The following is a 57,063-nucleotide window of genomic DNA, read 5'->3' on the forward strand; positions in this document are numbered from 1 at the left end:
GCTGGTCATGCAGGCGCTGATGCTGGGTGTCTTTTGCGCGCTCGATCTGTTCCTGTTCTACGTCTTCTGGGAGGCGATGCTGATACCCATGTATCTGATCATCGGCGTCTGGGGCGGCGAAGGCCGGGTCTATGCTGCGTTCAAGTTCTTCCTCTATACGCTGGCCGGCAGCATCCTCTTCCTGATCGGCGTCATCGTGCTCTATTTCCAGGGGGGCGAGACCTTCGACATACTCGCCCTGACGGCGCAGGATCTGCCCTTCGGCGTCCAGTCCTGGCTATTCTTCGCTTTCCTGGTGGCTTTCGCTGTCAAGGTGCCAATGGTGCCGGTGCACACGTGGCTGCCGGACGCACATGTCCAGGCGCCGACGGCTGGCAGCATCATTCTCGCCGGCGTGCTCCTGAAGATGGGTGCTTACGGCTTCCTGCGCTTCTCGCTGCCGATGCTGCCGGAAGCATCTCTCTATTATTCAACGCTTATGCTCTTACTTTCGGCTCTTGCAATCGTTTATGGCGGCTTGCTGGCGTTGGCCCAGGACGACCTGAAAAAGCTGGTGGCCTATTCCAGCATCAGCCATATGGGATTTGTGACGCTCGGGATTTTCGCGCTGAATCTGCGCGGGCTCGAGGGCAGCATCCTGCAGATGTTCAACCACGGGATAACGACGGGCGCATTGTTCCTGTTCGTGGGCCTGATCTACGAGCGCACGCATACCCGCAGCATCGCGAATTACGGCGGGCTGATGAAGGCGGCGCCCATCTATACCGCCTTTCTTGCGCTCTTCACCCTGTCTTCGATGGCGCTGCCGGGGACGAACGCTTTCGTAGGCGAACTGCTGGTGCTGTCGGGTGGGTTTGCGGCAAACCTCGCCGCGGGCACCGCGGCCGTAGTGGGTGCGTTGCTAAGTGCTGCCTACCTGCTCGGCATGTACGGGAAGGTGGCGCTTGGTCCGCCGAGTGTGAGTGCCAAGCATAAGATACACGACGTGAACGGCCGCGAGATGGCTGCCATCCTGCCGCTCGCGATCTTCGTGCTTTGGGTCGGGCTCTATCCGCGACCGTTCCTCGGGATCATCGATGCGTCTGTGCGAAATCTACTGGTGCAGGTACACGGTGAAGGGATCGGTGAATGACTGCTGTCGCCCTTCTCCAATGGGTCCTGGCGAGCGTCCCCGAGATCATCGTGGTCACCGGTGCCTGCATCCTGCTGATTGTTGGAGAGCTTGTGCGCAAGGGACGGGATGAACTGCTCCTGTGGGCCTCAGTCGCGATCGTGCTCCTCGCCGCGGTGGCCACGCTCATGCTGGCAGGCGAGATACGGCCAGCCTATGCAGGCATGTTCATTTCCGACAGCTTCGCCGTCTTCTTCAAGTTGGTGTTTTATCTGGCGACTGTCCTGACCTTCTTTCTGTCGCGTAAGTACGCCGAGATAGAGGGAATCGGCAGGAGCGAATATTATGTTCTGCTGCTCTTCGCTCTTCTTGGAATGATGATCATGGCCTCGGCGATCGACCTCCTGTCGATCTATGTGGGCCTCGAGCTGATGGTGCTCTGCACCTATGTGCTGACGGGCTTCCTGCGCAAAGAACGGCGATCGAACGAGGCGGCTTTGAAATATGTGATCCTCGGCGCGGTCTCGACAGCGATTTTCCTTTATGGCGTCTCGCTCATCTACGGGCTCACCGGTACGACCCAACTGGACAGGATGGCTGAGGCGGTGAGCGGCGGTCCGCTCGATCCCGCCCTGCTGCTGGCGGTCGTTTTCATCGTTGCGGGGCTCGTCTTCAAGATCGGCGCCGTGCCGTTCCATATGTGGGTGCCCGACGTCTATGAAGGCGCGCCGACGACGATCACTGCGTTCATGTCGGTCGCACCCAAGGCGGCCGGGTTTGCGGTGATCCTCAGGGTGTTTCTTAATCCGCTCGTCGAAGCCTCGAACGCCTGGATCATCGTCGCGGCCATTGCGGTGGCAACGATGGCGCTCGGCAGTTTCGTGGCGCTGGTGCAGGATAATTTCAAGCGCCTGCTCGCCTATTCCAGCATCGCGCATGCTGGGTTCGCTATTTTCGGCGTGGTGGCCGGCGGTCAGGACGGGATCGCCAGCGTGATGCTCTATCTGCTCATCTACGCTTTCATGAATCTCGGCATTTTCGGCGCCGTGATCATGATGCGGAACGGAGATTTTTCCGGCGAAGTCATCGATGACTACGCAGGTTTCGCCAAGTTCCATCCCGGGCTCGCGCTTCTTATGCTCCTCTATCTCTTCTCGCTCGCCGGCATTCCGCCGACAGCCGGGTTCTTCGCCAAGTTCTATGTGCTGGTCGCGCTGGTCGAGCGCGGTTTTGTCGCGCTAGCGGTGATCGCAGCCCTGCTCAGCGTCATCGCCGCCTACTTCTATATCCGCATCGTGATGGTGATCTACATGCGCGAGCCGGAAAGGACGTTTGACCCTGCGCTGACGCCGCTCGTCCGCGCCACGCTCGCCTTCACCGCCGTCGGCACCATCGGCATTGGCCTGTTTCCGGCGTGGTTCTTGAGGCTAGTTCAACAGGCGGCTTTTGGAGGGTAAGGCGTGTTTTCGCTGCTGTACCCTCGACGCCAAATTGCTGCAGGCAGTCCGACTCGTATCAGATATTACTAATCAATTGGATTTGCATTGACCGGCTCGACGGAATAGACTCGTGCCAGGTAAAATGGATTGCCAGGGTCCGCCGGCGAGCGCCGGCTTCCTGGTCGCAAAGGGGGTTGATCGCGGCCGAGCGTGGTTGACCAAGGCCAGACGTTATGACGGCAATGGAGTTCCTGCCTGTTCTGTTCATGGTCGCCGGGATAGTCCTGGTGGCGGCGGCAACGCTTTTCGTCTCCTCGCTGCTGCGTCCGTCCAATCCCTATCCCGAGAAGAACGCCCCTTATGAATGCGGTATGGAAGCGGCGGGTGAGGCCGCAGGTGGCCGCTTCCGGGTTCCGTTTTTTATCCTCGCCATCCTCCTCGTGATCTTCGATGTCGAAGCGATGTTCCTCTTTCCCTGGGCGGTCGTCCTGAAGGAGATCGGCATCGTCGGCTATATCGAGATGTTCGTCTTCATGTTGCTGCTTCTTGTGGGCTTCGCCTATGCCTGGCTGAAGGGGGCGCTGGAATGGCAGGAGTAAACGATGCGATCCGCGACAGCGTACTGTTCACCACGGCCGAAAGCATCATCAGTTGGAGCCGGAGGTCGGCCTTGTGGCCCGAAACCTTCGGCATTGCCTGCTGCGCCATCGAAATGATCTCGGCCGGCTGCGCGCGCTACGACCTGGACCGGTTCGGCGTGGTGTTCCGGCCTTCTCCGCGGCAGTCCGATGTGATGATCATTGCCGGCACTGTCACGCGCAAATTCGCGCCCGTCGTGCGCCGGCTTTACGACCAGATGCCGGAGCCGCGCTGGGTGATTGCGATGGGGACCTGCGCGATTTCGGGTGGAGTTTACAACACCTATGCCGTGGTGCAGGGATCGGAAACCTTCGTCCCCGTCGACGTGCATGTGCCCGGCTGTCCGCCGAGGCCGGAGGCGCTGATGCATGGCTTTCTCCTGCTTCAGGAGAAGATCAAGACATCCCGCGCACTCACCGGGACGCCCCTGGGGCGGGTTGTAGCGTCATGACCGGGGAGCGGCCTGTCGATCTTCTATCGATCATCGGGAGCTTCGTAGGAGCAGTCGAGGGTCTCGGCGCTGCGCACGGCATTCATGCCTTTGCCGTCCCACCGGAGCAGATCGTCGAGTTCTGTCGGTTCCTGAAAGAACATCCGGCGCTTCAGTTCAGTTTTCTCTCTGACATCTGCGGCGTCGATCATTATCCCGACTTGCCGCGCTTCGAGACGGTTTACCACCTCTATTCGCTGAATAACAAATGGCGCGTTCGCATCAAGTGCCGGCTCGGCGACCCACCGCATGTTCCCTCTGTCACGGGAGTCTGGCGAACCGCCAATTGGCATGAGCGCGAGGCCTGGGACATGTACGGCATCCGCTTCGAAGGGCATCCGGATCTGCGCCGGATCTACATGTGGGATGGTTTTGAGGGCTTTCCGCAGCGGAAGGATTTCCCCTTGAGGGGCTACAAGGACAAGCTGAACCCCTTTGGAGCCGAGGGTCCGCCGCCAACGCAGCCGGACCTCGCCACTAGAGATATACCCCAAGGAGGCCATTAGACGCCGGAGAGTTTGAGATGACCGAAGTCACCGAGCTCATGAGGCCGGAAGGCGAAGCGCTCAATACCAAGGAGGTGCTTCTCAATCTCGGTCCGCAACACCCGAGCACCCATGGGGTTCTGCGGCTCGTGCTGCAACTCGACGGCGAATATGTTGAGCGCATCGACCCCCATATCGGCTATCTGCACCGTGGCACCGAAAAGCTGGCGGAGAGCTTCACCTATACGCAAATCTTCCCGCTGACTGACCGGCTCGACTATCTCTGTCCACCTTCGAACAACCTGGCCTTCGCGCTCGCCGTGGAAAAGCTGCTCGGCATAGAGGCCCCGATCCGGGCGCAATACATCCGCGTGATGATGGCCGAACTCGCAAGGATTTCCGGCCATCTCCTGATCACCGGCGCACTGCCGATGGACCTGGGCGCCATGACCGCGCTGCTTTACGCCATGCGAGAGCGCGAAATGATCATGGACCTCCTGGAAATGATCACCGGTGCGCGCATGCACACGTCCTACTGCCGCGTCGGCGGGGTGCGCGAGGACCTGCCCGACGAGTTCCTTCCGAAGATCCGGGAGTTCTGCGAGATATTCCCGAACAGGATCCGCGACTATGAGCGCCTGATAGAGAATAACCGGGTGTTTCTCAGCCGTACTCAGGGGATCGGCGTGATCTCCGCGGCGGACGCGGTCGACCTCGGCTTGAGCGGACCGAACCTGCGTGCCTCCGGCGTCGACTGGGACATCCGGCGCGACGAACCCTATGAAATCTACGACCGGCTCGATTTTGACGTCATCACGCGCGAGGAGGGCGATTGCTATGCGCGCTGGCTTTGCCGGGTCGACGAGATGCGAGAGAGCATCCGCCTCATCGAACAATGCATGGAGCAGATGCCGGAGGGGCCGTTTCAGGTCGATATTCCGACGATCGCCTTCCCCGTCGATAAAGAGCGCGTGCATTGCTCGATGGAAGCACTGATCCAGCATTTCGATCTCTCCGCCTACGGCTTCGACGTACCCGCGGGGGAAGTCTATTCGGTAATCGAGGCGCCCAAGGGGGAACTCGGCTTCTACATCATCAGCGACGGATCGCCAAAGCCGTTCCGCATGAAGGTGAGGGCCCCGTCCTTCGTCAATCTCCAGGCGCTCTTCGGGGTCACCAATGCACGTTACCTCGCCGATATGATCGCCGTGCTCGGCAGTCTCGACCCGGTGATGGCGGAGGTGGACAAGTAGCAGGGAGGTTTGGACGCGATGACGATGCGCGAAGAGATCGAGGCGGCGGCAGCACGATATCCCGATCGGCGATCGGCGATCATGCCCGCGCTCATGATCGCGCAGAAGGAGCATGGTCATCTGCCCGGCCCGGTGCTCGAAGACGTCGCCGAGATCCTCGGCGTCGAACGCGTTTGGGTCTATGAACTGGTGACCTTCTACACGCTCTTCCATACCGAACCGATCGGCAGGTTCCACCTGCAACTCTGTGACAATGTCTCCTGCATGCTGTGCGGATCCGAGGCGCTGCTGAAGCATCTGGAAACGACGTTGCGGATCAAGAAGGGCGAGACCACGGCGGACGGTGTGTTCACGCTTTCGACCGTCGAATGCCTCGGGGCATGCGAAATGGCTCCGGTGATGCAGGTCGGTGATGATTACCACGGCAACCTTGATAACGCGCGGCTCGATGCGCTGCTGGAGAGCTTTCGCGCGGCGGAGCGGGTGGCGAGCGTCGAGCGCGCTCATCCGCCGTCGCCAGGAGAGTAAGCCATGTTCGAGCCGGTCCTGCTCAGAAATGTCGATGTGCCGGACGGTCATCTGCTGTCGACCTACCAGGTCGGCGGCGGCTACCAAGCGCTCACGAAGGCACTCGGCGAATATACACCCGACGAGATCGTCGAGCTCGTCAAGGAGTCCAACCTGCGCGGCCGCGGGGGTGCCGGGTTCCCGACGGGCATGAAGTGGAGCTTCGTGCCGAAAGCGGCCGGCAAGCCGAAATATCTCTGCTGCAATGCCGATGAAGGGGAACCCGGCACCTTCAAGGACCGCATCATCATGGAGCGCGACCCGCATCAGCTCATCGAGGGGCTGGCGGTCAGCGCCTATGCAATCGGGGCCGAAACCGCTTACGTCTACATTCGCGGAGAATATGTGACGGCTATTCGCCGCATGGAACAGGCGATCGCCCAGGCGCATGAAAACGGCTATCTGGGCACCGGCATTCTTGGCTCCAACTTCAAATTCATGGTCCACATCCATCGCGGTGCCGGCGCCTATATCTGCGGAGAGGAGACCGCAATGCTCGAGTCTCTCGAGGGCAAGCGGGCGCAGCCGCGACTGAAGCCGCCGTTTCCTGCTGTAGCCGGCCTCTATGCCAGCCCAACGGTCATCAACAATGTCGAGACGCTTGCCTGCGTGCCGCATATCGTGATGCGCGGATCGGCATGGTTCCGCGGCATAGGGCCGGACAGGAGTCCCGGCCCGAAGCTCTACTGTGTGAGCGGTCAGGTGCGCAAACCCGGCCTCTATGAGCTGCCGATGGGCATATCGCTGCGGGAACTCGTAGAGGAATACGCCGGCGGACCCCTGCCGGGGCGAAAGATCAAAGCGGTGATTCCTGGCGGGGTCTCGGCGCCGGTGATCCCGGAGAGCGACCTCGAGGTGGGCATGGATTTCGACTCGCTCGCCGCCGCCGGTTCGATGCTCGGTTCGGCGGGCGTGGTCGTGATCGACGACTCGACCTGCATGGTCAAGATCGCAACGCGGATCATCGAGTTCTTCCACCATGAGTCCTGCGGCAAGTGCACGCCATGCCGGGAAGGTTTGAACTGGACCGTGAAAGTCCTGCGGCGCATCGAGGCAGGCGAGGGCGAAACCGGCGACCTGGAGCAGTTGGAGATGCTCTGCAAGGGCATTTTCGGTAACACGTTTTGTGCACTGGGCGACGGCGCGGCCATGGGGCTGCGCGCCGCGCTCAAGCATTTCCGCGAGGAGTTCGTCGCCCATATCGAAGAGCGGAGGTGCCCTTTCCACTGAGGGGCACCGGGCCGGTCTGGGAGGAAGTATGGTCAAGGTTACGATCGACGAACAAACCCTGGAGGTCGAGGCTGGCTCGACGGTGCTCGCCGCCGCCGAGCGACTGGGCATCGAGATCCCCACCTTCTGCTATTGGAAGCGGCTGCCGCCACTCGCCTCCTGCCGCATGTGTCTGGTAGAGATCGAGGGGCTGCGGCGGCTGCAACCGGCCTGCGCCACGGTGGCAGCGGACGGCATGGCAGTGCGGACAAATACGCCGCTGATCGAAGAAACGCGCGCGTCCATGCTCGACATGCTGCTCGCCAATCACCCCCTCGATTGCCCGATTTGCGACAAGGGTGGCGAATGCGAGCTTCAGGACATGGTCATGGCGTATGGGCCCGGCGAAAGCCGGTTCCGCGACCCCAAACGTGTGTTCCATTCGAAGGACATCCGTCTGAGCCCGGTGATCATCATGAATGTCAACCGGTGCATCCAGTGCCAGCGCTGCGTGCGCATGTGCGAGGAGGTCGTGGGCGCGGTGGCGCTAGGCACGGTCGAAAAGGGCATGGACACCGCCGTCACCGGTTTCGAAGGGAGTCTTGCAAGCTGCGACCAGTGCGGCAACTGCATCGAGGTCTGCCCGGTCGGCGCGCTGATGAGCTTCCCCTATCGCTATAGGGCACGGCCCTGGGATCTCGCCGAGACCGACACGATCTGCCCGCATTGCGGCACCGGATGCCAGCTCACTGTCGGAGCGCGCAAGGGTGAGTTCATGCGGGTCCGCTCGGACTGGGAGCATGGGGTCAACTGCGAAACCCTCTGCGTGCGCGGCCGCTTCGGCCTCGATTTCATCGAGGGCCGGGATCGCATCAAGCGGCCGATGATTCGCCGCGACGGCGCGCTCACGCCGGTGTCATGGGAAGAGGCGGGCGAATTTCTCCGCCAGCGCCTCGCGGCGGTGGAGGGCAGGGCCGCCGGCGGGCTCATCTCGCCGCGTCTGCCGAACGAGGTGCTCTACCAGTTCCAGAAGCTGATGCGGACGGTGTTCCGCACCAATAATGTCGACTGCTCGTCCCGCTGGTCCACGCCTCTCGACATCCTGGCTCCGCTGGTAGCAAGTTTTTACAGCCGTGGCGCTCTAGAACAGGTGATCGGCAATGACTGCGTCCTCGTCGTAGGTGGCAACGTGACCGAGGAGAACCCGGTCACCGAATACCTCCTGCGCGATGCCGCGCGGCGGCGGGATACCGGCTTGCTCATGCTTTCGGCGCGGCCATCGCGGCTCGACGCCGATGCCCGGGCGGTTCTTCGCGTTCAGCCCGGCGGCGAGGCTCAGAGCCTGGCCGCGGTCGTGGCTGCTCTCGCGGCCGTGGCCGATGAGGGTTTGCCGGGCGACATCCCTGCGAAGACCCCCAGTTCCGCGGCGGGCGCAAATGACGCGTTGGACCGTCTGGTCGTAATGCTCAAGGAAGGTCGCAACGTCACTGTCCTGGCAAACGTCGATCTGCTGAGATCGCCGCTGGCGCGGGAGATGCTGCAGCAGCTCGGCAACCTTCTGCAGCTCCTGCGCCTGCTCGGCAAGGAACCCTCGATGCAGTTCCTCTTCGATCGTGCCAATCAGATGGGCGCCTGGGACATGGGTGTACTGCCGGGAGTTTTGCCGGGGCTGGGCCCCGTCGCCGATGAGGCCACGCGCACGAAGTTCGAACGGAGCTGGGGCGCGGAGATCCCTTGCAAACCGGGCGCCGATGTCGACGCGATGCTGGAACTCTGCGAGAACGGGCGGATGGGCGTGCTCTATGTGGTCGGAAGCGACCCGATGATGTCCTATCCCGACCGGGAGTTCGTCGAGCGCGCACTCGGTGCCGCCAGTCTTCTGATTGTGCAGGAGGCGTTTTTCACAGATACGGCGGGATTGGCCGACGTCGTGCTGCCCGCCGCCGGTTACGGCGAAGAATCCGGCACGTTCACCAACAATGAAGGCCGTATCCAGGCGCTTCGCAAATTCCGCGAGCCGCCTTTTGACGCCCGGAGCAATCTGGCGATCTTCGACTTTATCGCGGCGCTCCGGGAGCAGCCGCTGCAGCTATCGGCCAGTGCCGCCGTTTTCGATGAGATAACCCGGTTGGTTTCCGCCTATGAAGGCTTGACATGGGAAGGGCTTGGTGGCGACGGTGCATTTACCAGGTCAGCCCCGAGGCCTTGGGCCGGTGCGCCCTTCGCTCCTCCGCCCCCGACCCGGGTGACGGACGTGCTCCAGCTGATCACCGGCAACTGCCTGTTCCACAATGGCTATGTTTCCGAACGCTCGCAAACCCTGAATTCGGTCGCGGATGACCCGTTTATCGAGATGAGCGCTCGGGATGCCGCTCGTCTTAGCCTCTCGGACGGCGATCAGGTGCTCGTGCGGTCTGCCCGGGGCGAGCTGACGGCGAAGCTCAAGGTTAACAAGCGCTTTCCGGACGGGCTCGTGTTCGTTCCCGAAAACTACCGCGCCCTGCGGCTCAACAGTCTGATGCGGCGGGGCGAGTATCCATGTCCGGTGGAGATTCGCGCATGCGCAAAGGCAGCGTCTGCTCTGGAGGAGGATCGGGTCTGATTGCATCCGGATTTGCGGGCAGAGGGTCACTGCAGCCTTGCTGAAGGGGTCCACTCTCAGGCAATCCGCGGCAGGTGACTTCGTCAGCGATAGTTGGCCCCGCAAATATAATCGTGCATGTCCCGCTCCGCTTGCAATGCCTCTTCGAGCCGGTGTTTGACCACGTCGCCGATGCTAACCACGCCGACGGCATCGTTGCCGTCCATGACCAATACATGGCGTGTGCGCCGCTCCGTCATGATCGACATTACGAACGGGAGGAAATCCTCCGTCGAGCAGGTCGCGACAGTGCGGTTCATGATTTCTCCCACCCGCATGAGGGGTGCTTCGGAGCCGTACTCGGCCACGGCATAGCAGCAGTCCCGCTCCGAGAGTGTGCCCAAGCATTCCCCTGGCGAACGGCCGACGACGACAAAGCCGATATTCCTGTCGCGAAACAGCTGCAATACTTCCACCATCGTGTGGTCCGGCGTGACCGAGAAGATTTCGGGAGACTTGCTCCTCAGGATTTGGCAGATGTGCATCAGAGCCTCCAGTCCTGCTCCGGCGCGACGCCGGGCGCGCCGTCACTTTCGTCGAATATTCCGCCACCAATTGTAACCGCGTGGCTCGCTCGCCTCGACCAGAACGTCGCGTTCGGTTTTCAGGCGCGCAGCGACGACGCCGCCGGTCATCGCCTTGCCCGGCTTGGCGAGCAGATCGTCACGGCCGATCACCAAGTCGCGCGAGGAGAAACTCGAAAACTCATATTGTTGGCCAAGAGCGATCGCGTCCGCCGGGCAGGCGTCCTCGCAGAGCCCACAGAAGAGACAGCGGGCTGTGTCGATCTCGAACTTGGCCGGGCGCCGATTGCCCTTCTCGTCCTCGTAGGGGACCACTTCGATGCAGTCGCAGGGACAGATCCGCGCACAGAGCTCGCAGGCGACGCATTTGATCTCGCCCTCGGCGTCACGTTTGAGGAAATGGTGCCCGCGATAACGCGAATAGGGCAGCCACTTCTCCTTGTCCGGATATTGCATGGTAACGGGTTTGGAAAACATGTAGCCGAAGGTCAAAGCCAAACCATTCGCCAGATCGGCGAAGAAAGCCCAGCCGATCCATCTTCCAGCTTTGTCCAGTGCGTGCGACATGGCCGCCTCGCTGCGGCTCCTGAGAGTCTTCTTGCATGTCCGTACCCAGAGCTTCTGGGCGGCATGCATCAGGAGAAAACAACACCGCTGATGATTATGTTCGCCAAAGACAGGGGAAGCAAGACCTTCCATCCGATTGCCATCAGTTGGTCATAGCGGTAGCGGGGGAAGGTAAAGCGGAACCATATGAACAGATAGATAAAGAAGGCAACCTTCAGCAAAAACCAGAGGAGCGGCGGCAGCGGGATGAGCACGCCGTTCCACCCGCCGAAGAACAGGATTACAGTGAGGACCGACACCAGCACCATCACGACATATTCGCTGACCATGAACAAGGCGAAGCGGATGCCGCTATATTCGGTGTGGAACCCGGCTCCCAGATCGCCTTCGGCTTCCGCAAGATCGAAAGGAATTCGCTGCGCTTCTGCAAGGCCTGCGACGAAGAACACGAAAAATCCGATCGGCTGATAAACGACATTCCAGACGTCGCTTTGCGCCCGCACGATGTCCAGCAGGCTCATGGATTGCGCCAGCATGACGACGCCGATGACCGCGAACCCCATCGGAATCTCGTAGCTGATCATCTGCGCGCAGGTCCGCAGAGAGCCTAGGACCGCATATTTGCTGTTAGCCGCCCAGCCGCCGAAGATGACGCCATAGACCTCCAGCCCAATGACCGCGAAGACGAAAAGCAGCGCTACGTTCAGGTTGGAAATGTAGAGAGTGATCTCGTTGCCAAGAACCGAAACAGTTTCGCCGAAGGGGATTGCGGCAAACACCACGAAGGGCGGGGCAAGCGCCAGGATCGGAGCCAGTTTAAACAGGAAGCGGTCGGCCTCGGCCGGTATATGGTCCTCTTTGGTCAGGAGCTTGATACCGTCCGCTACCGGCTGCAGAAGACCGTGCCAGCCCACGCGCATCGGCCCCATCCGCTGCTGCATGTGCCCCGCTATCTTACGTTCCAACCACGTTAGCGGCAGGGGTAGCAACAACAGAATCGCGATCAGCAACGCGACCTTGAAGACGATCAGACCGAGAGCGACGACAAGTTCCATTACGGCACGTCCTGCCCAGTCCCGCGCGTGCAAGCCGACGCGCAAAGCACGCTGTGGCACTTTCGATCGCTGCATGTTTCAGCCTTAGTCGGCAAACATAAGGAACATGCAGCAGCGCGCAGCTTTGCGCATCTTGCACGTACACGGTACAGCCGTCACGCTCCACTTGCAACTACACTGCAGAACTCGACTAGCGCCCCATCGCCTGTGCGCTTGATCACGTAACCCTCGTGGCATTGAACAGCCGACATCCTGCTGGGGCAATGACTGCCCCGGCAACTTTCGGACATTCCACCCTGTGACGCCGAAAGTCAGCTCGGGGGATGGGCGTGATTTCGGCCGAGAGCGAGCGAAGTTCCGCAAGGGGACGAAGGGAGCCGGTCTTCACGAGCCTTTACACGGCTTGCTGAGAGGGATGTGCACGTTCCAGGCTTGATGGATCGAATCATGTATCGACCGGAACTCGTTTCCCCAGAAGCGGCAATGGTGAGTTCGGGACGTCGGAACGACTAGGATTCGAGCCTGCTCTGGAATGACAGTTTCAGACGCCGCTCAGCTCTGTTAACCCGCACAGCGAACGAAAGCGCCCTGCCATTGGAACTTGTCGGCCACAGCGGGGCCCACGACGCGTGGTTCGCGTGGAGGTACAGCGCGCACGAAAGTGCGTCCGACATCGGCATCATCGAGGATCGGGTCGCGTGTCCTCAACAGGGAGGCAGCCTGGCGGGTGACCAATGAGGCCTGTCCACGCGCAATATGCGCCTGACGATCGCGAGGCATCGTCGGTTACAGTAGACGAGAGAACCCGATAGCGGTGTCCATGCGGAGAAGCAACCTTGAGAGCATTGTCTTAGTGACGGGTAGACATGTAAACTCGTTAGCATCGTTCTCAAATGTCTCCGTGCGCCGGATCGAATGGGCGATGCTTTGTGTCCGCTGAATTGCATCGACCGCCAATCTTTGCGCCGACCTGCGCTGCTTCATTATGGTGATTTGATGTTTGAGGAGTCGTTCCCATGAGCATCACCCAGATTTCGCAACCTGTCACGCCAGGCGAACCCGCTCCGGATTTTGTTTTACCCGCAGTGGACGGCAGCGGGACGATCTCCTTGGCCGACTATCGTGGGAGGACCCCACTTTTTCTTGCACTGTTCATTGGCCTCTGGTGTCCATTCTGCCGCCGCGCAATTGCCCAGATCGCAGCATCAGAGTCTGCACTTAAGTCTGCAGGAGTTGAAACGCTCGGAGTTGTGGCTACAGCCCCCGACAACGCCCAGCTTTATTTCCGATTCAGGCCCACACGCCTCCGTCTGGCGGCTGATCCGGAACTCTCGACGCATCAAGCATACGGCGTCCCAAGACCCATACCGACGCCGGAGTTCCTGAGGGCGCTGGATACGACCCTGATCAACCCAGACGGCTTGTTCGCAGAACCGCTGCCGATCACGCATGCGGCCGAGGCCATTGGAAAGCTAGACAACTACAAGTATAATGAAACGGATCAAGCCGATATGGAGCGGCAGTGGCCCCAGCTTAAGGGCCAATTTTTAATTGATAGGGCCGGCTTCGTCCGCTGGGCCTACATTGAGTGCGCGGCCGATGGGCTAGCCGGGTTGGGGAAGTTTCCTTCAGCCAACGAAGTCCTGGCCGCAGCCCGCGCGCTAGCCGACTAACCACGGCCGGTTCATGGGCGGCCGGCCAGTACCATCCCGGACTGAAAGGGTGAGCAGCATCTGCACCCGCTTCTCGCCAGCTTCGGCGGCGCTGCGGGCAACAGCAGCTTTCTCTACGGCGCGAGCAAGTCTGGCATTGTCCGATGTGGAAACAAAGGCGCGTGCGCTTGATGGGGTGTGTCGGAACGGCCAGCTATTCGACGTCTTCTCCGCGCAAAGCGCTGTCGGTTTGTGCCGTGTGGCGCCTGTGAGAATGGCCATTGGAGACTGCGGCCATCAAGAGCGGCTTCTGCCAAAGGTAGTTGTTAATGGCGATGTTCCCGTAGGTAATCTTCCCGTCACAGGTAATCGCAATGAGCAATAATATTTGGCGCATAGTCGCTGGCTGCAGGCGGGCCTTCGAGACGACCCTCGGATGTATCCAGTTTCTCCTACGGCTAATCGAGAAACGGCAGGACAACCAGCCCTTCGGGATCGAGCCCGTGCTGGTTGCATACATCCTGTGCCAGGGAAAAGTACCGCTCGGCCTCGGCCATATCGCCGACGTCGAGACACAGTGTAGCTAGGCCGTCATAACACGGAAAGAGCATTTGCGGCTCGCCTGTTTCCCGCGCCACTTCTAGTGCCTCATTGTAACAGCGTGCCGCGAGTTCCGGCTCCCCATGGCACTGATGAATCTGTCCAAGGACTATGAGCGGGACAGGCAGATGCTCGCGCTGGTCGAGTGCGCGGTCTAGTTCGATCGCCTTTTCGGCGGCAGGAACGCCCTCGCCGCCGCAGCGGTCGGTGAAGGTGCAACTGACGACAGCCAGATTGGCGAGAAGACGCGCTTGAAAGCCGAGATCGCCAATGCGGCGCGCAACTTCGAGGCCTCGCCGACACACCTGGATTGCCCGTGCCGGATCGATCACAGTGTAGAGCACGCCAAGATTCGTGTAGCCACGGCACGCGGCGCTCAACAGGCCGGCAGCCTCGGCAACGTTGACGCTCTGCTCCACCTCTATCACCGCTTCGCGGCATCGCTCGAGCCGCGCCAGAGCGACCCCCTTTGTGTTGAGCGCCTCTGCGGTCGCGTGTGCCGCCTCCAATCTGGTCCCCTCGTCGGCATCAACCGGCAGCGACTCGGCCTGTTCGAGCGCCTTCTCAGCCCATTTTATGGCGTTGGAGTGCTCACCGATGCGAAATGCCAGACGACCACGCTCCTGGAGCAGAAGCGCCTGTTCGATACGCGCGTCAGTTCCTTCAAGCAACAGCGCCGCTTCGGCATAGTGTGCCTCGGCGTGGGTTCTTTTGCCGGCTTGCCAAAGTAGTCGGCCGAGTTTGCGCAATATCCGTGCCGCCCCAGCGCGGTCGCCTGTGGCTCGGCGAGCCACGAGCACCGTCCGGTAGTGTTCATGAGCTGCCTCTCGCCGCCCCGTCGTACCGCAAAGATCGGCGATGCGCTCGCGCAGAGAGAGCCTCAGTTCCACGGGTTCCGGGTCGTCGGCAAGCGCCGTCAGCGCCTGTTGGTAGTGCCGGATAGCGTCGTCATTTGCGTAGACCGCGCGTGCCCGGTCACCGGCCGAACGTAAATAGCGCGCACCCTTTGCCCTGTTCGGGCTCAGGCTGAAATGATGGCCGAGAAGCAGCAGGTCCTCGAGGCGCTCTGGGTCTTGCCCGCATGATTGTTCCAACGCCATCCCGACCTGCCCGTGCATTTCGGTGCGCCGCTGCAGAAGGAGGTTTTGGTAAATCACGTTCTGGAGCAGGGCCTGCGTGAAACGATACGAGCGAGACGCGATTGAACCGCCAGCGGCCACTTCCTCGATGATCTCCGCATCACAGAGAATATCTAGCCCCGTCTCGATTTTCTTTGGGTGGGCTGAAATCGCGGCAAGCAGCGTTGCGTCGAAGCGTGGACCGAGGACCGCCGCCTCTTGGGCCAGCCTTCGCGCTTCGGGCGGCAGCCTGTCCGCCCGGGCGAGCAATATTGCCTGAATACTCGCCGGAATCTCGACCGCCGTTTCACTTGATGCAGCCCGCCAATGAAGCCCGTCGCGCTCCAGGATCCCGCCCTCAATGAAGCCGCGCACAATCTCCTCGATAAATAGCGGGTTTCCGCCGGCGCGGTCGAGAATCCGGCTTCCGAGTAAGTTCAACGTCTGGTCCCATCTGTTGCCGAAAAGGGAGGCGAGCAGCTTTCGCCCACCATTGTCGTCAAGCGGAGCGAGACGAAGCGTCGTATGGCTGATGCGCCTGGAATCGAGTTGTTCCATGTCAAATGTCGGGCGATGGGTGAACACCATGATCAGCCGCTGCCGTTCCAGCCGGTCCATCAGGAATCGTAGCGCCTCCAACGACACAGCGTCGGCCCAATGCAAATCCTCCACCACTATCAGCAGCGGCCCGAGAGCCAGCCGCCTTTCGAAGATGGTGCGGATCGCAAAGAAGATCTGCCTGCGGAGTTGTTCGGGTTGGACATGCCGCAACGCGCCGTCCGGACCGCCGAGGCCGACGACATGGAGCAGAAGCGGCGTCAGGCTGACCGCCTCATCTCGGTTCAGGCCAAGTTCGCCCAGCAGATCGGAAAGCCTTGCTTTAGTCTCAGCTACCGGGCCGCCTTGCCGCATACCGGCGGCGCTTCTAACGACGGCAGCAAGCGTACCATAGGACTGCTCACCGAGCGGCGAGCAGGCTGCCTGCCTGATCGCGACAGCGGCAAAGCGTTGTTCGTCGCCAATGCGTGCGATGAATTCGTTAACCAGCCGCGACTTGCCGATCCCAGCTTCTCCGACCAGCCGCACCAGTTGGGCCGAACCTCTGCAAGCCAGATCGAGGCTCGCGAACATACGCTCGAGCTCGGCCTTCCGGCCGATCAGCGGAGTGCTGAGGCCCAGCGCCTCCAATCCACGCGCAGGACGCGGGGCTTCGCGCAACCCCTTTAGGCGGTAGACAGGTATGCTTCCTGTCTTCCCGCGCAGCATGGTCTCGCCGAGCGTCTCAAAGAAGAAGGCATGCCGGGTGAGGCGTTGGGTCAATGGCCCGACCAGCACCTCGCTGGGCGAAGCCATGGACTGTAGCCGTTGCGCTGTATTTACTGTGTCGCCGGTCACCGAATAAGATTTAGCGCTTCCCGCGCCAAAGCCGCCGGTGACCACCGGTCCGGTGTTGACGCCGATGTGGAGGATTGGCGGCGCGCCGGCCCGCGCCTGCCAGCGCTCGCCCATGCGTGAAGCCCGCTCGACCATGTCGAGGGCGGCGCGAAGCGCTCGCTCGGGGTCTTCCTCATGCGCGATCGGCGCGCCGAACAGCGCGAGCAGGGCATCGCCAATGAACTTGTCAACGAAGCCGCCAAAACTCTGGACTGCCTCGGTAAGCTCCTCGAACAGCTCATTTTGCAGTGCCTGCATGAGTTCCGGGTCGATTTGCTCGGACAGTGCAGTGAAGCCGCTGAGATCCGCGAATAGAATGGTGATGGTCCGGCGGTCGGCATCGACGGCGGGCAGGGCCGGTTGCTTAATCTTCTCGGTCAGCGCCGAAGCGGCGCGGCTGGTAGGCTTCCCCTCTGCGCCCGCATCGTTCGTCGGAGCGCCGCATTTTGGGCAGAAGGCAAAGTCAGACGGGCACGGGTAGCCGCAGCCAAGGCAGGACGTTGGTTGCCTCATGCCGCAAGTAGGGCAGAAGGCAAAGCCGCCTTGGATCTCGAGCCCGCAACCCGCGCAGTTCATCGATTGACCCCATGCGATCATCGATAGGCCTCGGACCAGTTCCAGAAGTGTTCCAATACGGAGAATGAGAATGGACCCGTAAGGGTAAACGGGCAAGCAGCGAGAACAAAACGACGCTGACGGGACGCCAGCAGCCAACCCTAGCGTGGCGGAGTGCCGAGCGCGTTCCAACGGCCGTTATCTACCTGTTTTGGCCCTCGCGTTCGACGGCCTGACCGATCAGCCTCCGAGACACGTGTGACTTGCAATGGTCGCAATGATTGGGCTCCGAAGCCGGACGGCACCTATATTCGCATCGTACGCTTCACGACAGCCTGCTCAACGAAGAGCCAAACTCGCTCCGCGAGGTGATCTCCTAACATGAAGTTCTGACCTCTCATGTTTTCGAGAAGCAGGCAGTCGGCAGCCTGAAGCTGAGGGTGCACGGCTTCAACTGAGGACGCCGCGTGCGGTTTCGTCCTGGATTTCGAAATCGTGGTCTAGCGGCGGAGAATGGCATCCGCCGCTTTTTCCGCAATCATGATTACCGGTGAGTTCGTGTTTCCGGAGACGATGCTGGGCATGATCGAGGCGTCGACGACACGCAAGCCATCAAGACCATGAACCTTAAGCGAAGGGTTCACCACCGCCATCGGATCGCTGCCCATCTTGCAGGTGCCCACCGGGTGAAAGATCGTCGTCGCGATGTCGCCGGCCCGGCGGATAAGTTCATCCTCGCTTTGGAACTCCGCGCCCGGCAGCATTTCTGCCGGCTTAAATCGTGCGATCGCCTTTGTCGCCATCAGGCTGCGGGCATGGCGGATCGCCTGCGCCGCAAGGAGCCGGTCACCGGCCGTCGACAGGTAGTTCGGCCGGATATCGGGTGCGGCGGAGGCATCCCCTGTCGTGACATGCACACTTCCCCGGCTCTCCGGCCGCAGATTGCAAACCGACACGGTGACGGCGGGGTGTTTGTGCAGCGGCTCTCCCAAACGATCGGTGCTCAGCGGCTGCACGTGATATTCGAGATCTGCGGTTGCGACGGACGGGCTGCTCCTGGCGAATATGCCGAGCTGACTCGGCGCCATGGATAGTGGGCCTGAACGCCTCAGCATGTATTCGAGGCCCATTCCCATACGGGAAAAAACGCTGTGATAGAGCTGGTTCAGCGTTTTTGCCCCTTCGATGCGAAAAACTGTGCGGATCTGAAGATGATCCTGCAGATTTTCGCCGACACCCGGGAGATCGTGGACCAGCTCTATACCGGCCGCCGAGACGACGTCCGGTCGCCCCACCCCGGACAGCTCGAGGATTTTCGGCGAGTTGATCGCGCCTGCAGAGAGAATGACCTCGCGGGTCGCTCGCGCCTCCCGGATCCGTCCGTGCAAGCGGAAGCGGATGCCCTTCGTCCTGCGGCCCTCGAAGATCAGGCGCTCCGTCTCTGCGCCGGTCAATACCTTGAGATTCGGCCGCTTCATAGCGGGGCGCAGGAAGGCCTTCGTCGTGTTCCAGCGCACGCCGCCACGCTGGTTCACCTCGAAATAGCCGGACCCCTCGTTGTCCCCGATATTGAAATCTTCCGTCTTTGGAATGCCGAGCTCCTCCGCCGCATCGCGAAAGGCGTCGAGGATCGGCCAGGACAGGCGTTGCCGCTCGACGCGCCATTCCCCGCCTGCGCCATGCATCGCCGACGTGCCGCGGTGGTTATCCTCCGATTTCAGGAAATAGGGAAGCACATCGTCCCAGGCCCAACCGGCGTTGCCGGCTTGGCGCCAGCCGTCGTAGTCGGCCGCTTGACCGCGCATATAGATCATGCCGTTGATGGAAGAGCAGCCGCCCAGCAGCTTGCCACGCGGATAGGGCAGGCTGCGTCCGTTGAGACCGGGCTCCGCAGCCGTCCTCATCATCCAGTCGGTTCTCGGGTTGCCCATGCAGTAGAGATAGCCGATCGGTACATGAACCCAGTGGTAGCGGTCACTGCCGCCTGCTTCGAGCAGCAGGACCCGGTTTCTCGGGTCGGCCGAAAGCCGGTTTGCGAGAACGCAGCCAGCGGAGCCGGCGCCGACGACGATGAAATCGTATGTTTCGTTCGGATGCGGATTCACGCCGCCGCTCCCGCCGTCGTGGCCTCAATTGCCGAGAGGCGCCGCCAGAGCGGCGCCATTGCATCGGCGATGTCTCGGTAAAGTGCGTAGCGCCGGGCATAATGCGGTTCGCGTGCCGTATTCGGGCGATAGTGCCGATCGGTTTTCACCATGGCCGCCGCACCCTCTGCAAAATCCGAGAAAATACCGACGCCAGTGCCCGCCGCGATTGCCGCACCCAAGGCGCCCGTCTCACGCGAGCGCGCGACAGAGACCGGCACGCCCAGCACGTCGGCGAATATTTGCGGCCATACCAGGCTGCGCGAGCCGCCGCCGGAGAGTATCGCCTCGTCGAAGTCGGCGCCCGCTTTCCGTATAGCCTCGATATGCTGGCGGTGACCAAAAGCCACGCCTTCGAGGACCGCTCGGACGAGGTGGCCCTTCGTGTGCCAGCCGGCGATGCCGTAGAAGCCGGCCCGGGCGCTGCCGTCCTGTTGGGCGCCGTAGAGAAAGGGATGGTAGAGGGGGTCGTCGGAGGCAGGCTCGCTCGAGGACGCCAGCTCGCAGCAGAGATCGAACGGAGAGCGCCCTTCGCAGCGAATGTCGGAGAAGAACTCGCGTACCAGCCACTCGAGGTTTGCCGCGGATGTCGCGCTGGACTCTATCGCCATGTAACGGTCGCGGTCGAACGTAGAAGACATGAATACCGGTCCATCGAGCTCTGGGCCTTCGATGATCACCTGGTTGATGCTCCACGTCCCCGCGATGATGGAAGCGGCGCCCGTGCGCGTAACCCCGGAACCGATCGCCGAGGCAACCACGTCGAAAAGGCCGCCGACCACCGGTGTCCCGGCGGCCAGGCCCGTCTCGGCCGCGGCAGCCTCGGTGAGACGACCTGCGATATCGGCGCTTTCCACAAGCGGCGGCAGAAGGTCCATGCTGTCGGACAGCCCGTATGCCGCCATGAGCGCCGCGTCGTAGTGGCGGCCGGCGAGATTGAGCAAGCCGCAGCCGGTCATGTCTGAAACGTCGCTGACGCGCGCGCCCGTCAGTCGGTTGACGATGAAGTCCTTACAGAGAAAGACCGTGCCGAGGCTTGCGAAGACCTCCGGCCGGTGCCGCTTCAACCAGGCGAGAAGGGTCGGGGTCTGCGAGGGCCAGGGCCGCTGCCGACCGATAGGGTAGGTCCGTTCCCCGACACCTTGCGACTTCCATTCGTCGACCAGTGCCGCCGCTCGGGTGTCGAGCGATTGGATAGCGAGAAGCGGCCGTCCATCCCGATCGAGCGCGTAGAGCCCGTTGCCATGGCCGGCGCAGCCGATTGCCCCGATTTCGCCGGCGTCGATCTCCGCCTCATCTATGCATGTGCGGATAACGCGGCGTGCATTCTGCCAAAGCTCGTCAAGGCCGCGCTCGACATGGCCCGGCGAGGGCATCCGGCTGTGTCCCTCGGCCGCGGCGGAGGCGATTTCACTGCCCTCCCGGTCGAAGATCACCGCTTTGATGACGGTGTTGCCGGCATCGAGTCCCAAAAGATAGCGTCCCATGCAAAACCCCTCCCAAGTTCCGAAAGCCGATCAGCCCTGCCGATACAGCGAGAAAGCCTCTTCGCCGCTGGCATTCTCGTGCACGATCGCCATCAAGCCGCGCACCACGGCTTTCGGATCGGGGTGCTGATAGATGTTGCGCCCGTAGACCATGCCCATCGCTCCCTGCTTCATCAAGGCTGACGACTTGTCGAAGACGGACCGCAGATCCTCCTTGCCGCCGCCGCGCACGAGAACCGGGCAGCGCGCAGTCTCCACCACCCGATGGAAATCCTCCGCATGAGTGGTGGGATCCGCCTTGATGATGTCGGCCCCCATCTCCCGGGCTAGACGTGTGAGGGTGACGATCTTTTCGGCGTCGCCGTCGACCATGTAGCCGCCATGCTCGGTCACCGGCTGCATGACGAGCGGCTCTATCATGAGCGGCATACCATATGTGTCGCAATCTGCCCGGACGCGGGCGATATTCTGCACGCATTGGCGGAAGAGATCCGGTTCGTCCGGCAGCATGAACAGGTTGACGACCACGCAGGCCGCATCCATCGCAAGCGCCCCGATCAGGGGCTCGGCCTCGTTCTGCAACACCGCCCACATGTCGCGGTGACGCAGGCGATTATAGGGATTGCCCATGTCGAGGCGCATTACCAGCGCCGGCCTGTCCTTGCCGGGAAGCTCCTGCAGGAGATCGGCCTGGCCGAAATTCATCTGAATGGCGTCGGGTCCCGCCTCGACCAGCGCGCTTACCACGGCCTCCATGTTTTCCAGCCCGCTCAGAAAGGACGGCTCGTTGCAGACCCCGTGGTCGATGGCGACATCCAGGCAGCGTCCGCCGTTGAACATGCGGTTCATCCGCACCTTGCGATTGCTTTTCATACTCTTCTCCTTCTTCAAATGTTGCGCAGTGCACGTGCGTCGTGGCGGCTGCAAAGGATCGCGGTGTCAGCCAGCTGCCATGGCCTTGTCTCCAGGCTGGTGCGTTCGAGCCCCGAGCGTCTGCTCGTCGATGCCATGGCGTTCTAGCAAGAGTGCAAGGCACCGGGCCCGCTCGCTCAGCCGGCGCGCCGTCGACCACCCCTTCTCCTCCGCCAGGAGTTCGAGTGCAGCGTCCAGAATGCCGAGGGAGAGCGCGCCGGAAACGGCGAGCGTGGTGCGGCGCAAGAGCAGGTCGTCCAAATGCTCCACCGCCTCGTTGCGGATCAGGAACAGAACTTCGCGTGTTGAATAATCGGCACCCGGGATCACGGCGTCGCTTGCCTGACCGATGAATGACGCCACCGGTTCGGCATCCGTACCGTAGCGGGAGAACAGTTCGGCCGCCTGTGTCCGGGGCAGGCCGAAGCGGAGGGCGAGTGCGGAGATCCAGCTGTCCCGATCGGCCGGAAAATGGCGGCCACCGCCGATTGCGCGGTCGGCCGTCGAAACGTGGCGCGGACGGCCGAGCCGTTCCAATGCCATATTCGCGGCAAGCTCGCCGAAGGACCGAAACGTCGTCCACTTGCCGCCGATCATACAAAGTACCGGTGTGCCGGCATTCTCGATCGTGGTGCAGAAATGGTCGCGCGGGATGCGGCCGGTGAAATTGTCGCTGCTCGCGGGCAGCGGTCGCACGCCGGAGAACTGAAACACGATCTCCGTCGGCGCGATCTCGATGCCGGGCAGCACGAAGGCCAGCGATTGCAGAATGTAGTCGCGTTCCTCTTCCTCGCACCTGACCGTCTCGGGATCGTCGACTCGAATGTCGGTCGAGCCGACCAGCACCTTGCCGAAATAGGGGAAGAGGATGCAGATGCGGCCGTCCTCGTTCTCGTAATAGATCATGTGATCTCCGAGCGCTTCGCGCAGTTGCGGATTGTCTATAACGAGATGCGAGCCTTTGGTGCCGCCCACCAGCGGGCCGCAGCCGTTGTCGGGCGGCAGCAGCGCACCGTTGGTGATGTCGATCCAGCCGCCGGTCGCGTTCACGATCAGCCCGGGCTTGATCTCGACGCCGGCCCCGTCGATCGTGTCTACCACCAGAAAGCCACCGCTCTCGCTTCTGCGAAGCTCCGCATAGTTCAGCGCGGCCGCTTCGGACGAGGCGGACAGGCCATCCTGCAGCAGCTCCATTCCGATCCGCTCGGGGTGGCGCACCCATGCGTCGTAATAGGTGGCGGAACTGCGGATCGTCGGATTGAGAGCGGGCCATTTCGCGAGCGTCGAACGACGGCCGCGAAACCTGTGGCGCGGCATCAGCGCCCGCTTGCGTGTCAGCAGGTCATAGATCGAAAGTCCCGCTTTGATGGCGATCGCCCCGCGGCGGCTCGGTCGACGGCTCAGGCCGAGGAAGCGAACGATGCCGTTGGCAAGGCCGGAAAAAACGTCGAAGATCGGGACGGTCGTCGCAAGTGGCGCGACGAGGTGCGGCGCGTTTCTGAGCAGCCGGTCCCGCTCGACGAGCGATTCCTTTACCAGCGTGAATTCGCCGTTTTCGAGGTACCGCAGGCCGCCATGAACCATTCGTGACAATGCAGCACTCGCACCCGAGCAGTAGTCGTGCTTCTCGATGAGCAGAACGCGCAATCCCTGCAGCGCGAGTTCGCGAAAGACGCTGAGCCCGTTGATGCCGCCGCCGAGGACGCACACGTCCACCTTCGGGCTCCGGCGAAGCCCGTCAAAAATCTCTGTTCTTGTCATGGGGCGGTCCGCTACCTGTCCATGTTTACCAGCGCAGCCGCTCTTGCGGCATTGATCGCCGAGAGGTCGTCCGCGTTGAGCCGGATTGTGCCGGCTCTTGCATTGTCGCGTGCCTGAGCCGGATTGCGCGCGCCGCAGAGCGCGAAGGTGATGCCGGGCTGTGCCAGGGTCCAGGCGATGACGATCTGGGCGATCGTCGCCTCATGCTTCTGCGCGACCGGCCGGATCGTTTCGGCGAAACGCATGATCTTTTCGCGGTTTGAGGCCGAGAAGCGCGGATTGGCCTTGCGCTGGTCGTCTCCGGAAAACACGCGTTCTGGTCCGATCCTCCCGGAGAGGAGCCCCAGGGCCAGCGAAGAATAGCTGAGTGTAGCCACCCCGTTCGCGGTTGTGACCGGCAGGAGATTCCCTTCGATCTCCCGGTCGAGCATGCTGTACCGTTCCTGGATTGCATCGAGGCCGCCGATCTTCACATAGATCTCCAACTCTTCCAGGTTCACATTGCTGGCGCCGATCGCGCGGATCTTGCCCGCGGCGCGCAGCTCCTCGAGCGCCTGCATGGTTTCCTCGATCGGCGTCGTCGGATCCTGCCAATGGGTGATGTAGAGGTCGATATAGTCAGTGCCGAGTCGTTTAAGGCTTTGCTCGACCTCGTGAAAGATCGACTCGCGGCCGAGATGTCGATGCACGGGTTTGCCGTCCTGGTCGAAAAAATGGTTGCCCTGTCGCGTATGCCAGACGAGGCCGCATTTCGTCGCGATCACCGCCTTGTCCCGGCGCCCGACCAGCGCCTTGCCGACGATTTCTTCGGCCCGTCCGAGCCCATAGGCGGGTGCCGTGTCGATCAGCGTTACGCCTGCATCCAGTGAAGCCTGGATGGCGGCGACGGACTCGCGTTCGTCCGTGCCGCCCCACATCCAACCGCCGATCGCCCAGGTGCCGAGGCCGACTGGAGAGGCCGCGATCCCGGAGCGACCGATCATCCGCGTCATTTGCTGTCCGTTCATGAATGTTCTCCGACTTCCTTGGCCAGTTCGAGTATGCGCGAGCCCGTTGCCTGATCGGTAACGAGTGTGTCCAGATGTTTGCCGCGCATGACGCTCAGGATCGGCCCCGCCTTGCTCGGACCGCTTGCGACGCCAATCTTCATGGGGATGGAGGCGAATTCCGAGAGCGTCAGCGATACGAGGCGCTGGTTGAGGCCATAGCCGCAGACGCGCCCTTGATCATCGAGGAGATGCGCGAGCAGCTCGCAGGATGCACCGGACTGTTCGATCGCCGCGCGGTCGGTACTGGAGGAGGGGTGCAGGTCGTAATAGCTGGAGTCGTCCGAAAGGATCGAGCCGATGCCGACCACGGCAATCTTCGCTTCACGCGCCTGCTTGAAGACGTCGGCGACTGCGCGCATGCCCAGCAGCATTCTTCGTTCCGCTTCGCTGTCGGCAAAAAGAGGCGCATGGATCTGGAAAGAATGGCCGCCGAGCCGATCCGCCATCAGGGTTGAGACGTGATTAACGTCGGTATAGTGCTTGCCCTGAACGCAGCCTGTCGCGGGAATGACCTCGATATCGTACCGGCGCGGCGGGTGGAGACCGGCAACGACGGCGCTCACGCCTTTGCCACCGGTGATGCAGATCGTGTCGCCATCGGCGATCTCCTCGAGCATCAGTCTTGCTGCGGCCTCGCCGACCGCTTGCAAGGCGGTCTGCGGATTGTCGGAGGCTGTCGGCACGACCACCGCCCGGCTGATGCCGCCAAGCGCAAGCAATCTTTCCTCGATCTCGATCAACGGCTCCACAGGCGATTTGATCTTTATCTCGACGAGGCCGAGCTGTCGGCCGCGCTTGATCAGGCGATTGACGGTCGCATGCGAGATGCCGAGCTGATCGGCGATCTGCGCCTGCGTCAAGCCTTCCAGGAAATGCAGCACCAGGGCTTGGTGCATCTGCCTGGCGATGACGATTTCCTCGCGCGGGCCGGATGTGGATTTCGGTTTGGCGTTCGGCATGTCAGGCAGCCTTCCGCTTGTGCAGCATGTGATCGATCGAAACGGCTGCGAGCAGTATGCAACCCTTGATCATATCCTGCCAGTAGACGGAGACGTCGAGCAGGATCAACGAGCTGGTGACGACGGACAGGAGGGCGATGCCGAGAATGGCGCCCAGGATCGTGCCCGATCCGCCGTTGAGGGAGGCGCCGCCGATCACTGCCGCGGCGATAATGTTGAGTTCCATGCCGACCCCGAAGGTCGGCGTCGCCGCGCCGAAGCGCGCCATATAGATGGTCCCCGCCACACCCGAGAGCGTCGTGCAAAGGACCGTCACCCAGAATTTGACGTCCTTGGTCTTGATACCGGAATAAAGGGCGGCCTTCTCGTTGCTGCCGGTATAGAAGACCTTGCGGAACGCGGTTGCCCGGCGAAGGAGGAAGTCGAACACGGCAACGACGGCGATGAAGATCACGATCACATAGGGTACGCCAAAAAAGGTCCCTTGGCCGACCGCCTTGAAGGCGGGCGGCAAGGTGAAGAGCGACAGCGGCGTGCCTTTGGTGATCACCAGGCAGAGACCGCGCACGATCACCATGGCCGCAAGGGACGTTATGAAATGGTTGAGCCCGACCACGGTCACGAAGAAGCCCATGATGCATCCGATGGCCGCACTGGCGGCAATTCCGACGAGCGATGCCGTCCAAGGGTCGACCCCCATCAGGAAGAGCGAGCCGGAGAGCACCATAGAGAAACAGACGACGGAACCGACAGAAAGATCGATGCCGCCGACGATCAGCAGGATCGTCATGCCGACGACGACAATCCCCTCGACGGAGAAGGACATGAGCATCGCCCGAAAATTGCCGAGGGTCAGAAAGTGCGGCGAGGCGAAGCTCATGATCACGCAGAGCGAAAGGATGATCGCGATCAGCCCGGCCTCGCGCATCGTCCCGATCCGTTTCCAGGCCGGCCTGCGCGCGTCGTGCGCAACCGGCAATATGTCGACTGCCATAGTCCTGTCTCCTGCTTCTTCAGGCCGCATGCCCGGATGCCTTTGAATTCGTGTTGGCCTCCGGGTCGATGCCGGATGCAAGCCGCATGATCGCCTCCTCGGTCATTTCATCGCCCGAGACCTCGCCGGCTATACCGCCTTCGCGCACTACCAGGACCCGGTCGCAGAGGCCGATGAGCTCCGGCAGTTCGGAGGAGATGACAAGGATGCCGATACCCGCGCGGGCAAGATCGCGCAGCAATCGGTGAATTTCCGATTTGGCGCCGACATCGATCCCACGCGTCGGTTCGTCCAACAGGATCACCTTCGGGTTGACGGCCAGCTGCTTGGCTATCGACACCTTCTGCTGATTGCCGCCCGAAAGCGAAGAGACCGGCATATCGACACCGCCCATCCGCACGCCAAGTCTGCGGGCCAATTCTTCGGCGAGCGATCTTTCCTTGCGGAAATTGAGCAGGCCGAATGAGGTCAACGCTTTCAGATCGAGCGCGGCAATGTTCTGAGCGATCGACATTTCGAGGAATATGCCGGAGCCTTTCCGATCCTCTGAAAGATAGACGACGCCGGCCTTCGCTGCATCGGAATAGCGGCGCAGTCGAAGTACCTTGTCATGAAGCCGGATTTCGCCTTGCGTCGCTGCGCGCAGCGCGCATATGCCCTCGGCGATTTCCGTCCGCCCGGAACCGATCAGGCCACCAACGCCAAGGATTTCGCCGTGGCGCAGCTCGAAGCTGACGTCGCGGAAACGCGCGCCGTCACCGAGCTTCTTGACCGACAATATGGGCTCGCCGACGCACCCCGACTGGCCGTGCTTCTCCGGATAAAGCTGATCGATCTCGCGGCCGACCATGAGCCGGACAACGTCGTCAGGGGTGATGTCCGCAACGGTTTCGGTCGCAACATAGCGTCCGTCGCGGAAAACCGTCACCCGGTCGCAAAGGCTGAACACTTCCGCCATGCGGTGGCTGATATAGATGATCGAGATGCCGCGCGCCTTGAGATCGCGGATGATGCCGAAGAGGACCTGAGCTTCGGTCTCGGTCAGCGCCGCCGTCGGCTCGTCGAAAATGAGCACGCGGCAGTCAAGCGTCAGCGCCTTGGCGATCTCGACGAGTTGCTGGCTGGAGATCGATAGGTCGCCGACTTTCTGACGGACATCGATCGGCGCCAGACGGTTCATCAGGATTTGGGCGTCCCGCTCCAGTTTGCGGTAATTCATCAGAACCGAGCGCCGGCGGTTGGTCGCCGCCATGAACATGTTTTCCGCGATCGTCGCGTCCGGGCAGAGCGCTATCTCCTGATGGACGAGCCCGATACCGAGCGATTGCGCGACCGCGGGCGAAGCGATCCTCACCGGCGCTCCCTCGACGAGGATTTCTCCTTCCGACGGCTGCAGCACGCCGGCGATGACGTTCATCAATGTCGACTTGCCGGCGCCGTTCTCGCCGCAGAGCGCGTGAACCTCGCCCCGCTCGAGCCGGAAGTTTACGGCTGTCAGGGCCTTCACGGCGCCGAAGTGCTTGCTGACATTGCGGATGTCGAGCACGGTCTCGGATGTCATCGCGATTTTTCCCCCGCTTGATCGGCCGCCTGGGGAATCCGGGCGGCCGCTCACTGCGACCTTATTCCTCGATACCTTTGGTGCCGCGGCGCTTCAGGTATTTGTCCCAGTAGAAATCGTCTGCGTTTTCGGCGGTAACGATCGACAGGCCGTTGTCGACGACGGGAATGCTCATCGGATTGAAACCGGAACGCTTGGCGTCGTTCATCGGGTCTATCAGCTCCGGATGTTTGGCCAGCCAGAGCATGAGGAAGCCCATATAGCCTTGCATGCCCTGGTTCGGATTGATCGATCCGAAGACCTCTCCCGCCTTGATCATGTCGAGGATATTGGCGTTGACGTCGGCGCACATGACGAGCACCTTGCCGCCGGTTTCCTTGTTCGCCTGTGCCGCACCGATCGCCGAATTTGCTTCGGGCATGAAGACGGCGCTAAGGTTCGGGTTTGCCTGGATAAGGCTCGTAAGGCCCTGATAGGCCTTGTTAGGGTCCTGGTTGGAGGCGGCGCGGCCGACGAGCTTCATGTCGGGCCATTTCTCCTCCATGCGGCCGATGAAGGCGGCGATGCGCTTGTCATGATTGTCCTGGCCGGGATTTTCGAGCACGGCATATTCGCCCTTGCCGCCGAGCTTTTCGGCGATCTTGTCTGCGGCGTAGATCCCCTCGCGGGTATTGTCTGAAGTGATGTAGGAAACGCGCTTGGACAGGGGCGAGTCGGCGGCGAAGGTCACGACCGCCGTGCCCTGGTCGGTCGCCCGGTTGATGGGTTCGATGAACGGATCGGAGTTCATCGGGTGAACCAGGATGCCGGCTGGGTTCTGGGCGAGCGCCTGGTCGAAGCTGGCGATCTGCTTGTTGACGTCATATTCCGGCGTTCCGGTGTATTCCGTCTCGCAGCCGAACTGCTGTCCGGCCTGCTTGAACATCTCGTAAACCGGGAACCAGTATTCGACGCCGGATACCATCACGTTCATGACGTATTTTTCGCCCGGTTTGCAGCGGAACGGGTTTTCCGCCGCGGCTGCGGCCGCGCCGGAAAAAAGCGTGGTTGCTAGAACCGCCATTGCGGTCGTGCTGAGAAAATTGCGCAAGAGTCCTCCTCGAGGCCGAAGCCCCTCCCAATAACCGCGTCGGCGCGCCAAACGCAGCCGCTATCTTCGTGAAGTCCGGCCTTCCTCCTCGAAGTCCGGTAAGAGGCAGGTAACTCTAGGATGGAAAGGATGTCAATATATTTCCATCAATGAAATATATTTCATGAAATTGAGCGAATGGCCTGCGTACGTTTGTCAGGGGGGCTGGCGGTTGCGGCGTATAGGGCGATTTTTACCTCGTGACTGTGCTCGTCGCAGCATTCAGCAGCGCCGCGTCTGCGGCGCGGCATGCACAAAGCCAGCCCAGGAAGTTGGGCTGGCTGGATTGTTTTGCCGGGCAGGGAAAATCGGGAACGGAAAGGTGGCCTGTGTCTTCCCGTGGCGGAAATCACCCTCGCGGCCGGCCGGCGACGGAGCGCAGATTGTCGAGGAGGACCGCGATCAGCAGGATGAGGCCGCGCACCACGTATTGATAGAAGGCCTGGATATTGAGCAGGTTCATGACGTTCTCGGCAATGCCCATGATCAGAACGCCGACGACGACGCCGGTCATGGTCGCCCGGCCGCCGGCAAGCGAAACACCGCCGAGAACGCAGGCGGAAATGACCGAGAGTTCGAGGCCGGTCGCCGCATTCGGCTGGCCGGAGGTGATGCGCGAGGCCAGCAGGATCCCGGCAACGGCGCATACGAGCCCCTGCAGCGCGAAGATCCAGATTCGCATCCGCGCCACGTCGACACCGGCGAGCCGGGAGGCTTCCGGGTTACCGCCGATCGCGAGCGTGTTCTTGCCGAAGACGGTGCGGTTCAGGAGGAACCCGAATACGACGAAGAAAAATGCCATCACCCAGATCGGCGTGGGCACGGACAGAAATTTCGACAATGAAAGCTGATAGAAGACCGGATCGTTGATGCCGACTGCGCGCCCGTCCGACGCGATCAGAGCAAACCCCCTCACGATCTGCATCGTCGCCAGGGTGGTTATGAGTGCATTGATGCGGAAGCGCGCGATCACCACGCCATTGGCCATACCCACGGCAGTGCCGCAGGCAAGCGCCGCCAGAAGCCCGAGCACGATAGAGCCCGTGGCGTTCGAGGCCATGACCGCAACCATTCCCGAGAAGGCGACGGTGGAGCCGACGGAAAGGTCGAAGTCTCGCGACGCGAGGCAGAACATCATGGTGCAGGCGACGAGACCGATGGTCACCACGGACTGCAGCAGGCCGAGCATGTTGCGTTCGGTGAGGAAATTCGGAACCGTCAGCGATACCACCAGGAATGCGGCGGCGAAAATAACCACCAGGCCCTGCTCGCCGAGAAGGAGTTTTTTCAAGGACGTCGTCATCGTTAGCGTACCTGTTCGGAAATGGGAGCTTTTGTGCCGGAGGCATCCGGAAGCGCGGCTGTGAGAATCCGGTGCTCGTCGAAGTCTTCCCTTGCAACTTCTGCCGCGATGAGGCCTTCGCACATCACCAGAATGCGATCCGCAATGCCCATCACTTCCGGCAATTCGCTGGAGATGACGACGATCGCCATGCCTTGCGCTGCAAGCTCGTAAAGGATTTCGTAGATTTCCGACTTCGCGCCAACGTCGATGCCGCGGGTCGGCTCGTCGATCAGCAGCACCTTGATGCCCTCTTCCGACAACCAGCGTCCAAGGATCACCTTCTGCTGGTTTCCGCCGGAGAGATTGACGATGTCCTGGTGGCGGGAGGGCGTGCGCACGCGCAGCTTCGCGATGAACCGCTCCGCAAGTTCCGCTTCCTTGCCGCGGTCGAGAATGCCGAAGCGAGAGAAATGGCGACGGGAGGAGATCGCCATGTTCTCTTCAATGGATCTCCCGTGGACGATGCCGTCGAATTTCCGGTCTTCCGGGCAGAGAACGATGCCGGCGCGGATCGAATGCGGGGGACTGTCGGCCCGTACGGCAACGCCGTCCACCAGGACTGTGCCCTGCCGTCGGCTGTCGGCGCCATAGAGCAGGCGGGCCATTTCGCTGCGGCCCGCGCCGATCAGCCCGAAAAAGCCGAGAATCTCGCCGCTGCGCGCGGTAAAACTGATCGGGTGTGGCAGGGCGGCGCCGGACACGCCTTCGACCGTCAGCCTTGCGTCTCCGAGAGGACGGGCGCGCCAACCCCAGATATTGGAAATCTCGCGCCCGACCATCTCGGCGATGATCTGATCGCGGGTCACTTTCGAAACGTCCGGATGATGGGCCGCAAGCCGCCCGTCCCTGAGAACGGTCAGACTGTCGCACAGGCGGAAAATCTCGTCGAGGCGATGCGAAACGTACAGAATGACGGTACCGTTCGACCGCAACCTGTCGATCAGCGAGAACAGGATCTCGCTTTCTCTCGAGGAGAGCGACGATGTCGGCTCGTCGAGAGCAATGACGCGGGCGTCGAGCATCACCGCCTTGGCAATCTCTACCATCTGGCGCTCGCCGATCGACAAGGATGCAACCTTCGCCCCGGGATCGACGTCGATACCGATCTCCGCGAGCCTTTCACTGACGACGCGGATAAGCTGCCGGCGATCGATGACACCGGCCCTGCCGGGAAAGCGGCCGAGCCAGAGGTTCTCGGCAACCGTCAGCTCCGGCACGAGTTGCAGTTCCTGATGAATGACGATGACGCCGGCGTCGAAGGCGTCGCGTACCGAGCGATAGTGCTGCGGCCTGCCGTCGATGCGAATTTCACCAGTGTCGGCTGCCTGGTCACCGGAGAGCACCCGGATAAGGGTGGATTTCCCCGCACCGTTTTCGCCCATCAGTCCGTGAACGGCACCCTTGCGCACGGAAAAGGAGACATCCGAAAGCGCCTGAACGCCGGGATAGCCCTTTGAAATTGATGTGAATTCTAGAAAATCCTGCATCGCAACGCTCCGGAAGGATGCCCGGCGGTTGGCCGCCGGGCTCATTTCTGTCGGGGCAGGGGATTACTCGATACCGAGATCCTTGCGCACGGCTTCGTAGTTGTCGCGCAGAGCGAGCTGGCCCGCAGTCAGGACCAGCTTTTCGGGCTCTTTGCCGTTGGCGATCCATTCATACATGTTGAGGGCCGTCTCGTAGCCGTGACGTTTCGGCGAGATGATGACAGTGCCGAAGAAGCCGGTCGGCGAGGGCTTCTTGAATTCGTTGATCGCTGATTCCGCGCCGCCGATGCCCACGCCGATCATGCTGTCTGCGGGAATGCCGACGGTTTCGGTGGCACGTACTGCCCCGAGGACGGCTTCGTCGTTGAGGCCGACGGCGACCCACTTCTTGATGCCCGCATTCTTGTTGAGGACGACGGTGGATGCGTTGAGAGCAGCTTCGGTATCGGTCTTCGCCTGCGGTGCGTCGAAGATATTGGCTTCAGGGAAGCCGTTCGCCTTGAGGACGGACAGAGCGCCCTCCACCCGATCGACGGCGGTCGGGAGCTGGTCGTAGGAAACGCGGATGGCACCGACTTCCTTCATGTCCCAGCCGCGCTTCTTAATCTCGGCCACGATGGCCTCGCCCGCGGCTTCGCCGATCTTCGTGGCGGAAATGCCCATGTGCGGCACGTCTTCGAGAGCGCTGCCGTTGGCGCTGACCAGGCGGTCGTCCACCGTCATCAGTTTCAGATCGTTGGCGGCCGCCTTGGCGACGATGCCGGGACCGAGCTTGACGTCCGGGGTGCAGATGATGAAGCCCTGCGCCCCCTGAGCGCCGAGATTGTCGATGGCCGATTGAACCTTTTCGCCATCCTGGGCGCCGATCTTGACGAGGGTGAAACCCTTCTCCTTGGCTGCCTGGTCGGCGAATTTCCATTCGTCCTGGAACCACGGCTCCTCGGGCTGCTTGACGATGAAGCCGATCTTCACGTCGGAAGCGAAGGCGGATGTTGCTGCGAAAATTGCGACGGTGCCGGCCAAAGCAAAGGCCTTGATGAAGCGCATGATGTCTCTCCCTGTTCTGACTGACTGCTCCCTGCAGCTACCATTTGTGTAAGACGTCAATATCATACTTGTCAATTGGGCTTGTATGATGAATGATAGAGCATGTCTGATATTGATGGCCGAACCAAGGCTCGTCACTTCGGGACGATTGCGGTAAGCATCGCTTCGGGTCTCAAGAGAACGCGGGCCAAGCGCATGGAGATTTCAGTGCAAGGACGACATGATCAGCCGACGGATTCGGGCAGCACGCCTTCTCGTCGTCCCCGTGTGCAGAAGGATGTCACCCGGGCGCTTGCCGCCGACATCTGTGGCGACAATTATCCGGCAGGCAGCTATCTACCGCGGGAGAACGACCTGTGCGAACGCTACGGCGTCAGCCGAACGGTCATACGCGAATCACTGAAGATTCTGGAATCGAAGGGGCTGGTGCGCGGTCGTTCACGCGTCGGCACCGTCGTCTGCAGCAAGGACGAATGGAACATTCTCGATCAGCAGGTGCTCGAGTGGATCGGTGATCGGATTTTTCAGTTCGATCTTCTGAACTGTATTCTCGAAGCGCGCCGTGCGATCGAGCCTGTTGCTGCAGAGTTGGCGGCGAGGCGCGCAACGGTGCAGGAAATCGCCGAGATCGAGCGCGCCTGGCAGCAGATGAGGGATGCCGAGGGCGACCTCGCGAAGTTCACGGCAGCAGACGTCGCTTTTCACGAATCGCTCCTCAAGGCCAGCCATAATCAGGTGTTCCAGCAACTGGCGAGCATTATACAGGCCGGCCTCAAGTTCTCGCTGCAGGCCTCGAACGAGGCGGCGGACACGCGCGGAGGTGCCGTGGAGATACACAGGCAACTGGTCGAAGCATTGCGGATGCGGGACGCGACTGCAGCGCGTGACTGTTCCTGGCAGCTGCTGGACCTTGCCGCACGTGATCTCGCTCTCGCCGTCGAGCGACACTCACCTCCGGCGTGACGGTGCGCCGGGGCGCCATTCGGATCAAACCACATCTTTGACAACTGGACGCATTTCATGAAGATCACCAAGCTGACGACCTATATCGTTCCGCCGCGCTGGCTCTTTCTCAAGATCGAAACCGACGAGGGCGTCGTCGGGTGGGGAGAGCCCGTGGTAGAGGGGCGCGCCCTGACGGTCGAGGCCGCCGTTCACGAGCTGTCTGACTATCTCGTAGGCAGGGACCCCTTCCTCATCGAGGATCATTGGAACGTGCTTTATCGCGGCGGATTCTACCGCGGCGGTGCCATACATATGAGTGCGCTGGCCGGCATTGACCAGGCGCTATGGGACATCAAGGGCAAGGCCCTCGGGCAGCCGGTCCATTCCCTGCTCGGCGGGCAATGCCGCGACAAGATCAAAGTCTATTCCTGGATTGGCGGCGACCGACCGAGCGACGTCGCGAACAATGCGCGCGACGTTGTTGCCCGCGGTTTCAAGGCGATAAAGCTCAACGGCTGCGAGGAGATGCAGATCGTCGACACCAACGAGAAGATCGATAGGGCGGTCGAGACGATCGGAACGATCCGCGACGCGATCGGCCCCAATATCGGCATCGGCGTCGACTTCCACGGTCGTGTGCATAGGCCCATGGCGAAGGTTCTCGCCAAGGAACTGGAACAGTTCAAGCTGATGTTCATCGAGGAGCCGGTCCTGTCGGAGAACCGCGAGGCCCTGAGGGAGATCGCCAACCATTGCTCGACCCCGATCGCGCTCGGCGAAAGGCTCTATTCGCGCTGGGACTTCAAATCGGTTCTCTCCGACGGCTTCGTCGACATCATTCAGCCGGATCTTTCGCACGCCGGCGGGATCACCGAATGCCGCAAGATCGCCGCGATGGCCGAGGCCTACGATGTGGCGCTGGCGCCCCACTGCCCGCTCGGGCCGATTGCGCTTGCCGCCTGCCTGCAGGTCGACGCAGTCAGCTATAACGCCTTCATCCAGGAGCAGAGCCTCGGCATCCACTACAACGAGGCGAACGACATCCTCGATTACATCTCCAACAAGGACGTCTTCGCCTATGAGGACGGCTTCGTTTCTATTCCTCCGGGACCCGGTCTCGGCATCGAGGTGGACGAGGCCTATGTGATGGAACGCGCGAAGGAGGGGCATCGCTGGCGCAACCCGGTCTGGCGCCATTCGGATGGCAGCGTGGCCGAATGGTGAGGAAGACGATGCGCCGATCTGAGGGAGTGAAGGGATGAGTGCCCGGCTTCAAGGTAAACGGATCATGGTGACCGGCGCGGCGCAGGGCATCGGCCTCGCCATTGCCGAAGTGTTCCTGTCGGAAGGGGCGGCACTCCTTCTCGTCGACCGGGACGGCCCTCTGCTCGAAAGGGAAGCGAGCCGGCTGCAAGAGCAGGGGTGGGAGCTCGTCTACGCTCAGGCCGACATTACCGATGCGCAAGCGATCAGCGTGGCGGTCTCCAGCGCCGCAACGTCGATCGGGCGGATCAACGCGCTTGTCAACAATGCCGGAATCAACGTGTTCTCCGAGCCGCTGGCGATGAGCGACGCCGATTGGCAACGCTGTTTTGACGTAAACCTGCGCGGGGCCTGGAACTGCTGCAAGGCGGTTCTGCCGAATTTGATTGAGCAGGGCGGCGGAGCGATCCTCAACATCGCCTCAACGCATGCATTCACCATCATTCCGCATACCTTTCCCTATCCGGTGGCAAAGCATGCGCTGCTCGGCATGACGAAAGCGCTCGGCATTGAATATGCATCGAAGGGCGTGCGGGTAAATGCGCTGGCGCCGGGTTATGTCCTGACGCAGAAGGCTTACGACTACTGGAACAGTTTCCCGGACCCGGCGGCAGCCGAGGCGGCGACGATGAAACTTCATCCTGGCGGCCGGATCGCGACAGCGGAAGAGATCGCCCGTGCCGCCGTCTTCATGATTTCAGACGAATGCCCTTTCATGAACGCCACGTGTCTGACGGTGGATGGCGGTCTCAGCGTCCTTCATCATCCGGCCTGATGCCCCTGGCGGCCGGCCAGGAGCCAACAGCGTTCTCGCCGCTTGTCAGCCTCCAGAGCAGGCCATCAGCCGTGGTTCGCGCCGCGTATCCTGCGGCGAAAAGCCGAAGCGCTTCTTGTAACAGGTGGCAACGTACTGGCTCGACGAGAAGCCGCAGTCGAACGCGATCTGCGTCACGGTAGAGCCATCCGCGTTCAGCAGGTCGCGCGCGGGCTTCAAGGCGGAGCATCTGCAGATAGCGCATAGGTGTCTGCGCGCTACCTCGCGCGAGGCGATATAGGAGATCTGCTCATCAGGCCTCGGCGAACCGCTCATCGGCGGTTTCATGAACAGCCGTGGCGATACGTCGCTGGTTTCATGATCGTCGCGATTGCAAGCGCGGCCGGCGCGACGGTTGCTCTCTTCATTCGCCGTTGACGTCTTCGTCCCATCCGCCGGCCGGAAAGGCTGCCGGAGGTCCATACGGCGATCTCCGTGACCGGTTCGGTCGGGAGATCGCCGCTTTTCATGTCGCGGCTGCCGAGCGACGCCCCGAGATCTCCAGGGCACCCCGGATCGCCGCGTCAGCCGGTGCGGGCGCCAGCTCCAGGCCAAATGCCGTGGCCACCCTTTCATAGACCTCGACCAGATCGTCGTCGCCGACCACCGCGATCGTGTCCCCTTCCTTGAACCAGCCGCCGGCCCGCGCCTCGACAAATTCCCATCCGACGATGAGCCCGGAAAGGCGGCTCTTCATTTCGTCCGGTGTGATCGTACCGGCAAGCCAGCCGGTTCTGACGGCAAAGAGCCGTGTCAACAAGCCGCCGGCCCGAGCGCATTCTTGCTGCGCCAGCGCAATGCCTTCAGCGAAAGCCGCTGTGGCATGGTCGCGCTCGGCCGTCGCGACCTTCGACAGGAAGGAATGGCTGGCCAGCGTCGCGTAGATTTCACCGGTGACGAAGGTGCGGAAACGCTCGATGCGGCCGCCTTTGATCTCGGCCCATTTTGCATGCGTCCCGGGCAGGACGACGACCATGTCCCTATTCAGGCCGAAGCCGACGAGCTGGGTCTCTTCGCCGCGCATGACGTCCGGGAAAGGAAAGGCCGTCGGATCCGTCAGGCCCGGTAAAAAGGTAAGCCGGTCTCCCTGCGCAAGTTCGATGGTGCGGCACGCGGCGGCCAGGTCCCCGGCCGCCGCCGGGGTCGGCACATAAGGCATCTCGATCCATCCGTTGCGGCTCCCGATCATTCCTGCCGCCACGATGTCGAGCGGGCCGTATTCGGCGCGCCAGGATGCGAGGCCTTCGCTAACGACGCGCGCGTGCTCGCCTTTGGTGACCGACTGGATTCCCCGGTCGCCTATTTTTTCATCGACAATCGAGCCGTCCGATTTCACCAGGAAAGCCCGGAAGTTCGTGGTGCCCCAATCGAGCACGACCGTGACAGGTTCATATGCAGCGTCCGGCAAGGCCATCTCCTTCAAAGTTATATGGATTGACACGGCCTATCACCTTCGCTTATGGTCCACAATATAAATTGTAAGTCTCACTATACGGACCTAATTATGCCGCTGACAGGAATTCTCCCGGTTCTCCCGACGCCCTTCACGGAAAGCGGGGTCGATATTGCCGCGATGCGCCGTATCGTCCGGTTCGCTTTGGATGCGGGCGTTGCGGGCGTGGTGTTTCCTGGTTTTGCGAGCGAGGTGGAAATGTTGACCGGAGAGGAGCGCCTGGCGCTTCTCGAAACCGTCTCGGCCGAGGTCGATGGGCGTGTGCCGGTCATAGCCGGCGCCAGCGCGGCGACCGTTGATGACGTCGTCGCCTATGGCAGGCAGGCGCTGGCGCTCGGGATCACGCAGCTCATGATCCAACCCCCGAAGTCCATCGGGGCAGGAGCAGACGCGGTGGCCGCTTTTCTTTCTGCTTCGGCGATGCAAATGCCCGACGCGGAATTTATCCTTCAGAATGCGCCCGCGCCGCGTGGCTCGGACTTGTCGCCCGAGGCGGTCCTCAAGGTCGTCCGTCGGGTTCCGGCTGTTCGATATGTCAAGGAAGAGACCCTTCCCGCGGGGCCCGCGATCACCGCCATCCTCGCGGACGCGCCCGAGCATTTGCTGGGCGTCATCGGCGGCGGAGGCGCTCGCTACATTCTTGACGAGTACGATCGGGGTGCATGTGCGGCGATGCCGGCGCTCGAGATCGCCGACCTGCATGTCGCTCTCGACCGCAATTATCGCGCAGGCCGTGGAGGCGAGGCGCGAACGCTTTACGTGAAGTCGCTGCCTTTATTGGCGCTTCAGGCCGTTTATCGCATGCGGCTGACCAAGCATGTGCTCGGCTTGCGCGGGATCATTGACAACCCCATTGTGCGTGCTCCGACTCCTGATCTCGACGCAATGGCCGTTCGCGACATCGAAAGATGCCTGCAGGAGTGCGAGGTGGAATCCTTCGGGAGATCAAATAGAGGGTCGGGCGCATGAGCGATCGCGTCAAAAAGATTGAGAGCTTCACGCTCACCTTGCCGCGCGACAAACCATATCTCGGCAAACCGCGCCCGGGCGAGGAGCCGAACGGGCGCGGCTACCTGGTCCGCAAGGGCAATCGCACCGTCTATCCGACATTCGATCGGAGCGTGCTCGTCCGTATCGAGACTGAGAATGGCGCCGTCGGCTGGGGCGAAACCTATGGATTGGTTGCGCCGCGGGCGACGATGGAGATCATTGACGATCTTCTCGCGGATTTCACCGTGGGCCGCGATCCATTCGATGCGGCGGCGATCCATGACGACCTTTATGATCTCATGCGGGTGCGCGGCTACACCGGCGGCTTTTACGTCGATGCGCTCGCGGCGATCGACATCGCGCTATGGGACTTGGCTGGCAAGCTCGCCGGTATGCCGGTCTGCAAGCTGCTCGGCGGCCGGAGGCGCGACAGGATCGACGCTTACATTTCCGGGCTGCCTGAAGACACGCGCGGAAAACGGGCCGAGCTCGCCGCATCATGGCAGGCCAAGGGTTTCTCATCTTTCAAATTTGCCTCGCCCGTTGCCGATGACGGGGTCGCAAGTGAGATCGAAACCCTGCGCGAAAGGCTCGGTGACGGGGCGCGCATCGCCTGCGACATGCATTGGGCGCAGACCGCAAGCGAAGCGATCGCGCTGATCAGGGCAATGGAGCCGCACGGATTGTGGTTCGCCGAGGCGCCGGTGCGTACCGAGGACATGGAGGGTCTGGCTCGGGTGGCGGCAAGCGTCCCGACCGCCATTGCGGTGGGTGAGGAATGGCGCACCGTCTACGATATGGTACCGCGCGTCGCGCGGAACGCGCTCGCAATCGTGCAGCCGGAGATGGGCCACAAGGGCATCACGCAATTCATGCGTATCGGCGAATGCGCCCATGCGCATCACATCAAGATCATCCCGCATGCAACGATCGGCTCCGGCATCTTCCTGGCGGCAAGTCTCCAGGCGAGCGCGGCGCTGGCGAATGTCGACTGCCATGAGTTCCAGCATTCGATCTTCGAGCCCAATCGCCGGCTTCTCGACGGAGATATGGATTGCGTCGAAGGCCAATACATCCTGCCGACAGGGCCGGGGCTCGGCGTCGAGCCGTCGAAGGAGGCGCTCGCGCTTCTGAAAAGAAATTGAAAGCGAATAAGCGCGGAGGAGTGGAGGAAAACATGAAAATCATCCGGAAATATGCCGTCGCAACGACGGTCGCAGCGATGCTGGCCTGCACGGCCCTGCCGGTCACCGCCAAGGCGGAAGTGCTCAAATTCGTCTCGTGGCAGAAGGACGAGAAGGGCATCGGCGACTGGTGGGGAACGGTGGTCAAGGAGTGGGAGGCAAAGCACCCCGGTAATACGATCGAATGGACCAAGGTGGAACGCAGCGCCTATGCCGACACCATGACGACGCTCTTTGCAGGCGGCACGCCGCCGGACATCGTCCACCTGGCCTCCTTCGAATTCCAGACCTTTGCGAACAATGGCTGGCTCGAGGACCTTGGTCCCTGGGTCGAGAAGTCGGGGCTCAATCTCGATGGATGGAGCGGGCAGGACATCTGCAATTTCCAGGACACGACCGTGTGCATCATGATGCTCTATTACGGCACGATCTTCGGCTATAACGAGGAGATGCTGAAGCAGGCGGGCGTCGCGGTCCCCACCAATTACGAGGAGTTCCTCGCAGCGGCCCGCGCGACCACCAAGGACCTGAATGGCGACGGCATCGTCGACCAATTCGGAACCGGCCACGAGACCAAAGGTGGCGGCGGGCAGTATATCGCCGAGATGGCGAGCTATCTTCTCGATGCCGGCGCACGCTTCACCAATGCAGAAGGCAAGGTGACGATCGACACCCCCGAAATGGTCGAGGGCCTGACCCGCTGGAAAACCGTGGTCAAGGAAAGCCTGACCCCGCGCGACCTCTCGGCGGGCGAGGTCCGGAAACTCTTCGCCGATGGAAAGATCGCTTTAAAGGTCGACGGTCCCTGGATCTATTCCATCATGCAGCAGGGAGCGGCAAAGGATAAGCTGAAGCTTGCCAGCGTTCCCTTCGACCCGCCGCTGGGAGGGTCATCCAACATTCTCGCGATGCCGAGCGAGATTTCCGATGAGAAGAAGCAGCTTGTCTGGGATTTCATCGCAATTGCGACCTCCGACAGATTCCAGACCAGCTTCGCGACGCTTGCCGCCTCGACTCCGCCGAGCCCGCGCGCCGATCTCACCGAAGCCAAGGCGCAGATTCCACATTTCGATCTGATGGCGAAGTCGCAGAAGGCTGCGGCAGAGCACAAGATCGACCGCATTCCGACCGGACTCGAGATCCAGTTCAACGAGTTCTCGAAAATGATTCAGGAGGAGGCGCAGAGAATGATCATAGAAGATCTCGATCCTGCAGCCGTCGCCAAGACGATGCACGAGAAGGCCGAGGCGCTTCAGTAGATCACGATGTCTTTAGGTCGGGCCGACCTAAAGACATGAACATGATCGATTTCAAAGAGTAGAGACGCGGGATGCGGGCGGAAGACCGCGCAAACCTTCCTCATCCCGCTCTACAGCGCCGTGCGTCTTATCAGACGCCCAAAGGTCGCTGTAGCACTTTGATCTGCTGCATGTTTTTGTCCTTCAATCGGATCCGATTGAAGGAAACATGCAGTAGGCGTTTGCCGACCTCGGCACGTGAAGGGAAACCCGGCGCCTGCGGCGGCGCCGGGTCCTGGCAAAAACCAAGAGGCAAAAATGAGCGTACGTTTCCTCGATCTGGCACGCCCGAGCCGTCAGCATTGGCTGGGTTATCTGCTGTTGCTGCCGGCCGTCGCGCTGGTGGCTCTGATCATCGTCTATCCGCTGTTCGTGTCGCTCGACTTGTCTTTCCAGAAGATCGGCATGGCGACGCTCAGCGCACCGCGCAAGCCGTTCACGCTGGAAAACTATCACAAGCTATTCACCTCACCGGATTTCTGGAATTCGTGCTGGGTCACGATCAAGTTGGTCCTGGTCGTCAGTGCAGCCTGTTTCGCCGTCGGTCTGGGAACGGCCCTGCTGGTCAATAACCGTTTCAAGGGGCGGACGCTGGCGCGTCTCTTCGTGGCTCTGCCCTGGGCCGTTCCGGAAGTCATCGCGGTCGTCATTTTCGCCTGGATCTTCGATTCCTCCTTCGGCCTGATGAACTGGCTCTTCATCAAGCTCGGCATCACGAGCCAGATGGTCAACTGGTTCTCCGAGCCTACTGCCGCGTTCTGGGTGGTGGCGATAACGATGATCTGGAAAGGTTATCCCTTCGTCTCGATCATGACGCTTGCCGGTCTGCAGTCCATTCCGGAAGATTTCTACAACGCCGCCAAGGTCGATGGCGCGAACGCGTTCCAGCGCTTCTGGTACATTACCATTCCCGTGCTCATGCCCGTTCTCGGTGTGACGTCGGTGCTCGTCGTTCTTTGGGTCTTCAGGGATTTCTCGATCATCAAAGTGCTGACCGACGGCGGGCCGCTCAAGGCAACGCAAACGCTCTCGATCATGACCTACGATCAGGCATTCGGCTTCTTCAACATGGGTTACGCCTCGGCAATCGGGATCGTAACGCTCGTGCTGTGCGTCGTCGCCAGCCTGTTGATGCTCGGCCGCAAGTCCCAGGCAATGTATTAGGAGGTCGAGCAATGCAGCGCACCACCCTTCAAACACTGTCGCTCTATGCCGGCCTTGCCGTCGTCTGCGGCGTGTTGCTCTTCCCGATCTATTGGCTGTTCGTCACGGCGCTGTCGACGCTCGCGGAAATCCGCCAGTTGCCGCCGTCCTTTTGGCCGGCCGACCCGCAATGGAGCACCTTCGCCAAAGTGGCGACCGAGCGGCCGATCCTCCTATGGCTGTGGAATTCGACGCTCGCGGCGCTCGGTTCCGTGGCCCTGTCGATGGTTGTTTCGGTCTTCGCCGGCTACAGCCTGTCGCGCTTCAGCGTGAAGGGCGGCCGATCGCTGGGTCTCTTCATTCTCACGGCGAAGATGCTGCCGGCAACGCTGCTCGTCATTCCGCTTTTCGGCATTTTCCGCTCGATGGGGCTGATCGGGAGCCTTTGGTCGCTGGTTCTCGCCCATGCGACGCTGATCATCCCCTTCACCACATGGATGCTGAAGGGCTACTTCGACACGATCCCGCGCGAGTTGGAGCAGGCGGCGATGGTCGATGGCTGCTCTCCGCTTGGCGCCCTTTTCCGGGTGGTGCTTCCGGTCGCGACGCCGGGGCTTGCGGCAACCGCTCTTTACGCCTTCGTCCTCTCCTGGGCCGATTATGCCTATGCCCGCACCTTTCTCACCAATGCGCAGGGGAGTTGGACGGCCAATCTCGGCATTACCACGATGAAAGGCGAGTACGTCACCGACTGGAACGAGATCTCGGCGGCGGCCGTGTTCGTCTCGGTGCCGATTATCCTGATCTATCTGTTCCTTGAACGCTATTTGGTCGGCGGGCTCACTGCCGGCGCGGAGAAGTGAAATGGCCGGCATAAGCATTCAGAACGTCTACAAGAACTACGGAGCGCTCAACGTGCTCAAAGAGTTCTCGCTCGAAATCTCGGACGGGGAATTCGTCGTCCTCGTCGGCCCCTCGGGGTGCGGCAAGTCGACAATGCTCAAGATCCTCGCCGGTCTTGAGCCGGCAAGCGGCGGCAAGATCCTGATCGGCGACAAGGACGTGACCGATCTTGCTCCTGGGGACCGGGACATCGCGATGGTGTTCCAGAATTATGCGCTCTACCCGCATCTGACCGTCGGCCAGAATATCGGCTTTGGACTGAAGATGCGCGGCATGCCCAAGGCGGAAATCGACAAGCGCGTCCACGCCGTAGCCAGAATCCTGGCCGTCGAGCATCTGCTCGATCGCCGCCCGAAGGCACTTTCGGGCGGACAGCGCCAGCGGGTCGCGCTCGGCCGGGCGATCGTGCGGGAGCCGCGTGCCTTCCTGATGGACGAGCCTCTGTCCAATCTCGACGCCAAGCTGCGCGTTCACACCCGTGCAGAGATCAGCGCGCTGCACAAGCGCATCGGCGTCACGACGGTCTATGTCACGCACGACCAGATCGAGGCGATGACCATGGCCGATCGCGTCGTCATCATGCGCGACGGTGTCATCCAGCAGATCGCAGACCCGGACACGCTGTTCGCCAGGCCGGCCAATCTCTTCGTCGCCGGCTTCATAGGGTCTCCGGGCATGAACTTCATGTCCGCCCGCATCGAGGGTGGCAGGCTCACCCTCTTCGGCCAGAACTTCGCCACCCAGAAAGGCGCTCGTGACGGCGAGGTGATCGTCGGCATCCGGCCGGAGCATCTGTCGCTCGGCCAGGGTGACGTCACTTTTGCGGTGCGGCCGACATTGGTCGAGAGCCTCGGCTCGGAAAAATACATTTACTTCGATCCGGGCGAGAACGCTTACGGCGAGGCTGCTCGGGACGAAGAACGCGGCAAGGGTCTGATTGCCCGGATCGCGCATTCCGGCCCCGTGCGAGAGGGCGACGAGCTCACGCTCTCCTTCGACCCCTCGGAAATCCACCTCTTCGATCCGAAGACGGAAAAGGCGGTAGATTGACATGAAAGTGCTTGTGACGGGTTCTGCCGGCAGGGTCGGCTCTTTTGTTGTCAGGCAATTGCTTGAAGCGGGACACCAGGTGAGGGGCTTCGATCTGCGCTCGGCATTGATCGATGATGCCGGCTTTGACGAAGTCGTTGGCGCATTCGACGACCGCGAGGCGGCGGCGCGCGCCTGTGAGGGTATCGACGCCGTACTCCACCTCGGAGCCTTCATGTCCTGGCTGGCGAGCGACCGCGACCGGTTGTTCCAAGCCAATGTCGAAGGGACGCGCATCGTGGCCGAGGCGGCCGTCGCGGCAAAGGTCGGCCGCTTCGTCTTTGCAAGTTCCGGGGAGGTCTATCCGGAGAACAGGCCGGAATTCCAGCCGATTACGGAGGATCATCCGAAGGAGCCACTGTCTCCTTACGGTCTCACCAAGCTTCTCGGCGAGGAACTGGTGACGTTCCAGGGACGCGTATCGTCGATGGAGACGGTGATCCTGCGCTTCTCGCATACGCAGAACGCCGATGAGCTGCTCGATCCCGACAGCTTCTTTTCCGGACCGCGCTTCTTCCTTCGCCCGAAAATCAAGCAGCAGGAGGCTTTCGGCAACAGGACTGCGGCCGATCTTCTGAGGGCGGCGGATCCGGGACGGCCGGCACTCGTCCTGACACGCAACGAGAACGGCCGGCCGTTCAAGATGCACATCACCGACACCCGCGACATGGCCCGGGGCGTTCTCCTCGCGCTGTCCCATCCGAAGGCGGCGGGTGGCGTCTTCAATCTGGGAGCGACCGATCCTGTTGACTTCGCCGAGGTCCTGCCGGTAATGGCCGACAGGATCGGGTGGCCGCTCGTGACGGTCGATCTTCCCGGCTCCGGCGTGTGGTATCACACTTCCAACCAGCGCATTCGTGAAGCGCTCGGCTTCGAGCCGAAGTGGCCGATCATGCGAATGCTGGACGAGGCGGTAGCGGCATGGACGACAAGGCAGTCTTAGGCGGGCTTGAAGATCGCGGGGCACCGGCGGGTGCGGCCGCCCTCGCCAAGGGTCTCGCTCTCCTCGACCTCATAGCGGAGGCTCCGAAGCCGCTGCGCTTCGCTGACCTGCAGAAGATGAGCGGCGTGCCGAAGCCGACGCTTGCGCGCATGCTGAAGACGCTGATGGTGTTTCGTCTGATCCGGCAGAACGAGGCAACGGGCGCTTATCTGCTCGGACACCGCTTCATCGAGCTTTCGCACCGTGTGTGGGATAAATTCGACCTCGTCAGCGCCGCCGCCCCCGAACTCGAACGCCTTTCGGCCGAACTCGGGGAAACGGTCGCACTTTGCCGCCTCGACGGTCACCGTGTGGTTTATCTGGAAGAGCGCTCGAGCGGCGGCCTGGGCGTGCTGATTGCGGTCGGCCGGCGTGTGCCGGTCCACTGCACCGCGGCCGGCAAGGCTCTGCTCGCGTTTCAGGAGCCCTCCTTCGCCCGCTCGCTTGCTGGACAGCTCGATTATGATCGCTTCACGCCGCAGACCATTACAGATCCGCAGGCGCTCGAGGCCGATCTCGTCCTGACACGCGCCCGGGGCTATGCCGTTTCCTACGAGGAGCACCTCGCAGGGGTCAATACCGTCGCTGCTCCGATCGCCGGGCGCGACGGAGTGCCGCTCGGAGCGCTCGTGGTGCTGGGGCCAGCCTCCCGTCTCGACAGTTCCGCCATCCATCCGGTCGGCCGCGAATTGATGGCTGCGGCGCGACGGATCACCGGCACGGTCGGGGCCGTGGCCATCAGCTCCGGCCCGCGGCCGCGGACGCGTGCGGGAGGACAGAGCGATGTGCAATGCGTTCTGCCCTGGGGCGCCCAGCTCGGCGAAGCCCCAGTCTGGGTCGGCAGGGAAAAGCGGCTCTATTGGGTTGATATTCTCCACCCGGCCGTGCATCGGTTCGATCCTGTTACCGGCAAAAACGAGACCTGCAACACAGCCAAGCTCGTCAGTGCCGTCCTTCCGAGCGAGGACGGGCGGCTGGTCGTCGCCTCGCAGGACGGCGTCGAACGTTTCGACTTCGAGCGCGGCCTGTTCACCCGGTTTGCCGAGCCGGAACCGGGGGTACCGGAAAACCGCCTCAATGACGCAAAAGTCGACCCGCATGGAAGGCTTTGGGTGGGATCGATGCGCCTTGATGTGAGCCGGCCGACCGGCAGCCTGTATCGCCTGACGAAGACCGGTGAAGTCGCCCGCGCCGAAAGCGGGTTCACGGTCGCCAACGGGCTGGCCTGGAGTCCCGATGGTTCGACCTTCTACTTCGTCGATACGGTGCCGGGCATCATCTATGCCTACGACTTCGATGCGAGGGAGGGGAGCATCGCCAACCGCCGCGTTTTTGTTACTGTGCCCGAGGCGGAGGGGCGTCCGGACGGGCTTGCCGTCGATGCCGATGGCGGCGTCTGGTGTGCAATCTGGGATGGATGGCGCGTGAACCGCTATCGGCCCGATGGCCGGCTGGATCGCGCCGTCGAACTGCCGGTGCCACGCCCCACCAGCGTGGCCTTCGGCGGGGACGATCTTGCGACCTTGTTCATCACCAGCGCGCGCACCCGTCTCCCGGCCTCGACGCTGACGGAAGCACCGCTCTCCGGCGGCATTTTCGCCTGTAACCCCGGTGAGCGCGGCCTGGCCACCTCTCTCTTCTGCGTCTGAGGAACAGTTGTGAGCACGTATAAGGACATATTCTCGCTGAAGGGCAGGACAGCTCTGGTGACCGGCTCAAGCCGCGGAATCGGGGCTGCGATAGCTCAAGCCTATGCGGCCTATGGCGCGCGCGTGGTCCTGCACGGACAAAAGCCCGGCGCAACCGCCGGGGTCGAACAGGCAATAAGCGCTGCCGGCGGCGACGCGGTCTCGATCCAAGGCGAGCTTTCGCCGCCCGGTGCCGGCGGCGATTTGATTTCGGCGGCGCAGGCGGCCGCAGGTCCGTTGGATATTCTGGTGATCAACGCCTCGGCGCAAATCAACGGGTCGTTCGACGATGTGACGCCGGAGGATTTCGCCACACAGATCGATGTCAACCTTCGATCTACGGTCGAGATGCTGCAGACGGCCTTGCCGGGCATGGCCGAACGCGGCTGGGGCCGCGTCGTCAACATCGGCAGCATCAACCAGTTGCGGCCGAAATCGATCGTTTCCATTTATGCGGCGACCAAGGCAGCCCAGCATAATCTGATCCAGAGCCTTGCTCGCGATTACGCTCCCCGCGGCGTGTTGCTTAACACACTCGCACCGGGCCTCATCGACACGGACCGCAACGCCGCTCGCCGCGACGGCGACCCAGAGGGTTGGGAAAACTACGTCCGGACGCTCAACTGGATGGGGCGCGCAGGCGCGCCGGACGAAATGGTGGGCGCGGCACTCTTCCTCGCCTCAGACGCGTGCAGTTTCATGACGGGCGAGGCTGTTGTCATGTCGGGTGGGTATTAGTGCAGGAGCAGTGAAATTTTCAAAACTTCAATTTTGGTCGGCTCGCCCGAGACATCACGTCACTGCCAGCACACGTCCCGTGTCATACTGGCGCACAAAATCGACTCGCGTACCGTCCCAATGATAGCCGTAGTGGCGTCCCTGGATGGGGATAGTGATCACGTCGGGCCAGAAGGCGCCGATGCAGCGCCCACCTCGCATCCGCACACTGTCCCAAACCAACCCGTCGCTTCCTGCGGCCCGCAGATCGCGTCCCTCGACATGCGACGCGGTATAATCGTCCGGGTGCAGCACGCCGGGCACGGCGCTGACGTCGTCGAGATCCCGATCAACGCTGCCGATCAGGATGCGGAAATCGGCAGTCCAACCGGGCTCCTCATTGGTGGCGCGCATGAATTTCTCGTGGTGACAAATGGTCTCGGCGACGGCGACCACTTCGCTGTCCCCCGCATAGTAAATGCCGTAGCTGCCATTGGTGAACCGACCCGGCCGCAGAACCGAGCAATGTACGAAGGGTGCCATGACGAAGCTCGCGCCGGGGCCGGACACTCGGCGGGCAGCCGGAATCTTGCCCAGATCGCCGATCTCGAGCCGAATGCGCGGATTCGTCTTCTCCTCGACCGCAGCAAGCGCTTCCCAGTCGCGTGGGTCCGCAATGTCTTCGAAGAGGTCGACCGGCGGATAGATCGATCGGATAATGCGATAGGTCTGCTGCCATTGAACGCGTTTGCGGACCGCAAGCCCACTCACCATGCACTACGCTCCGCATCCAACCATTCGCGCAACACTGAAAGATCCGATATTTCACCGCGGAGCATAAGATCCAGGGCCGAGAAGCCACCGAAGGCCGCGTTGGGTTTGCGCATCCAGGCGTAACCCCGTGCTGCCTCTTTGAACAAATATCGCAGACCTTTGTGGATGCCCATAAGGTGAGCCATCCTCATCCGGAGATCGCGATCAATTCTGCCGATGTCACCGTCCTTCCACCGCGCCCAGGTGCGGGGGGACATCCCTCCTAGGAGAATGCACGACTCAGCGTCGGAGAGCTTCCAGGCTCTAGAGAGGTTTACGACAGCACGTGCCAACGCGCCGGCTTCCGCGTCGGTTATCGCATCTGTTGTAGCGGTTGGTGTCGTGACAATTGGCTGAAGCTGCATCGGACCTCGCTTTCTGGCGAAACTATAGCTTATTTCTGCCGTTTGGCAAAATCGCAACGGCTGCGCTGCAGTCAATCACCATCTGCATCGCCGGATGTCCGAAGCGAAACCTCCACTCTCAAAATTTGCCTGAGCGTTCCAGCATCCGCCAGAAAAACTGCCGGATCGTCTCCCGCCACGAATTCCAACATGGCGAAGCGCCGGCCTCTCCAGCGCGATTGGGGCAAGGCAGTAAGGACCGTTCGCCAGTAGTCGGCGGCGGTTGCCAAGCCGAAGCGGTTGCGACAGCGGTCCCAGGCAAACACGTGGACATGCGATATATGCTCACCGACCTGAGCGATTTCCGTAAGCGCCTCCTCAAGCGGGAGACCGGGCCGCGGTTGCCAGTAGAGATAGACATTCGGATGCCCGACCGCCTCAATAAGGCTTTGCGCCGAAAGGGTTTCATCGGTTAGCGACTGCGGATGATATTCGAGCGATACCGTGACCCCATGCCGGGCAGCTTCTGCCCCCATCTGGCGGATTGCCTCTGCGGCGTGGCGTCGTTCCTCGGCGCTGTAATTGCTGGAATCGCGCTCGCGCGTGCCAGCCCAGATACGGATATTCGAAGCACCAAGTGCGACCGCTGTCTCCAGCGCCGACTTGAACGCGGCAAAGTCGTCGGTCGGTGGCGCGATGTATGAGCCGTAGGACGCCTTGAGGCCGGCATTTTCGCACCGCCGAGCCACGGCGCGGGCGGCGTGCAGATCTCCGGGAAAGACATGGGCATCTCCCGCCCATTCGACGGCCGCAAGCCGCGCCTCCACGGCAAGTGCGACGATCTCGTCTGCGGGCAGCTTCCGGAAGGTCACCGAACAGAGGGCGGGCTCGATATTGATCATGCGATCCTCGCCAGGTCGCGATTGAGCACTTCGAACAGGAGCGGCTTGCCTTCCAGGAAGCGGGCGACCTCATCGACAGCCATTTCCCCGAGACGCCTGCGCTCCAGGCCGATGGCGCCGGCAATATGCGGCGTCAGAAAGACGTTAGGCAGATCGTAGAGCGGTGAGTTCCCCTCCGGAATTTCGGGGTGAGTGACGTCGATCACTGCATTGATCGAACCCGTCTGCAGCTTTGCGATGAGCGCTGCTTCATTGACCAACGCACCCCGCGCAGTGTTGATCAGCGTCGCTCCTTCCTTCATGAGGGCGAGCTGGCGGGCATCGATCATGTGCCGGGTCTCAGGCAGCAGGGGCGCATGCAGCGACACGATGTCGGAGCGGGCCATCAGTGCCGCTAGATCGACCTTCTCGGCCCCGAGTGCCTCCGCCTCGGCCTCGCTGATCAGCGGATCGTAGAGCAGCAATTGATAGTCGAAGAGACGTAAGAGCTCGATCACACGGCGCCCGATCCGCGAAGCGCCGACGATGCCGACGATGCGGCGGTGATTCCCGATGGCTTCCCCCTGCAGGGTCTGGATGCGCCCGCGGCCCCGGTCGGCCGCATAGATGTCGCGGAACTGAAACACCCGTTTTCCGGCGAAGATCACGGCTGCAAGCGTGAACTCGGCAACGGGAACGGCATTGGCCTCGGCCGCATGGCTTACCTTGATCCCAGCTTCGAAAACGCTCCGGCCGACGAGCCCCTTTATCGTGCCGGCGGCATGCACGATAAGCCGAAGGTGCGGCGCCCGGGCGAGGGCGGCCTCATCGAAGAACGGTGCACCCCATCCCGTCACCAGGATCTCGGCCTCGCCTAGCAATCGCTTCGCCCGCTCGTCGAATTCGGTGATCGGCCGTTCATCGAGGATGCGGGCGAGGCCGGCGAGCCGCTTGAGAAGCTCAGGCGTCAGGACATAGCGCGTTCGTTCGGGCTGCATCGCAAAGGCGACGGTCGGAAGGCTCATGGGATCCGTCCCGGCGCCAGCATCGTGCTGACGTTGAGGCCTTCCGCGCGGATGGCGACGAGCTTTTCGATGTCGGGCATCACCGGCGGGCTGGGCCAGGCTTCGGCGAGCGCGGGATTGTTGCGGAACGCGATCACGGCGCATCCCAGGACGGTCTCACCGGATGGGATCGAAGTCCGCAATTGCGGCACAAGCGTCCTTGCGGCAATCAGATTGGTGTTCGGCGGAGCTTTCTGAACGATACCCTCGCGCGGGACGGTCGAGCCGAGATCGCGAATCCCGCTGAAATCCTCGGCCCCGATGGCGTGAGCCGTCCCTTCTGCTGCGAAGAGCGTGTCGGCATCGAAGTCTCGTCTATCGATCGCGAAACCGCCTTCGGCCGTTTCCAGCGGTCGCGGGGTGGTGATCCTGTGCACGCGCACATGCCAGGGAGAGGAGGGGATCAGCCAGGTTTCGACCAGAACATCGGGCCATGGCGACCATTTGGAGAACAAGACATCGCCCGCGATCAGTACCTCCTCATTGGCCTCGCGCACCCGGTAGTGGATGCCGTCGTCGCTGAAGGCCAGCATCGAGTCGAAAGCTCCGCCAACGAATCCCCGTTCGTCGCTCTCGATGCTGAAGGCGTAGCGCGCGGAATACGCGAATTTCGCGTATTTTTCCGAGCCGAAGCGCATTTGGCGGTTTTCCTGGCCGGAGGAAAGCGCCACGACGTCGCCATTGACCGGCATCATGACCATGCCTGCATGGCGCAGATCCAATGGCTCGGTGGATTGCTGCAGCGGCACTTCCGTGCTCGTCCAGAAGGGATGGTTTTCGCCTGTGGCAAGCGGCAGGAAGGCCTTGAACGCCCAATAGGGCGAGCCCGCCGAATTGTAACTTTCCGACATCAGGAGGTTCGGATAGCCGTAACCGATAGAGAGCACGCCGTCCCTGTGCGCTATCGGCTTGTCCGCCCACCATCTGAGATGGCGTAGGCAAAGTCCCTTGATTTCCCCCCAGGGCAGCGCCTCGAGGTCAGCAAAGGCGAGTGCCGACCAGAAACCGGCGCAGGCGAAGCGATAGGTGAGACTTCGTCCGAAAGGGAGCGTTGCCCCGTCCTCGGCAAACCAGTGGCGGAAATCCTGCGCGAAGGAGATCGCCCGTTCGCGGTATCGCTTCGCATGGTCGTCGTCTACAAGGCGCGCATAGATGAGCCCGTAAAAGTGCATGGCGAAGGCGATATAGTGGTCGACGCGCCGCACATTGCCGTCGCGATACCAGCCATCGGCAATATAGAAACCGTCCAGTTCGGCCAGATAGGATCTGGTCAAGCTGCGGTCGTGGTCGATGCCGAGGCGATCGAGGGCGATGTCGACGAAAATACGAAAGAACTTCCAGTTGTTGTCGGCATAGTCGAAGGTGCGGGCGTGGAGGAGATAGGCGACGAGATTCTCCCGCGCGCGCCGGCTCAAGGGATCCCACAGCTTTTCCGGCACCAGCGCCAGGGCGAAGCCCAGCGCTGCAAGTTCGACCATTCGCTGATCCCGTCCGTTCACCTGGCCCCAGAACTCCGGATGTTGAGGATCCGTGCCATTGGCGATCCCTTCCGCATAGCGGTCCCAATGCCCGAAGTCTCCGCCACCGGCAGCAAAAGGTGCAAGGCCCCAAAGAGGCCTTGCAAAGCCTTCCAGATCGGCAGCGGCTCGGTCGAAATGCGCAGCAGCGGCGTCGAGACGGACCCGCGCATTGCCGGTGGAGAAATAGGGGAGGAGCGGATCGAACAGATCGAGAAGCGCGCTCTGCATGTCGCCGCGCTTTTGGAGCGGATTTCCGGCAAGCGGATTGGCGCTGGCGGGATCATAGGTCATGCGTCGTCCTTCGTGCAATCGTGCCGCCGGGCACCGGGGTGACCGCGTGAGAGACATGCCGCGCGGGCACGTCCGGATGAGCGAAGCGAAACTGCATCATGCCGACCGCTTCCCGGCCGAGCGCTGCACGGTCGACATGCATCGTCGAAAGGCGCGGATTGGCCATCTCGGCGCAGGGCAGGTCGTCGAACCCGATAATGGCGAAATCATCCGGTACGCGGCGGCCAAGTTCGGTGACCGCCTCGAGAACGCCCACTGCGATGAAATCGTTCATACAGAAGGCCGCGGTGAAATTCCCGTCCACGGCGAGCGCATCGAGCGTTGCCGCATGGGCTTCCGCGCTCGAATTGGTCTCGAAGGGCAGGCGGACGATGCGCGCCGCGCAGCCTTCAGCGCAGGCGATGGCCGCTTCGAAGCCGCGCACACGCTCGCGGATCGTATGGCGATGCGATCCGGTCAGGTGGAGGATGCGCCTGTGCCCGGCATCCAGCAGCATCCGCGTGGCAGCGAAGGCGCCGAAGAAGTTTGGCGGCGAGATGCCGTCGAAGCGCAATTGTGGATCGACGCCATTGACGAGGACGACGGGCAACCGGCTTTCCACGAGCCAGTCGCCAAGTGCCTCGCTGGGGTCGATCCCGACCAGAAAGAGCCCTTGCGCCCCGACTGATTCCAGATGTTCGCCAACGACTTGCGGCGTCGCCTTCATCTCGTTGATGAGGCGGATGTCGAACGACATGCCCTGCGCGGCTGCCTCTGAGCGCAAGCCATCGACGATGCCCTGGTAAAAAGCGCTCAAGCCGCCGGTAACGCCGTTGCTTGCGATCAATGCCAGTGCGCGTGAACCAGCTGCAGTGCCGGCTTTGAGTGGGTAGCCGAGCTCGCTTGCGACCTTGAAGATCTGTACCCGGACATCTTCGCTGATGCCGGGTTCGTTGGCGAGCACGCGCGAGACGGTAGAAACCGATACGCCGGCATGGGCGGCGATGTCGGCTTGGCGGAGTCTTCTCGAGGGTCTTTCGATCATGGTGCAAACATTGCGCAACCAATGCAAATTTGCAAGTTAAAAAGAAATATTGCGTAAGTTATAATTTTGCATAAGCTCTTGCGCAACTTGGAGCCTGCAGGTGCTGAGGAGAGTGCCGGGCAGGGCAGCAAAGGGGAGGATTGGCATGCTACTCAACAGACGCGGATTCATGGCCGGCGCGGCTGGTGCCGCGGCAGGTGTCGCTCTCGGGTCCCGAACGACCCTCGCGGCCGAAAGCGTGCAGTTGCGCGCCATGTGGTGGGGATCCAACGACCGCTCGAAGCGAACATTGGCAGTCGCCAAGCTTTTCGAGGAAGCCAACCCGGATATCAGGATCATCGGCGAAAGCTTGAGCGGCGACGGCTACTGGACGAAGCTTGCGACCCAGATGGCCGGTCGGTCCATTGCCGATATCTTCCAGCTCGAGCCCAGCACGATCTCGGATTACTCCAAGAGGGGCGCCTGCATGGCGCTCGACCCCTTCATCTCTTCGGCGTTGGACGTCGACGCATTCGGCAAGGACGTCCTGAAGCTGACGACGGTGGATGGAAAGCTCTGGGGTGTGGGGCTTGGCCTCAATTCTTTCGCGCTGTTCTACGATGCCGACGCTTTTGCCAAAGCGGGCATCGATCCGCCGGGAATTGACACCACCTGGGCGGAATATGCTGAGATCGCCGTCGAAATGACCAAGACGGTCGGGAAGAAAAGTGCCGGGGGCGGTCCCTACGGAGCCCGCTACGCCTATGTGTTCGATGCCTGGCTCCGTCAGCGAGGAAGCAGCCTCTATACCGATAGCGGCCTCGGTTTCGGGGTCGAGGAGGCGAAGGAATGGTATGCCTATTGGGAAGAGTTGCGCAAGCGCGGCGGCACCGTCGGAGCGGACATCCAGACGCTCGACCAGAACACGATCGACACCAACTGCCTGGCGCTCGGCTATTCGGCGATGGGCATGGCCTATTCCAACCAGATGGTCGGCTATCAGCTCATCATGAAAAGCAAGCTTGGCATCGGCATGCTGCCCCGTGCCGAGAAAGGAGGTCCCTCCGGCCATTACTACCGGCCGGCGCTGATCTGGAGCATCGGTGCGTCGACGGAGCACGGCGAAGAGGCCGCGAAATTCATCAACTTCTTCGTCAATGACGTGGAGGCCGGCAAGATCCTCGGCGTGGAGCGCGGCGTGCCCATGTCGCCGACCGTTCGCGAAGCCATCCTGCCGTCACTCAACCCGACCGAAACGGAAACGGTTAATTATATCAACGGCCTCAAGGATCAGGTGGGGAGCTATCCGTCGCCGGCGCCGCTTGGAGCGACCGAGTTCGACCAGCGCGTGCTGCGGCCGATTGCCGATGAACTCGCCTTCGAGCGGATATCGATCGGAGACGCGGCGACACGGCTGGTGGAGGAAGGCAGGGCCACGGTCCGAGCCGGCTGAGCCGGGCGCGCCACGCGAGGCTGCACGTAAGATCATTTCTCTGCTCCACCGCAAAACAGAGAAATGATCTTACTCTTCGTTTCGACGTGCTCCCGGATCGAAGATCGCCGACGCTTTTCCCGGAAGTTCCTAAAAATTGAGGGTTGCTCCAGGCGAGGTTCCGTGGCCTTTACTCACCCGGAGCACAAGGGAGTCAGCGATGGACGCCGAAATGTTAGCGGGACTCGGTGTAGCCGTCTTCATCCTCGCCATGTCGATCCTGGTCGCAGACGAGGTTGGCGATCCGCCAGATCTGAGCGCCGTGAAAATGGACATCGTGCCGAACCATTAGAGCAAGTTTGAGGAAAAGTGTACCCCGGTTTTCCGCCCGTATCCCGCTGTCACCTTTTGGATTCGATCACGTTCAAGATTATAGGTCCCTTGACCTATAATCATGAAGGTGATCGCCTGACGAAGGGGTAAGCACTCTGATCATCATTTATTCGGCGGTTCCGGCCGCGTGGCGATGAAGATGCCGCAGGCGATCATGATCGCTGCGACCGCAAGCAAGCCGATGGCCGGCGGCTCGATCGCCAGCCAGAAATAGGCAAAACCCAGAGCCATCAGTAAGATCGCGCAGATTTTGTTGCGCCGCGCAATAGCGCCGTCATCCCGCCAGTCTCGCAATGGGGGCCCAAACAGGGCGTGTCCTGCCAGCCATTGCTCGAGGCGCGGCGAAGAGCGCGAAAACAACCATGCCGCCAGCAGGAGAAATGGTGTCGTCGGCAGAAGCGGGAGAAATATTCCGGCAGTTGCCAAGCCGACCATCACCCAGGCAAGGCCGAGGAGTGCCAGGCGCACGGAAAGATTCATGTCGTCTCTTTCGTCAGGCTGAACATTAGAAAAAATACGAGAATGCCGGCAAAAAACATCAAGACTGGATTCTCTGTGCCCTTCTTCAGCAGCAGGGCGAGCAAGGACAACGTTCCACCCTCGCCGTCGTTATCGGCGCGAAGGAGGAAGATGACGTATTTCAAAGTTGCGATGGCGGTCAGCGTGCAGAGTACCAGCGAGACGAGACCGATGACTTCGTCCCGCCCGACACCACCTGGTCCAAACGTGCGCAGCGCCTCGCGAAAGGCATAGAGGGAACTGGTCCCGATGTCGCCATAAACTACGCCGATTGCTCCGACGGTCAGCCCCAGAAATTGTGGCATATTGTTCGCTTGTTCCGGTGCGTGGTCGAGGGAGTCGGTCATATGTTCCGCCTGTCCTTATGGGCGACGTGCTGATCTTAGCCGAAGACGTTAAATGCGGTCCCCTCGAGAGTCGAGCAACTGAATCAACTGAACCTTTTTCTTATTTGTTCCTGCTGAACTACTTCGGAAAGTGGGTTGCCAGCGCGGTGGCAAGCGCAGTCGCATACATTGAACAGATCTGATTCACTTGAATCTCTGGCGTAACTACGTCTATAGCGCGCCTTTGGAGCGGTTCCCCGACCTGCAATGGTGAAGTTGCTCCGCGAAGGCGCGTCAAGCGAGCTCCCGCTCAGCCGATCGCGTTGAACTCGCAGGTCGGGCATGAGGATCGAAAGGCGCAGACTGCCGACGATCCGATCTCCCGACGAGCTTGCCGCCCTGGACGCAGACAACAAGCGCCCAGGAGTTTGCTGGCTAAACAGCTCGGTGCACAGAACCTTTGGCTCACGAAGATGCTTGAGCGATTTGATATCGAATAGCGCTCAAGGAAATTTCCGGACAGAACTCATACTGTCAAGCTGTTCCTCGCTCTAGATTGCACCAAGAAAAAGTAAAGGGGCCATCGCCAAGCCAAGGAGGAATGGCGTACCGCGTCGTCTCGTCGGCGCTGTTTGAAGGAGTGGAATGCTCATCTCAGCAAGAGCCCCTGGCTCTTGCTCAGGCGCAATGTCTCTGAATGCTTCAAGGCCTCGGTCGTGCGCTCATGGGCACTGAGTTGCTGCACCGTGCGCATTGCTTTCCATGCCGATTCGACTTCCAGCCTCTGGCCCGGA

At 61.6% G+C, this 57,063-nt stretch carries 49 protein-coding genes and 3 pseudogenes (1 of these 52 cut by a window edge); 26 read left to right on the plus strand and 26 right to left on the minus strand.

What is annotated here, in order from left to right; genetic code table 11:
* The 9 genes from FB009_RS25885 to nuoG form a co-directional block, all read left to right on the plus strand.
* On the plus strand, positions 1-1,132 hold the 3' portion of the coding sequence (locus tag FB009_RS25885) for an NADH-quinone oxidoreductase subunit M (protein WP_101777763.1). It extends 344 nt beyond the left edge of the window; only the last 1,132 of its 1,476 coding nucleotides appear in the window; its start codon lies beyond the left edge, outside the window; it ends in the stop codon at positions 1,130-1,132.
* On the plus strand, positions 1,129-2,568 hold the full coding sequence (locus tag FB009_RS25890; protein WP_101779221.1) for an NADH-quinone oxidoreductase subunit N: 1,440 nt from the start codon (positions 1,129-1,131) through the stop codon (positions 2,566-2,568). Before FB009_RS25885 ends, FB009_RS25890 begins: the two co-directional genes overlap by 4 nt.
* A gap of 215 nt (positions 2,569-2,783) precedes the next feature.
* Entirely contained in the window at positions 2,784-3,149 is a 366-nt protein-coding gene (locus FB009_RS25895) for an NADH-quinone oxidoreductase subunit A (RefSeq protein ID WP_011969260.1), read from the plus strand.
* Entirely contained in the window at positions 3,137-3,640 is a 504-nt protein-coding gene (locus FB009_RS25900; RefSeq protein WP_011969259.1) for a NuoB/complex I 20 kDa subunit family protein, read from the plus strand. Before FB009_RS25895 ends, FB009_RS25900 begins: the two co-directional genes overlap by 13 nt.
* Entirely contained in the window at positions 3,637-4,185 is a 549-nt protein-coding gene (locus FB009_RS25905) for an NADH-quinone oxidoreductase subunit C (protein WP_101777765.1), read from the plus strand. The genes FB009_RS25900 and FB009_RS25905 overlap by 4 nt, the downstream gene beginning before the upstream one ends.
* Before the next feature lie 17 nt (positions 4,186-4,202).
* Positions 4,203-5,417 (plus strand): NADH dehydrogenase (quinone) subunit D, encoded by a 1,215-nt coding sequence (nuoD, locus tag FB009_RS25910; RefSeq protein ID WP_101777766.1) that lies wholly within the window; start codon positions 4,203-4,205, stop codon positions 5,415-5,417.
* An 18-nt stretch (positions 5,418-5,435) separates the two neighbouring features.
* Positions 5,436-5,945, plus strand: a complete 510-nt coding sequence (gene nuoE, locus FB009_RS25915) for an NADH-quinone oxidoreductase subunit NuoE (RefSeq protein WP_024311968.1) — start codon at positions 5,436-5,438, stop codon at positions 5,943-5,945.
* A gap of 3 nt (positions 5,946-5,948) precedes the next feature.
* Positions 5,949-7,214: an NADH-quinone oxidoreductase subunit NuoF gene (gene nuoF, locus FB009_RS25920; RefSeq protein WP_028053698.1), complete on the plus strand. Its 1,266-nt coding sequence runs from the start codon at positions 5,949-5,951 to the stop codon at positions 7,212-7,214.
* A 28-nt stretch (positions 7,215-7,242) separates the two neighbouring features.
* Positions 7,243-9,795 (plus strand): NADH-quinone oxidoreductase subunit NuoG, encoded by a 2,553-nt coding sequence (nuoG, locus tag FB009_RS25925; protein WP_101777768.1) that lies wholly within the window; start codon positions 7,243-7,245, stop codon positions 9,793-9,795.
* A gap of 83 nt (positions 9,796-9,878) precedes the next feature.
* Here nuoG and FB009_RS25930 read toward each other — a convergent pair whose 3' ends face one another.
* The 3 genes from FB009_RS25930 to nuoH all read right to left on the minus strand — a co-directional run bounded on the left by FB009_RS25930 (position 9,879) and on the right by nuoH (position 11,980).
* A complete protein-coding gene (locus tag FB009_RS25930; RefSeq protein WP_011969253.1) occupies positions 9,879-10,319 on the minus strand; it encodes a CBS domain-containing protein in 441 nt (146 codons plus the stop codon).
* A 42-nt stretch (positions 10,320-10,361) separates the two neighbouring features.
* The gene (locus FB009_RS25935; protein ID WP_102045576.1) at positions 10,362-10,925 is read right to left on the minus strand and encodes an NADH-quinone oxidoreductase subunit I; all 564 of its coding nucleotides are present in this window, start codon (positions 10,923-10,925) and stop codon (positions 10,362-10,364) included.
* A 68-nt stretch (positions 10,926-10,993) separates the two neighbouring features.
* Positions 10,994-11,980, minus strand: coding sequence for an NADH-quinone oxidoreductase subunit NuoH (nuoH, locus tag FB009_RS25940; protein ID WP_101779225.1), 987 nt, complete (start codon positions 11,978-11,980; stop codon positions 10,994-10,996).
* A gap of 529 nt (positions 11,981-12,509) precedes the next feature.
* On the opposite strand from nuoH, the pseudogene FB009_RS33345 reads away from it, so the two are divergent.
* Positions 12,510-12,616: pseudogene (locus FB009_RS33345) on the plus strand (type II toxin-antitoxin system RelB/DinJ family antitoxin); the annotation flags it as partial.
* 380 nt (positions 12,617-12,996) lie between these two features.
* Complete coding sequence (locus FB009_RS25950; RefSeq protein WP_101779229.1) at positions 12,997-13,653, plus strand: redoxin domain-containing protein; 657 nt, start codon at positions 12,997-12,999, stop codon at positions 13,651-13,653.
* 437 nt (positions 13,654-14,090) lie between these two features.
* Here the strand turns inward: FB009_RS25950 and FB009_RS25955 are convergent, their stop codons facing one another.
* From FB009_RS25955 to FB009_RS26020, 13 genes are all read right to left on the minus strand, one after another.
* Complete coding sequence (locus tag FB009_RS25955) at positions 14,091-17,360, minus strand: adenylate/guanylate cyclase domain-containing protein (protein WP_101804542.1); 3,270 nt, start codon at positions 17,358-17,360, stop codon at positions 14,091-14,093.
* 479 nt (positions 17,361-17,839) lie between these two features.
* Positions 17,840-19,444 (minus strand): GMC family oxidoreductase, encoded by a 1,605-nt coding sequence (locus FB009_RS25965; protein WP_101804529.1) that lies wholly within the window; start codon positions 19,442-19,444, stop codon positions 17,840-17,842.
* Entirely contained in the window at positions 19,441-20,970 is a 1,530-nt protein-coding gene (locus tag FB009_RS25970) for an FGGY-family carbohydrate kinase (protein ID WP_011969247.1), read from the minus strand. The genes FB009_RS25965 and FB009_RS25970 overlap by 4 nt, the downstream gene beginning before the upstream one ends.
* A 30-nt stretch (positions 20,971-21,000) precedes the next feature.
* Complete coding sequence (locus tag FB009_RS25975) at positions 21,001-21,843, minus strand: class I fructose-bisphosphate aldolase (RefSeq protein WP_101804527.1); 843 nt, start codon at positions 21,841-21,843, stop codon at positions 21,001-21,003.
* 66 nt (positions 21,844-21,909) lie between these two features.
* Entirely contained in the window at positions 21,910-23,643 is a 1,734-nt protein-coding gene (locus tag FB009_RS25980; protein ID WP_024311972.1) for a glycerol-3-phosphate dehydrogenase/oxidase, read from the minus strand.
* 11 nt (positions 23,644-23,654) lie between these two features.
* Positions 23,655-24,650 (minus strand): aldo/keto reductase, encoded by a 996-nt coding sequence (locus tag FB009_RS25985; RefSeq protein ID WP_101792631.1) that lies wholly within the window; start codon positions 24,648-24,650, stop codon positions 23,655-23,657.
* On the minus strand, positions 24,647-25,651 hold the full coding sequence (locus tag FB009_RS25990; RefSeq protein ID WP_028053688.1) for a sugar-binding transcriptional regulator: 1,005 nt from the start codon (positions 25,649-25,651) through the stop codon (positions 24,647-24,649). The genes FB009_RS25985 and FB009_RS25990 overlap by 4 nt, the downstream gene beginning before the upstream one ends.
* A gap of 1 nt (position 25,652) precedes the next feature.
* Positions 25,653-26,645 (minus strand): ABC transporter permease, encoded by a 993-nt coding sequence (locus FB009_RS25995; protein ID WP_011969242.1) that lies wholly within the window; start codon positions 26,643-26,645, stop codon positions 25,653-25,655.
* 19 nt (positions 26,646-26,664) lie between these two features.
* Entirely contained in the window at positions 26,665-28,206 is a 1,542-nt protein-coding gene (locus FB009_RS26000) for a sugar ABC transporter ATP-binding protein (RefSeq protein ID WP_101792630.1), read from the minus strand.
* Between the two features lie 61 nt (positions 28,207-28,267).
* Positions 28,268-29,296: a substrate-binding domain-containing protein gene (locus FB009_RS26005; RefSeq protein ID WP_011969240.1), complete on the minus strand. Its 1,029-nt coding sequence runs from the start codon at positions 29,294-29,296 to the stop codon at positions 28,268-28,270.
* A 388-nt stretch (positions 29,297-29,684) separates the two neighbouring features.
* Positions 29,685-30,638 carry an L-arabinose ABC transporter permease AraH gene (araH, locus tag FB009_RS26010; protein WP_011969239.1) on the minus strand — a complete coding sequence of 318 codons (954 nt, stop codon included), beginning with the start codon at positions 30,636-30,638 and terminating at the stop codon, positions 29,685-29,687.
* Positions 30,639-30,640: 2 nt separating this feature from the next.
* A complete protein-coding gene (gene araG, locus FB009_RS26015) occupies positions 30,641-32,167 on the minus strand; it encodes an L-arabinose ABC transporter ATP-binding protein AraG (protein WP_101779239.1) in 1,527 nt (508 codons plus the stop codon).
* Between the two features lie 63 nt (positions 32,168-32,230).
* Positions 32,231-33,214, minus strand: coding sequence for an arabinose ABC transporter substrate-binding protein (locus FB009_RS26020; protein WP_127580655.1), 984 nt, complete (start codon positions 33,212-33,214; stop codon positions 32,231-32,233).
* Positions 33,215-33,409: 195 nt separating this feature from the next.
* Here FB009_RS26020 and FB009_RS26025 point away from each other — a divergent pair, with 195 nt between their 5' ends.
* The 3 genes from FB009_RS26025 to FB009_RS26035 are packed head-to-tail and all read left to right on the plus strand — an operon-like array spanning position 33,410 to position 36,197.
* Positions 33,410-34,177 carry a FadR/GntR family transcriptional regulator gene (locus tag FB009_RS26025; RefSeq protein WP_028053684.1) on the plus strand — a complete coding sequence of 256 codons (768 nt, stop codon included), beginning with the start codon at positions 33,410-33,412 and terminating at the stop codon, positions 34,175-34,177.
* Between the two features lie 57 nt (positions 34,178-34,234).
* Entirely contained in the window at positions 34,235-35,383 is a 1,149-nt protein-coding gene (gene dgoD / locus FB009_RS26030; RefSeq protein WP_101804526.1) for a galactonate dehydratase, read from the plus strand.
* A 34-nt stretch (positions 35,384-35,417) separates the two neighbouring features.
* A complete protein-coding gene (locus tag FB009_RS26035; RefSeq protein ID WP_011969234.1) occupies positions 35,418-36,197 on the plus strand; it encodes an SDR family oxidoreductase in 780 nt (259 codons plus the stop codon).
* Between the two features lie 45 nt (positions 36,198-36,242).
* Here the strand turns inward: FB009_RS26035 and FB009_RS26040 are convergent, their stop codons facing one another.
* Together FB009_RS26040 and FB009_RS26050 are read right to left on the minus strand one after the other, a co-directional pair.
* Positions 36,243-36,512, minus strand: coding sequence for a helix-turn-helix domain-containing protein (locus FB009_RS26040; protein ID WP_158243341.1), 270 nt, complete (start codon positions 36,510-36,512; stop codon positions 36,243-36,245).
* Between the two features lie 190 nt (positions 36,513-36,702).
* Positions 36,703-37,650 (minus strand): 2-dehydro-3-deoxygalactonokinase, encoded by a 948-nt coding sequence (locus FB009_RS26050; protein ID WP_153321340.1) that lies wholly within the window; start codon positions 37,648-37,650, stop codon positions 36,703-36,705.
* A gap of 45 nt (positions 37,651-37,695) precedes the next feature.
* On the opposite strand from FB009_RS26050, the gene FB009_RS26055 reads away from it, so the two are divergent.
* The 9 genes from FB009_RS26055 to FB009_RS26095 all read left to right on the plus strand — a co-directional run bounded on the left by FB009_RS26055 (position 37,696) and on the right by FB009_RS26095 (position 47,704).
* Positions 37,696-38,658 carry a dihydrodipicolinate synthase family protein gene (locus FB009_RS26055; RefSeq protein ID WP_011969231.1) on the plus strand — a complete coding sequence of 321 codons (963 nt, stop codon included), beginning with the start codon at positions 37,696-37,698 and terminating at the stop codon, positions 38,656-38,658.
* Positions 38,655-39,824 (plus strand): mandelate racemase/muconate lactonizing enzyme family protein, encoded by a 1,170-nt coding sequence (locus tag FB009_RS26060; protein WP_011969230.1) that lies wholly within the window; start codon positions 38,655-38,657, stop codon positions 39,822-39,824. The genes FB009_RS26055 and FB009_RS26060 overlap by 4 nt, the downstream gene beginning before the upstream one ends.
* A gap of 32 nt (positions 39,825-39,856) precedes the next feature.
* A complete protein-coding gene (locus FB009_RS26065; protein WP_101804524.1) occupies positions 39,857-41,122 on the plus strand; it encodes an ABC transporter substrate-binding protein in 1,266 nt (421 codons plus the stop codon).
* A gap of 297 nt (positions 41,123-41,419) precedes the next feature.
* Positions 41,420-42,325 carry a carbohydrate ABC transporter permease gene (locus FB009_RS26070; RefSeq protein ID WP_011969228.1) on the plus strand — a complete coding sequence of 302 codons (906 nt, stop codon included), beginning with the start codon at positions 41,420-41,422 and terminating at the stop codon, positions 42,323-42,325.
* Between the two features lie 11 nt (positions 42,326-42,336).
* Positions 42,337-43,167 carry a carbohydrate ABC transporter permease gene (locus tag FB009_RS26075; RefSeq protein ID WP_011969227.1) on the plus strand — a complete coding sequence of 277 codons (831 nt, stop codon included), beginning with the start codon at positions 42,337-42,339 and terminating at the stop codon, positions 43,165-43,167.
* Between the two features lies 1 nt (position 43,168).
* Entirely contained in the window at positions 43,169-44,257 is a 1,089-nt protein-coding gene (locus tag FB009_RS26080) for an ABC transporter ATP-binding protein (protein WP_101777782.1), read from the plus strand.
* Between the two features lies 1 nt (position 44,258).
* On the plus strand, positions 44,259-45,239 hold the full coding sequence (locus tag FB009_RS26085) for an NAD-dependent epimerase/dehydratase family protein (RefSeq protein WP_011969225.1): 981 nt from the start codon (positions 44,259-44,261) through the stop codon (positions 45,237-45,239).
* Entirely contained in the window at positions 45,218-46,927 is a 1,710-nt protein-coding gene (locus tag FB009_RS26090; protein ID WP_101804523.1) for an SMP-30/gluconolactonase/LRE family protein, read from the plus strand. Before FB009_RS26085 ends, FB009_RS26090 begins: the two co-directional genes overlap by 22 nt.
* A 9-nt stretch (positions 46,928-46,936) precedes the next feature.
* Positions 46,937-47,704 (plus strand): SDR family NAD(P)-dependent oxidoreductase, encoded by a 768-nt coding sequence (locus FB009_RS26095; RefSeq protein WP_101779248.1) that lies wholly within the window; start codon positions 46,937-46,939, stop codon positions 47,702-47,704.
* A 54-nt stretch (positions 47,705-47,758) separates the two neighbouring features.
* On the opposite strand, the gene FB009_RS26100 is transcribed toward FB009_RS26095, so the two are convergent.
* The 6 genes from FB009_RS26100 to FB009_RS26125 all read right to left on the minus strand — a co-directional run bounded on the left by FB009_RS26100 (position 47,759) and on the right by FB009_RS26125 (position 53,620).
* On the minus strand, positions 47,759-48,457 hold the full coding sequence (locus FB009_RS26100) for an RES family NAD+ phosphorylase (RefSeq protein WP_101804522.1): 699 nt from the start codon (positions 48,455-48,457) through the stop codon (positions 47,759-47,761).
* Positions 48,451-48,861: an MbcA/ParS/Xre antitoxin family protein gene (locus FB009_RS26105; RefSeq protein ID WP_101779252.1), complete on the minus strand. Its 411-nt coding sequence runs from the start codon at positions 48,859-48,861 to the stop codon at positions 48,451-48,453. Before FB009_RS26105 ends, FB009_RS26100 begins: the two co-directional genes overlap by 7 nt.
* Positions 48,862-48,932: 71 nt before the next feature.
* A complete protein-coding gene (locus FB009_RS26110; RefSeq protein ID WP_101779254.1) occupies positions 48,933-49,742 on the minus strand; it encodes a sugar phosphate isomerase/epimerase family protein in 810 nt (269 codons plus the stop codon).
* Entirely contained in the window at positions 49,739-50,746 is a 1,008-nt protein-coding gene (locus tag FB009_RS26115; protein WP_101779256.1) for a hydroxyacid dehydrogenase, read from the minus strand. Before FB009_RS26115 ends, FB009_RS26110 begins: the two co-directional genes overlap by 4 nt.
* Entirely contained in the window at positions 50,743-52,596 is a 1,854-nt protein-coding gene (locus tag FB009_RS26120; RefSeq protein WP_101779258.1) for a DUF2264 domain-containing protein, read from the minus strand. Before FB009_RS26120 ends, FB009_RS26115 begins: the two co-directional genes overlap by 4 nt.
* Positions 52,586-53,620, minus strand: coding sequence for a LacI family DNA-binding transcriptional regulator (locus FB009_RS26125; protein WP_011969217.1), 1,035 nt, complete (start codon positions 53,618-53,620; stop codon positions 52,586-52,588). The genes FB009_RS26120 and FB009_RS26125 overlap by 11 nt, the downstream gene beginning before the upstream one ends.
* A 145-nt stretch (positions 53,621-53,765) precedes the next feature.
* Between FB009_RS26125 and FB009_RS26130 the strand changes: the two genes are divergently transcribed.
* Positions 53,766-55,052, plus strand: a complete 1,287-nt coding sequence (locus FB009_RS26130) for an ABC transporter substrate-binding protein (RefSeq protein ID WP_101804520.1) — start codon at positions 53,766-53,768, stop codon at positions 55,050-55,052.
* 199 nt (positions 55,053-55,251) lie between these two features.
* Complete coding sequence (locus FB009_RS33710) at positions 55,252-55,383, plus strand: hypothetical protein (RefSeq protein ID WP_018209599.1); 132 nt, start codon at positions 55,252-55,254, stop codon at positions 55,381-55,383.
* Between the two features lie 143 nt (positions 55,384-55,526).
* On the opposite strand, the gene FB009_RS26135 is transcribed toward FB009_RS33710, so the two are convergent.
* Both FB009_RS26135 and FB009_RS26140 read right to left on the minus strand, forming a co-directional pair.
* On the minus strand, positions 55,527-55,904 hold the full coding sequence (locus FB009_RS26135) for a YbaN family protein (RefSeq protein WP_011969215.1): 378 nt from the start codon (positions 55,902-55,904) through the stop codon (positions 55,527-55,529).
* 38 nt (positions 55,905-55,942) lie between these two features.
* Positions 55,943-56,290 (minus strand): annotated as a pseudogene (locus tag FB009_RS26140) (KUP/HAK/KT family potassium transporter); the annotation flags it as partial.
* A 260-nt stretch (positions 56,291-56,550) separates the two neighbouring features.
* Between FB009_RS26140 and FB009_RS33350 the strand changes: the two are divergent.
* A pseudogene (locus FB009_RS33350) lies at positions 56,551-56,769 on the plus strand (hypothetical protein); the annotation flags it as partial.
* Between the last annotated feature and the right edge of the window lie 294 nt (positions 56,770-57,063).

The organism is Sinorhizobium medicae, assembly GCF_007827695.1.
Classification (GTDB): Bacteria; Pseudomonadota; Alphaproteobacteria; order Rhizobiales; family Rhizobiaceae; genus Sinorhizobium; species Sinorhizobium medicae.

Coding starts and splice junctions, on each gene's coding strand:
- FB009_RS25890 (WP_101779221.1), top strand. CDS start 1,129: ATGACTGCTGTCGCCCTTCTCCAATGGGTCCTGGCGAGCGTCCCCGAG.
- FB009_RS25895 (WP_011969260.1), top strand. CDS start 2,784: ATGACGGCAATGGAGTTCCTGCCTGTTCTGTTCATGGTCGCCGGGATA.
- FB009_RS25900 (WP_011969259.1), top strand. CDS start 3,137: ATGGCAGGAGTAAACGATGCGATCCGCGACAGCGTACTGTTCACCACG.
- FB009_RS25905 (WP_101777765.1), top strand. CDS start 3,637: ATGACCGGGGAGCGGCCTGTCGATCTTCTATCGATCATCGGGAGCTTC.
- nuoD (WP_101777766.1), top strand. CDS start 4,203: ATGACCGAAGTCACCGAGCTCATGAGGCCGGAAGGCGAAGCGCTCAAT.
- nuoE (WP_024311968.1), top strand. CDS start 5,436: ATGACGATGCGCGAAGAGATCGAGGCGGCGGCAGCACGATATCCCGAT.
- nuoF (WP_028053698.1), top strand. CDS start 5,949: ATGTTCGAGCCGGTCCTGCTCAGAAATGTCGATGTGCCGGACGGTCAT.
- nuoG (WP_101777768.1), top strand. CDS start 7,243: ATGGTCAAGGTTACGATCGACGAACAAACCCTGGAGGTCGAGGCTGGC.
- FB009_RS25930 (WP_011969253.1), bottom strand. CDS start 10,319: ATGCACATCTGCCAAATCCTGAGGAGCAAGTCTCCCGAAATCTTCTCG.
- FB009_RS25935 (WP_102045576.1), bottom strand. CDS start 10,925: ATGTCGCACGCACTGGACAAAGCTGGAAGATGGATCGGCTGGGCTTTC.
- nuoH (WP_101779225.1), bottom strand. CDS start 11,980: ATGGAACTTGTCGTCGCTCTCGGTCTGATCGTCTTCAAGGTCGCGTTG.
- FB009_RS25950 (WP_101779229.1), top strand. CDS start 12,997: ATGAGCATCACCCAGATTTCGCAACCTGTCACGCCAGGCGAACCCGCT.
- FB009_RS25955 (WP_101804542.1), bottom strand. CDS start 17,360: ATGAACTGCGCGGGTTGCGGGCTCGAGATCCAAGGCGGCTTTGCCTTC.
- FB009_RS25970 (WP_011969247.1), bottom strand. CDS start 20,970: ATGGGACGCTATCTTTTGGGACTCGATGCCGGCAACACCGTCATCAAA.
- FB009_RS25975 (WP_101804527.1), bottom strand. CDS start 21,843: ATGAAAAGCAATCGCAAGGTGCGGATGAACCGCATGTTCAACGGCGGA.
- FB009_RS25980 (WP_024311972.1), bottom strand. CDS start 23,643: ATGACAAGAACAGAGATTTTTGACGGGCTTCGCCGGAGCCCGAAGGTG.
- FB009_RS25985 (WP_101792631.1), bottom strand. CDS start 24,650: ATGAACGGACAGCAAATGACGCGGATGATCGGTCGCTCCGGGATCGCG.
- FB009_RS25990 (WP_028053688.1), bottom strand. CDS start 25,651: ATGCCGAACGCCAAACCGAAATCCACATCCGGCCCGCGCGAGGAAATC.
- FB009_RS25995 (WP_011969242.1), bottom strand. CDS start 26,645: ATGGCAGTCGACATATTGCCGGTTGCGCACGACGCGCGCAGGCCGGCC.
- FB009_RS26000 (WP_101792630.1), bottom strand. CDS start 28,206: ATGACATCCGAGACCGTGCTCGACATCCGCAATGTCAGCAAGCACTTC.
- araH (WP_011969239.1), bottom strand. CDS start 30,638: ATGACGACGTCCTTGAAAAAACTCCTTCTCGGCGAGCAGGGCCTGGTG.
- araG (WP_101779239.1), bottom strand. CDS start 32,167: ATGCAGGATTTTCTAGAATTCACATCAATTTCAAAGGGCTATCCCGGC.
- FB009_RS26020 (WP_127580655.1), bottom strand. CDS start 33,214: ATGCGCTTCATCAAGGCCTTTGCTTTGGCCGGCACCGTCGCAATTTTC.
- FB009_RS26025 (WP_028053684.1), top strand. CDS start 33,410: ATGGAGATTTCAGTGCAAGGACGACATGATCAGCCGACGGATTCGGGC.
- dgoD (WP_101804526.1), top strand. CDS start 34,235: ATGAAGATCACCAAGCTGACGACCTATATCGTTCCGCCGCGCTGGCTC.
- FB009_RS26035 (WP_011969234.1), top strand. CDS start 35,418: ATGAGTGCCCGGCTTCAAGGTAAACGGATCATGGTGACCGGCGCGGCG.
- FB009_RS26040 (WP_158243341.1), bottom strand. CDS start 36,512: ATGAGCGGTTCGCCGAGGCCTGATGAGCAGATCTCCTATATCGCCTCG.
- FB009_RS26050 (WP_153321340.1), bottom strand. CDS start 37,650: ATGGCCTTGCCGGACGCTGCATATGAACCTGTCACGGTCGTGCTCGAT.
- FB009_RS26055 (WP_011969231.1), top strand. CDS start 37,696: ATGGTCCACAATATAAATTGTAAGTCTCACTATACGGACCTAATTATG.
- FB009_RS26060 (WP_011969230.1), top strand. CDS start 38,655: ATGAGCGATCGCGTCAAAAAGATTGAGAGCTTCACGCTCACCTTGCCG.
- FB009_RS26065 (WP_101804524.1), top strand. CDS start 39,857: ATGAAAATCATCCGGAAATATGCCGTCGCAACGACGGTCGCAGCGATG.
- FB009_RS26070 (WP_011969228.1), top strand. CDS start 41,420: ATGAGCGTACGTTTCCTCGATCTGGCACGCCCGAGCCGTCAGCATTGG.
- FB009_RS26075 (WP_011969227.1), top strand. CDS start 42,337: ATGCAGCGCACCACCCTTCAAACACTGTCGCTCTATGCCGGCCTTGCC.
- FB009_RS26080 (WP_101777782.1), top strand. CDS start 43,169: ATGGCCGGCATAAGCATTCAGAACGTCTACAAGAACTACGGAGCGCTC.
- FB009_RS26085 (WP_011969225.1), top strand. CDS start 44,259: ATGAAAGTGCTTGTGACGGGTTCTGCCGGCAGGGTCGGCTCTTTTGTT.
- FB009_RS26090 (WP_101804523.1), top strand. CDS start 45,218: ATGGACGACAAGGCAGTCTTAGGCGGGCTTGAAGATCGCGGGGCACCG.
- FB009_RS26100 (WP_101804522.1), bottom strand. CDS start 48,457: ATGGTGAGTGGGCTTGCGGTCCGCAAACGCGTTCAATGGCAGCAGACC.
- FB009_RS26105 (WP_101779252.1), bottom strand. CDS start 48,861: ATGCAGCTTCAGCCAATTGTCACGACACCAACCGCTACAACAGATGCG.
- FB009_RS26110 (WP_101779254.1), bottom strand. CDS start 49,742: ATGATCAATATCGAGCCCGCCCTCTGTTCGGTGACCTTCCGGAAGCTG.
- FB009_RS26115 (WP_101779256.1), bottom strand. CDS start 50,746: ATGAGCCTTCCGACCGTCGCCTTTGCGATGCAGCCCGAACGAACGCGC.
- FB009_RS26120 (WP_101779258.1), bottom strand. CDS start 52,596: ATGACCTATGATCCCGCCAGCGCCAATCCGCTTGCCGGAAATCCGCTC.
- FB009_RS26125 (WP_011969217.1), bottom strand. CDS start 53,620: ATGATCGAAAGACCCTCGAGAAGACTCCGCCAAGCCGACATCGCCGCC.
- FB009_RS26130 (WP_101804520.1), top strand. CDS start 53,766: ATGCTACTCAACAGACGCGGATTCATGGCCGGCGCGGCTGGTGCCGCG.
- FB009_RS33710 (WP_018209599.1), top strand. CDS start 55,252: ATGGACGCCGAAATGTTAGCGGGACTCGGTGTAGCCGTCTTCATCCTC.
- FB009_RS26135 (WP_011969215.1), bottom strand. CDS start 55,904: ATGAATCTTTCCGTGCGCCTGGCACTCCTCGGCCTTGCCTGGGTGATG.